The organism is Nonlabens sp., assembly GCF_047636915.1.
In the GTDB taxonomy this organism is placed as follows: domain Bacteria; phylum Bacteroidota; class Bacteroidia; order Flavobacteriales; family Flavobacteriaceae; genus Nonlabens.
Window position 1 is genome coordinate 1 of the sequence record NZ_JBLIGN010000006.1, and the last position, 57,671, is coordinate 57,671.

The 57,671-nt window shown below is 34.6% G+C and carries 54 protein-coding genes and 1 tRNA gene (1 of these 55 running past the window's edge); 22 read left to right on the plus strand and 33 right to left on the minus strand.

From position 1 onward, the window contains the following. Nucleotides 1–797 (plus strand): pyridoxal phosphate-dependent decarboxylase family protein (locus tag ACJAT0_RS01880; RefSeq protein WP_415180285.1); only part of this gene is annotated, 797 nt, incomplete at its 5' end. Between the two features lie 180 nt (nucleotides 798–977). Continuing rightward, nucleotides 978–1,355, plus strand: a complete 378-nt coding sequence (locus ACJAT0_RS01885; RefSeq protein ID WP_415180286.1) for a DoxX family protein — start codon at nucleotides 978–980, stop codon at nucleotides 1,353–1,355. Here ACJAT0_RS01885 and ACJAT0_RS01890 read toward each other — a convergent pair. The 3 genes from ACJAT0_RS01890 to ACJAT0_RS01900 all read right to left on the minus strand — a co-directional run bounded on the left by ACJAT0_RS01890 (nucleotide 1,352) and on the right by ACJAT0_RS01900 (nucleotide 4,121). Next, complete coding sequence (locus ACJAT0_RS01890) at nucleotides 1,352–1,699, minus strand: DoxX family protein (RefSeq protein ID WP_374004346.1); 348 nt, start codon at nucleotides 1,697–1,699, stop codon at nucleotides 1,352–1,354. The genes ACJAT0_RS01885 and ACJAT0_RS01890 overlap by 4 nt on opposite strands. A 340-nt stretch (nucleotides 1,700–2,039) precedes the next feature. Further along, a complete protein-coding gene (locus ACJAT0_RS01895; RefSeq protein ID WP_415180287.1) occupies nucleotides 2,040–3,284 on the minus strand; it encodes a M48 family metallopeptidase in 1,245 nt (414 codons plus the stop codon). 21 nt (nucleotides 3,285–3,305) lie between these two features. After that, nucleotides 3,306–4,121, minus strand: a complete 816-nt coding sequence (locus ACJAT0_RS01900; RefSeq protein WP_374004344.1) for a TrmH family RNA methyltransferase — start codon at nucleotides 4,119–4,121, stop codon at nucleotides 3,306–3,308. Nucleotides 4,122–4,179: 58 nt separating this feature from the next. Between ACJAT0_RS01900 and ACJAT0_RS01905 the strand changes: the two genes are divergently transcribed. Next, nucleotides 4,180–4,587 (plus strand): acyl-CoA thioesterase, encoded by a 408-nt coding sequence (locus ACJAT0_RS01905; RefSeq protein ID WP_374004343.1) that lies wholly within the window; start codon nucleotides 4,180–4,182, stop codon nucleotides 4,585–4,587. Here the strand turns inward: ACJAT0_RS01905 and ACJAT0_RS01910 are convergent. Next, nucleotides 4,584–4,889, minus strand: a complete 306-nt coding sequence (locus ACJAT0_RS01910; protein WP_374004342.1) for a DUF3817 domain-containing protein — start codon at nucleotides 4,887–4,889, stop codon at nucleotides 4,584–4,586. The two genes, ACJAT0_RS01905 and ACJAT0_RS01910, sit on opposite strands and share 4 nt — an antisense overlap. Nucleotides 4,890–5,242: 353 nt before the next feature. Between ACJAT0_RS01910 and ACJAT0_RS01915 the strand changes: the two genes are divergently transcribed. Next, a complete protein-coding gene (locus tag ACJAT0_RS01915) occupies nucleotides 5,243–6,490 on the plus strand; it encodes an NAD(P)/FAD-dependent oxidoreductase (protein WP_415180288.1) in 1,248 nt (415 codons plus the stop codon). Between the two features lie 252 nt (nucleotides 6,491–6,742). Here the strand turns inward: ACJAT0_RS01915 and ACJAT0_RS01920 are convergent, their stop codons facing one another. Continuing rightward, nucleotides 6,743–7,168 carry a DNA-binding protein gene (locus ACJAT0_RS01920; protein WP_374004340.1) on the minus strand — a complete coding sequence of 142 codons (426 nt, stop codon included), beginning with the start codon at nucleotides 7,166–7,168 and terminating at the stop codon, nucleotides 6,743–6,745. An 840-nt stretch (nucleotides 7,169–8,008) separates the two neighbouring features. On the opposite strand from ACJAT0_RS01920, the gene ACJAT0_RS01925 reads away from it, so the two are divergent. Beyond that, nucleotides 8,009–8,611 carry a PhnA domain-containing protein gene (locus ACJAT0_RS01925; RefSeq protein WP_415180289.1) on the plus strand — a complete coding sequence of 201 codons (603 nt, stop codon included), beginning with the start codon at nucleotides 8,009–8,011 and terminating at the stop codon, nucleotides 8,609–8,611. 706 nt (nucleotides 8,612–9,317) lie between these two features. Here ACJAT0_RS01925 and ACJAT0_RS01930 read toward each other — a convergent pair. Next, a complete protein-coding gene (locus tag ACJAT0_RS01930) occupies nucleotides 9,318–10,559 on the minus strand; it encodes an ABC transporter permease (protein WP_374004338.1) in 1,242 nt (413 codons plus the stop codon). A gap of 275 nt (nucleotides 10,560–10,834) precedes the next feature. Here ACJAT0_RS01930 and hisS point away from each other — a divergent pair, with 275 nt between their 5' ends. Beyond that, entirely contained in the window at nucleotides 10,835–12,205 is a 1,371-nt protein-coding gene (gene hisS, locus ACJAT0_RS01935) for a histidine--tRNA ligase (protein ID WP_415180290.1), read from the plus strand. A gap of 1,327 nt (nucleotides 12,206–13,532) precedes the next feature. On the opposite strand, the gene ACJAT0_RS01940 is transcribed toward hisS, so the two are convergent. Continuing rightward, nucleotides 13,533–18,650 carry a LamG-like jellyroll fold domain-containing protein gene (locus ACJAT0_RS01940; protein ID WP_415180291.1) on the minus strand — a complete coding sequence of 1,706 codons (5,118 nt, stop codon included), beginning with the start codon at nucleotides 18,648–18,650 and terminating at the stop codon, nucleotides 13,533–13,535. 386 nt (nucleotides 18,651–19,036) lie between these two features. Between ACJAT0_RS01940 and ACJAT0_RS01945 the strand changes: the two genes are divergently transcribed. Then, nucleotides 19,037–19,165: a hypothetical protein gene (locus tag ACJAT0_RS01945; RefSeq protein ID WP_415180292.1), complete on the plus strand. Its 129-nt coding sequence runs from the start codon at nucleotides 19,037–19,039 to the stop codon at nucleotides 19,163–19,165. Between the two features lie 785 nt (nucleotides 19,166–19,950). Here the strand turns inward: ACJAT0_RS01945 and ACJAT0_RS01950 are convergent. Continuing rightward, nucleotides 19,951–20,024: transfer RNA gene (locus ACJAT0_RS01950), tRNA-Met, on the minus strand. A 146-nt stretch (nucleotides 20,025–20,170) separates the two neighbouring features. Between ACJAT0_RS01950 and ACJAT0_RS01955 the strand changes: the two genes are divergently transcribed. Both ACJAT0_RS01955 and ACJAT0_RS01960 read left to right on the plus strand, forming a co-directional pair. Further along, nucleotides 20,171–20,560 carry an START-like domain-containing protein gene (locus ACJAT0_RS01955; RefSeq protein WP_374004368.1) on the plus strand — a complete coding sequence of 130 codons (390 nt, stop codon included), beginning with the start codon at nucleotides 20,171–20,173 and terminating at the stop codon, nucleotides 20,558–20,560. A 49-nt stretch (nucleotides 20,561–20,609) separates the two neighbouring features. After that, entirely contained in the window at nucleotides 20,610–21,446 is an 837-nt protein-coding gene (locus ACJAT0_RS01960; protein WP_415180293.1) for an aminotransferase class IV, read from the plus strand. A gap of 789 nt (nucleotides 21,447–22,235) precedes the next feature. Here the strand turns inward: ACJAT0_RS01960 and ACJAT0_RS01965 are convergent. From ACJAT0_RS01965 to ACJAT0_RS01985, 5 genes are all read right to left on the minus strand, one after another. After that, on the minus strand, nucleotides 22,236–22,796 hold the full coding sequence (locus tag ACJAT0_RS01965; RefSeq protein ID WP_374002489.1) for a YqgE/AlgH family protein: 561 nt from the start codon (nucleotides 22,794–22,796) through the stop codon (nucleotides 22,236–22,238). A 167-nt stretch (nucleotides 22,797–22,963) separates the two neighbouring features. After that, on the minus strand, nucleotides 22,964–23,236 hold the full coding sequence (locus ACJAT0_RS01970; RefSeq protein ID WP_015363467.1) for an HU family DNA-binding protein: 273 nt from the start codon (nucleotides 23,234–23,236) through the stop codon (nucleotides 22,964–22,966). Nucleotides 23,237–23,389: 153 nt separating this feature from the next. Next, a complete protein-coding gene (gene fmt / locus ACJAT0_RS01975) occupies nucleotides 23,390–24,343 on the minus strand; it encodes a methionyl-tRNA formyltransferase (protein ID WP_415180294.1) in 954 nt (317 codons plus the stop codon). Next, nucleotides 24,336–26,222 (minus strand): RecQ family ATP-dependent DNA helicase, encoded by a 1,887-nt coding sequence (locus ACJAT0_RS01980; RefSeq protein WP_415180295.1) that lies wholly within the window; start codon nucleotides 26,220–26,222, stop codon nucleotides 24,336–24,338. Before ACJAT0_RS01980 ends, fmt begins: the two co-directional genes overlap by 8 nt. Before the next feature lie 2 nt (nucleotides 26,223–26,224). Next, entirely contained in the window at nucleotides 26,225–26,752 is a 528-nt protein-coding gene (locus ACJAT0_RS01985; RefSeq protein WP_415180296.1) for an AAA family ATPase, read from the minus strand. Between the two features lie 69 nt (nucleotides 26,753–26,821). Here ACJAT0_RS01985 and ACJAT0_RS01990 point away from each other — a divergent pair, with 69 nt between their 5' ends. Both ACJAT0_RS01990 and ACJAT0_RS01995 read left to right on the plus strand, forming a co-directional pair. After that, nucleotides 26,822–27,109 carry a DUF493 family protein gene (locus ACJAT0_RS01990; protein ID WP_415180297.1) on the plus strand — a complete coding sequence of 96 codons (288 nt, stop codon included), beginning with the start codon at nucleotides 26,822–26,824 and terminating at the stop codon, nucleotides 27,107–27,109. A gap of 63 nt (nucleotides 27,110–27,172) precedes the next feature. Continuing rightward, nucleotides 27,173–27,865, plus strand: coding sequence for a DUF4290 domain-containing protein (locus ACJAT0_RS01995; protein ID WP_415180298.1), 693 nt, complete (start codon nucleotides 27,173–27,175; stop codon nucleotides 27,863–27,865). Between the two features lie 82 nt (nucleotides 27,866–27,947). On the opposite strand, the gene ACJAT0_RS02000 is transcribed toward ACJAT0_RS01995, so the two are convergent. The 8 genes from ACJAT0_RS02000 to ACJAT0_RS02035 all read right to left on the minus strand — a co-directional run bounded on the left by ACJAT0_RS02000 (nucleotide 27,948) and on the right by ACJAT0_RS02035 (nucleotide 34,803). After that, complete coding sequence (locus tag ACJAT0_RS02000; protein WP_374002483.1) at nucleotides 27,948–28,439, minus strand: Dps family protein; 492 nt, start codon at nucleotides 28,437–28,439, stop codon at nucleotides 27,948–27,950. 254 nt (nucleotides 28,440–28,693) lie between these two features. Then, on the minus strand, nucleotides 28,694–29,545 hold the full coding sequence (locus ACJAT0_RS02005; RefSeq protein WP_415180299.1) for a DUF1853 family protein: 852 nt from the start codon (nucleotides 29,543–29,545) through the stop codon (nucleotides 28,694–28,696). A 4-nt stretch (nucleotides 29,546–29,549) separates the two neighbouring features. Then, nucleotides 29,550–30,164 carry a WbqC family protein gene (locus ACJAT0_RS02010; protein ID WP_415180300.1) on the minus strand — a complete coding sequence of 205 codons (615 nt, stop codon included), beginning with the start codon at nucleotides 30,162–30,164 and terminating at the stop codon, nucleotides 29,550–29,552. 12 nt (nucleotides 30,165–30,176) lie between these two features. After that, nucleotides 30,177–31,817 carry a signal peptidase I gene (lepB, locus tag ACJAT0_RS02015; RefSeq protein ID WP_415180301.1) on the minus strand — a complete coding sequence of 547 codons (1,641 nt, stop codon included), beginning with the start codon at nucleotides 31,815–31,817 and terminating at the stop codon, nucleotides 30,177–30,179. 39 nt (nucleotides 31,818–31,856) lie between these two features. Continuing rightward, nucleotides 31,857–32,558 (minus strand): 4-hydroxy-tetrahydrodipicolinate reductase, encoded by a 702-nt coding sequence (gene dapB / locus ACJAT0_RS02020; protein ID WP_415180302.1) that lies wholly within the window; start codon nucleotides 32,556–32,558, stop codon nucleotides 31,857–31,859. Nucleotide 32,559: 1 nt separating this feature from the next. Continuing rightward, nucleotides 32,560–33,144 carry a DUF5683 domain-containing protein gene (locus tag ACJAT0_RS02025; protein ID WP_415180303.1) on the minus strand — a complete coding sequence of 195 codons (585 nt, stop codon included), beginning with the start codon at nucleotides 33,142–33,144 and terminating at the stop codon, nucleotides 32,560–32,562. After that, nucleotides 33,134–34,033, minus strand: a complete 900-nt coding sequence (locus ACJAT0_RS02030) for a ParB/RepB/Spo0J family partition protein (RefSeq protein WP_415180304.1) — start codon at nucleotides 34,031–34,033, stop codon at nucleotides 33,134–33,136. The genes ACJAT0_RS02025 and ACJAT0_RS02030 overlap by 11 nt, the downstream gene beginning before the upstream one ends. A gap of 5 nt (nucleotides 34,034–34,038) precedes the next feature. Further along, on the minus strand, nucleotides 34,039–34,803 hold the full coding sequence (locus ACJAT0_RS02035; RefSeq protein WP_374002476.1) for a ParA family protein: 765 nt from the start codon (nucleotides 34,801–34,803) through the stop codon (nucleotides 34,039–34,041). Between the two features lie 229 nt (nucleotides 34,804–35,032). Here ACJAT0_RS02035 and ACJAT0_RS02040 point away from each other — a divergent pair, with 229 nt between their 5' ends. Further along, entirely contained in the window at nucleotides 35,033–36,265 is a 1,233-nt protein-coding gene (locus ACJAT0_RS02040) for a glycosyltransferase (protein ID WP_415180305.1), read from the plus strand. 340 nt (nucleotides 36,266–36,605) lie between these two features. On the opposite strand, the gene ACJAT0_RS02045 is transcribed toward ACJAT0_RS02040, so the two are convergent. Both ACJAT0_RS02045 and lysA read right to left on the minus strand, forming a co-directional pair. After that, nucleotides 36,606–37,487, minus strand: a complete 882-nt coding sequence (locus ACJAT0_RS02045) for a DUF808 domain-containing protein (RefSeq protein ID WP_415180329.1) — start codon at nucleotides 37,485–37,487, stop codon at nucleotides 36,606–36,608. A gap of 1,252 nt (nucleotides 37,488–38,739) precedes the next feature. Beyond that, a complete protein-coding gene (gene lysA, locus ACJAT0_RS02050) occupies nucleotides 38,740–39,963 on the minus strand; it encodes a diaminopimelate decarboxylase (RefSeq protein WP_415180306.1) in 1,224 nt (407 codons plus the stop codon). A 271-nt stretch (nucleotides 39,964–40,234) separates the two neighbouring features. Between lysA and sucC the strand changes: the two genes are divergently transcribed. Further along, nucleotides 40,235–41,440: an ADP-forming succinate--CoA ligase subunit beta gene (sucC, locus tag ACJAT0_RS02055; protein WP_374002472.1), complete on the plus strand. Its 1,206-nt coding sequence runs from the start codon at nucleotides 40,235–40,237 to the stop codon at nucleotides 41,438–41,440. A gap of 1,513 nt (nucleotides 41,441–42,953) precedes the next feature. Here sucC and aroB read toward each other — a convergent pair. Then, nucleotides 42,954–44,024, minus strand: a complete 1,071-nt coding sequence (gene aroB, locus ACJAT0_RS02060; RefSeq protein WP_415180307.1) for a 3-dehydroquinate synthase — start codon at nucleotides 44,022–44,024, stop codon at nucleotides 42,954–42,956. 138 nt (nucleotides 44,025–44,162) lie between these two features. On the opposite strand from aroB, the gene ACJAT0_RS02065 reads away from it, so the two are divergent. Then, the gene (locus tag ACJAT0_RS02065) at nucleotides 44,163–45,332 is read left to right on the plus strand and encodes a proline dehydrogenase family protein (RefSeq protein ID WP_415180308.1); all 1,170 of its coding nucleotides are present in this window, start codon (nucleotides 44,163–44,165) and stop codon (nucleotides 45,330–45,332) included. A gap of 9 nt (nucleotides 45,333–45,341) precedes the next feature. Here ACJAT0_RS02065 and ACJAT0_RS02070 read toward each other — a convergent pair whose 3' ends face one another. The 9 genes from ACJAT0_RS02070 to ACJAT0_RS02110 form a co-directional block, all read right to left on the minus strand. After that, nucleotides 45,342–45,716 (minus strand): DUF4258 domain-containing protein, encoded by a 375-nt coding sequence (locus ACJAT0_RS02070; protein ID WP_374002469.1) that lies wholly within the window; start codon nucleotides 45,714–45,716, stop codon nucleotides 45,342–45,344. Between the two features lie 5 nt (nucleotides 45,717–45,721). Continuing rightward, on the minus strand, nucleotides 45,722–46,921 hold the full coding sequence (locus ACJAT0_RS02075; protein ID WP_415180309.1) for an alanine dehydrogenase: 1,200 nt from the start codon (nucleotides 46,919–46,921) through the stop codon (nucleotides 45,722–45,724). Between the two features lie 36 nt (nucleotides 46,922–46,957). After that, nucleotides 46,958–47,449, minus strand: a complete 492-nt coding sequence (locus ACJAT0_RS02080) for a hypothetical protein (RefSeq protein ID WP_374002467.1) — start codon at nucleotides 47,447–47,449, stop codon at nucleotides 46,958–46,960. Between the two features lie 296 nt (nucleotides 47,450–47,745). Continuing rightward, nucleotides 47,746–47,907 carry a hypothetical protein gene (locus tag ACJAT0_RS02085; RefSeq protein WP_415180310.1) on the minus strand — a complete coding sequence of 54 codons (162 nt, stop codon included), beginning with the start codon at nucleotides 47,905–47,907 and terminating at the stop codon, nucleotides 47,746–47,748. A 61-nt stretch (nucleotides 47,908–47,968) separates the two neighbouring features. After that, nucleotides 47,969–48,121 carry a hypothetical protein gene (locus ACJAT0_RS02090; RefSeq protein ID WP_415180311.1) on the minus strand — a complete coding sequence of 51 codons (153 nt, stop codon included), beginning with the start codon at nucleotides 48,119–48,121 and terminating at the stop codon, nucleotides 47,969–47,971. A 61-nt stretch (nucleotides 48,122–48,182) separates the two neighbouring features. Continuing rightward, a complete protein-coding gene (locus tag ACJAT0_RS02095) occupies nucleotides 48,183–48,344 on the minus strand; it encodes a hypothetical protein (protein ID WP_415180312.1) in 162 nt (53 codons plus the stop codon). 61 nt (nucleotides 48,345–48,405) lie between these two features. Next, nucleotides 48,406–48,567 (minus strand): hypothetical protein, encoded by a 162-nt coding sequence (locus tag ACJAT0_RS02100; RefSeq protein ID WP_415180313.1) that lies wholly within the window; start codon nucleotides 48,565–48,567, stop codon nucleotides 48,406–48,408. Nucleotides 48,568–48,721: 154 nt separating this feature from the next. Beyond that, complete coding sequence (gene tsaE / locus ACJAT0_RS02105; RefSeq protein WP_415180314.1) at nucleotides 48,722–49,123, minus strand: tRNA (adenosine(37)-N6)-threonylcarbamoyltransferase complex ATPase subunit type 1 TsaE; 402 nt, start codon at nucleotides 49,121–49,123, stop codon at nucleotides 48,722–48,724. Further along, entirely contained in the window at nucleotides 49,123–50,673 is a 1,551-nt protein-coding gene (locus tag ACJAT0_RS02110) for a PglZ domain-containing protein (RefSeq protein ID WP_415180315.1), read from the minus strand. The genes tsaE and ACJAT0_RS02110 overlap by 1 nt, the downstream gene beginning before the upstream one ends. 32 nt (nucleotides 50,674–50,705) lie before the next feature. Here ACJAT0_RS02110 and ACJAT0_RS02115 point away from each other — a divergent pair, with 32 nt between their 5' ends. The 8 genes from ACJAT0_RS02115 to sucD all read left to right on the plus strand — a co-directional run. Next, nucleotides 50,706–51,926 (plus strand): HD domain-containing protein, encoded by a 1,221-nt coding sequence (locus tag ACJAT0_RS02115; protein ID WP_415180316.1) that lies wholly within the window; start codon nucleotides 50,706–50,708, stop codon nucleotides 51,924–51,926. Between the two features lie 23 nt (nucleotides 51,927–51,949). Continuing rightward, nucleotides 51,950–52,972, plus strand: coding sequence for a UDP-3-O-(3-hydroxymyristoyl)glucosamine N-acyltransferase (lpxD, locus tag ACJAT0_RS02120; protein WP_415180317.1), 1,023 nt, complete (start codon nucleotides 51,950–51,952; stop codon nucleotides 52,970–52,972). Further along, nucleotides 52,973–54,373, plus strand: coding sequence for a bifunctional UDP-3-O-[3-hydroxymyristoyl] N-acetylglucosamine deacetylase/3-hydroxyacyl-ACP dehydratase (locus ACJAT0_RS02125; protein ID WP_415180318.1), 1,401 nt, complete (start codon nucleotides 52,973–52,975; stop codon nucleotides 54,371–54,373). Then, entirely contained in the window at nucleotides 54,373–55,158 is a 786-nt protein-coding gene (gene lpxA, locus ACJAT0_RS02130) for an acyl-ACP--UDP-N-acetylglucosamine O-acyltransferase (RefSeq protein ID WP_374002163.1), read from the plus strand. The genes ACJAT0_RS02125 and lpxA overlap by 1 nt, the downstream gene beginning before the upstream one ends. Nucleotides 55,159–55,161: 3 nt before the next feature. Beyond that, nucleotides 55,162–55,728, plus strand: a complete 567-nt coding sequence (gene efp, locus ACJAT0_RS02135; protein ID WP_374002162.1) for an elongation factor P — start codon at nucleotides 55,162–55,164, stop codon at nucleotides 55,726–55,728. After that, nucleotides 55,729–56,673 carry a UDP-3-O-(3-hydroxymyristoyl)glucosamine N-acyltransferase gene (locus ACJAT0_RS02140; protein ID WP_415180319.1) on the plus strand — a complete coding sequence of 315 codons (945 nt, stop codon included), beginning with the start codon at nucleotides 55,729–55,731 and terminating at the stop codon, nucleotides 56,671–56,673. Between the two features lie 83 nt (nucleotides 56,674–56,756). Beyond that, complete coding sequence (locus tag ACJAT0_RS02145) at nucleotides 56,757–57,131, plus strand: nuclear transport factor 2 family protein (protein ID WP_374002160.1); 375 nt, start codon at nucleotides 56,757–56,759, stop codon at nucleotides 57,129–57,131. A gap of 29 nt (nucleotides 57,132–57,160) precedes the next feature. Further along, on the plus strand, nucleotides 57,161–57,671 hold the 5' portion of the coding sequence (gene sucD / locus ACJAT0_RS02150; RefSeq protein ID WP_415180320.1) for a succinate--CoA ligase subunit alpha. The gene runs 362 nt beyond the window's last position; only the first 511 of its 873 coding nucleotides appear in the window; its start codon is at nucleotides 57,161–57,163; the stop codon falls past the right edge of the window.

Consider the following 57,671-nt stretch of genomic DNA (forward strand, 5'->3'; position numbering starts at 1 on the left):
AATTAAAAAATGCAATCTCTAGGGATCGTTTAACGGACTTACAGCCTTTCTGTATTATTGCAAATGCAGGAACCACTAACACGGGAACGGTAGATCCATTAGAACAGATAGCTGAGATTTGTAAAAACGAAAAGCTTTGGTTTCATATTGATGGCGCTTATGGCGGTGCAGCCATGTTATCAAAAAAAGGAAGTAAGGCGTTAAAAGGAATTGAAAAAGCAGATTCTTTAACCATTGATCCACATAAATGGCTATTTCAACCTTATGAAATGGGTTGTTTGTTAGTTCGAAAGAGCAAATGGCTGCGCGATACATTTGTTGAAAAGCCAGAGTATTTGCGTGATATAGAAGGCAATCCCTCAGAGATCAATTTTTATGATCATGGAATACAGCTTACGAGAAGATTTCGAGCGTTAAAGTTTTATATGTCTATGAAAACTTTTGGATTAGAAGCATTTAGAAAAGCAGTTTCCTATAATATTGAGATAGCCGAAGAAGTAGAATGCCTTCTTAGGAAAAGTAAGCAGTGGGAAGTGGTTTCGTCAGCAACACTTGCGATTATAAATTTTAGATACCATCCCTTACATTTAGATCTTAGTGATGAACAATTAGATACCTTGAATCAAGAAATTTCTAAAAGAGTAGTAGAATCTGAAGAATCTTTATTGGTGACTACAGTTTTAAATAAACAAGTCGTTTTACGCATGTGTTTGATAAACCCGCGTACGACTATGGTTCATATTAAAGAAACCATTTCCAGTTGTGAGAACTTTGCTAAACAAATTCTTGAAGAGTAAGTTTCTGGTTGAGTTAAGTATATCTTGTTTTTTTTCTTTTAAGATGCATGGAATTTCACGAGTAAATAACTATCTTACTATCTTATAATTATTATAATTTAACTTGTTAAATAAAGACTTATTAGTATAAATTTGTAATTTTTAGCGTAGTATATATTTATATTCAAAAAAAACGTACATATGGAAGTTATAGAGATCATTGAAATTATCATCAAATTAGGAGTTGGTTTAAGCATTTTAAATGTGTGGTTGATCAAAAGAGATAAAGAAACTCCATTTCGTGGTGGTGGTGCAATGAGTATGCAAGAAGAATTCATGTCTTATGGCTTATCAAAAAAAGCGATGATTGCGGTAGGAACTTTTAAATGTCTTTTTGCGGTGCTTTTATTAATTTCTATTTTTTATTCCTCAGAGGTATTGGAATATGCAGGTGCGATAGGAATCGCGGTTCTTATGTCAGGAGCTATTTTAATGCATGTTAAAATCAGTGATCCCGCAAAAAAATCAATTCCTGCGGCCATATTCTTAGTATTGTCTGTAGCAGTTCTTTTTCTCTAGAGCATTCTTAAAAATTGGTATCCTATAATAGCGCTTAATACCATGTAGATAAGAGCTGGAGAAGATTTGTAAATCCCATCTCTTATCTTAATTCTTGTGATCAAACCTGCTAGCATAAGAAGACTTAAGCCAAAAGATGCAGCAATGCCTATATAGGTAAAATAAATTCCTGCTATCAGTCCACATGCACCTGCAAGTTGAAGAACTCCTGTCATAAATCGTTGCAAGCTATTCAAACCGTATCTGTTGAACTCTAATCTCATATGCGGGGAGAAAAGACAGGTAGTTCCAAAAAAAAAGAACGATGCGATATTAAAGTAAAGTAGAAAATAAAATGTACTCATGTGTCTAAAATACTGAAAAGAAAAGTATGGAAGCGTTAATTAAATGTTGAAATTTAAACTCATTATTCAAAATTCATCATCTGTTAAAAATAAGTTGACAAAAGATGGCTTTAGAGCTTCATAAAGCAAAACATGGTAATAGTAGAACAATTCTACTCGAATCACACTACCTAATTTTTTTAATTTCTTTCATATTTAAATCCACATACAAGGATATTAAACCTGAAATCTCGTATTTATTGTAAAGGCTTGTTTTAAATCCTTAAGCATGGAAGCTTATAAAATCTACTTCGGATAATTACCATACGGTTTAGGCATCAGTCCATTATCGCGGCCAAGATTAATAAACAACACCACTATCCATAGCTGCGATACGCTGCTGTAAACTAGGATGTGAAAAATAAAACCACACATAAGCTGGATGTGGGGTAAGATTGCTTAAACTAGTTTTAGAAAGTGTTTTTAAACCGCTGATTAAGGGTTCCTTTTTGTACGTGTCCTTGGCATAATAATCTGCTTGATATTCAAATCTTCTAGAAAGTAAACTCATAATTATTCCAGTTAGGGTAGAAATAGGAGAGTAGAGGAGCCCAAAAGCTACCAATCCAATATGGAAGGATGGAACCGCAACACCTAATGCTTCAGAGAGCAAATTACTATCTACAAAAAGCGAAAACAGCCAAAGAGTGAAACCAGTCGTTAAGGTTCCTGCAATTAAATTGTAAATGATGTGTTTCCTTTTATAATGACCCACTTCATGAGCCAGAACAGCAACTATTTCCTCTTCACTTAATTGTTCGATTAAGGTATCGTACAAAGTCACACGTTTCTCACTACCGAAGCCACTGAAATAAGCATTTGCCTTTGTGGATCGTTTACTTCCATCAATCACAAAAATTTGGTCCAAGTGAAAACCAACTGTAGCCGCATAATCGCTAATTTTATTCTTTAATTCCCCTTCTTCCAACGGCGCTTGCTTGTTAAAAAGAGGTACAAATAATTTTGCGTAAAACATATTCATAAACAGTGATATAGCCGTTATTAAAATCCACACATACCACCAGAAATTAGCTCCTGCCCAGCCATAACAAAGGATGATTAAAGAAAGAATACCACCGCCTAAAATAGCGGTTAAGAAATAACCTTTTATTTTATCAAAAATAAACGTCTTTACAGTTGTTTTATTAAATCCAAATTTCTCCTCAATAACAAAGATTCCATAAATGGAAAAGGATAAGCTAAGGAGTTCACTTGCCGCTGTGATAATTCCAAAAAAGAACAATGCGACAACAATTTGATTCTCTGCATAGTTCCTTGCGAGTTCATCGATAATCGCAAAACCTTTAAAATAAAGAAAAATCATGATTCCGATAAATGAAACGCTACTAGAAATCAAACCAAATTTAAAATTGGTCTTTTTGTATTCTTGCGATTTCTCATACTCTTCATGTTCATAAACATCGGTTAGTTCTCGGGGAATTGGTTTGGAGTACCACGTGTAATTTAAAAACCCAAGAATACGTTCTAATAAAAAGTCAAAAACAAGTATTCCTATAATGATATAAAATATGTGTGTTGGCGTCATATATATGCTTATCGTAAAATATTAATTAAAATTGCGTTGTCTTTTAGCTTCAAAAATTAGGACGGCAGCGCTTACTGAAACGTTCATGGAATCAATCTCGCCAGACATAGGTATAATAATGTTTGCTTTTGCAGCAGCTCTCATTTCTTCTGATAACCCTGTTGCTTCTGTTCCCACGGCAATGGCGCTCGAGGTGGTATAGTCTATTTTATCATAACGTTCACTACTTTGTAATGTCGCTGCATAAAGAGGAATGTTCTTTTGTTTTAAAAACGCTAGTACTTCTGCGGTGCTCGCTACAGCGTTAGGAACGGTAAAGACACAACCTACGCTAGACCGTATAACATTAGGATTGTATAAATCTGCCGTAGGGTTTGCGATGATCACAGCGTCCACCTTTGCTGCGTCTGCTGTTCTTAGAAGGGCTCCTAGATTCCCTGGTTTCTCGGTAGATTCTGCTACGAGGATTAACGGATTTTTTGTTAATCGCAGGTCAGATAATTGTTGTGATTTCGTTTTCGCGAAAGCGAGACAGCCTTCTGTACCACTTCTATAAGCCATTTTTTCATATACTTCTTCGGTAACTGAAATGATCTTTGGACGGGTATCGATCTCTAACTTTTTATACACATCATCTTCTGTAAATAGATCCTTAGCAAGTAGGATGGAACCGCAAATCAATAGCTGTTCGATTATAAAATTACCGCGTGTTGCTAAAAAAACTTCTCGTTGCCCTTCTATTATAAAAAGTCCTTCTTTTTTACGGGACTTACTTTTACGCTGCAGTTGCTCTACATGACGTACGATCGCGTTATGAGGACTAGAAATGTGTTTCATGTTACAAAAATAGGTTTTTCAACAAGATCATAACTATCTTTGAATACAAACTACACATATGAATTTTCACACCAGAAAATGGATCAAACCAGAAGACCTCAACCCTAATGGAACACTTTTTGGAGGTAGGTTATTGGAATGGATTGATGAAGAAGCGGCACTCTATGCAATTATACAACTGGAGAATCAAAAAGTCGTTACTAAGTTTATGAGCGAAATCAATTTTGTAGCCAGTGCAAAGACAGGAGATATTATAGAAATTGGGCTAAAGGTCAATAAATTTGGTAAAAGTTCCATTGATTTACAATGCATTGTGCGTAATAAAATGACCTACGCTACCATCATTACCATCGAAAATATAATTCTAGTTAATCTAGGGGAGGATGGAAAATCGGTGCCACATGGAAAAACGGAAGTAGAGTTTCAGCACGATCGAATGAAAAAGAAAGGTTTTGATACGGACTAAGAAATAGTTTTCAAATCTTCTTTCAAATCTTCTTTGAGATAGGCTTCTTCCATCCAGAAAGTTCCAAAAGGAACTACAGACATGGCGAGAACTATCAATAATTTTTTAAAGTTCCATTTTAATAATTGGCTTAATACAATAGCAACTACAACATAGCTTAAAAAGAGAAATCCATGAGCCATTCCCATAATTTTATTAGGCAATAAAACACCTCCTAAATATTTTAATGGCATGGTGAGAAAAAGAATGAATAGAAAAGAATAACCCTCTACTATAGCTAGGTATTTGAAGAATTTAAGCATATTTTGAATTTATTTATAAACGGTTGTTTAAAACGTTTTCTATGTAGGTAAAAAAAGGTATTATTTGACCTAAAGGTTAAACCTACTGCATAACAAACAATGTCAAGCAGTTTATAAGAATCTTGTTGGAACCCAATTCTAATTTTTATTGCGACACAAAAGAATTAAATCAAAATGATCCCATACAAAGGTAGATCAGAATATTTAGTTTAATCATTTTTTCACTCCTAAGGAATTGATAATTTTTTAATAGCGTTACCGGTGGTTCAAGTTTCTTGTGTGTTTTTCTTATTGTTAAAAATTGAAGCGTTAATTATCCTTGAAAATAGCATTCTCCCTAGTATTTTTACAAGATGGATAATAACCAATTACAAATTACGATTATAGGTGCTGGGGTAAGTGGTCTTACCGCTGCGATTACTTTGCAGAATGCTGGCTATAAAGTATCGGTATACGATGCAAACTCTTTTGTAGGTGGTCGCGTGAAAAGCGATCTACAAACAGGAATGATACTGGACCATGGCTTTCAAGTCCTATTAGACGCTTATCCAGCCGTGAATGAATTTCTTGATATTGAGGCTTTAAAGTTGCGTAAATTTGTACCAGGCTCTATGATATATATGAATGGTAAAACATATAGACTTGGCGATGCTTTTAGAAACAGGAGCTTTCTATGGAGTACCATTATGGCAGGAGTAGGTTCGTTAAAGGATAAGTGGTTGGTGTTCTCGCTTTCGCGAAAGCTAAAACAAAAATCACTTCAAGATATTTTTTCATCTCCAGAGACATCCACAAAAACCTATCTAGAAAACTACGGGTTCTCCACAAAAATGATTTCTAGTTTCTTCACCCCTTTTTATGCGGGCATATTTTTAGAAACGGAGCTGGCTACTAGTAGTCGCATGTTCGAATTTGTATTTAAGATGTTCACCGAAGGAAACGCAACCATACCAGAAGCCGGCATTCAAGCGATTCCTGAACAACTAGCTTCAAAATTACCATTAGGTTCTATTCATTTAAATCAGACCGTCAGCTCCGTGATAGGCAATGAAGTCACATTAGAGAACGGAGAGAAATTCCATTCAGACTATACGATAATAGGCACTATAGCCGGAAATATAGTTCCTAATTTACCTAAGGAAGACTTGTTGTGGCATCAGGTAACGGTTCTTTATTTTGAAACGGATCATACCGGTTTTGACGAGGCAATTATAGGCCTTATTTCAAATGAAGAAGTGTTGATCAACAATTTCCACTTTTTGCAAGATATTTTTGATCATCATAGAAATGTTATCAGCGTTACGGTTATTAAAAAACACCCACTCAATGATCTAAAATTAGCAGAACGTGTCATTAAGGAACTTAGGGAAGAAACAGGTATAGTAGCCACTGAGCTCGTCCAATTGTATCATATTAAAAAGGCATTGCCTCAATTGAACTCTTTGAATTATTGCATGACTGCGTCAGAAACCCAACTAACTGAAAATATATTTCTTGCTGGAGATCACTTAAGTAATGCCTCTCTGAACGCAGCAATGTTAAATGGTAAAGCTGCTGCGCAAGCTGTAGTGAGTAAAATTGAAAGTGGTGTACTGTTTTAAAGTTATTTAGGGCAAATGACATTGACCTAGAAAGCTTCCACAGATTTTTAAGGGGCACATCGATTGATGTGCTTGATCATCTTTTTCCTAATCAACAGATCTCAAAACTTGTACTAAATAGCATTTTTCGATCGGTATAATTCTTTGGTAACATGTTCTCTAATGCATATTCTTTTAAAACTTATGAATAATTTAGAAAAACCTTGTTATACTATATTTCGAGTTTTTTTTCTTTAAGAAAATCTGCTGCATTTAATTTTTTTCTACCAATTCTATTCGATCTTCTGTAATGAGAATTAGCTTTTGTTTATAAAGATTTCCCAGCGCTTTCTTGTACGATTTTTTACTCATATTTAAGTGAAAACGTATAGAGTCAGGGGTACTTTTATCAGTGACTAAAAGATACCCTTGCGGACTTTTTTTTAACTTATCTAAAACTCTTCTTGCATCTGTATCAATTACATTTAGAAAGCCTTGAGGTTTTAATGAAACATCTATTTTACCATCTTCTCTTATGTTTTTTATATAACCAGTAACTTCCATGTTTTCTTCTAAATCAGTAAACACCTCGTTTCTATATAGCAATCCTTCAAACTCATCTTCTATTAAAACAGTATATCCCAATGGTGTTTCTGTCTCAATAATTAAGTGCACTTTATCTCCTATTTGTAAATCCATTAGGGTATTTTTTTGTTTTTTTAACGAGTTCGTGTTTTTGGTTCCTTGTGAATCGAAGAAACAAAATTAGTAAACAAATCACAAATAGAAAATTCCAGTTGTGTTTTTTTATAGCAAGTAAAATAAGTAAGAAATTATAAATAACTAAAGTTGAATTACTTTTATTTAGAACAACAGCAATTTTCGTAGTTTTTCTAGATTTAAACGCACATAAACAGCAAATTTTATCTATCCAATCCTATGACATGCGGCGGTGGACAGCTTTGTTGTCAAAAGATGTTTTCGTTTGTGATGATTTCCAAAAGGCTGATGTAAAAAATGTTTCTTGTTATTTTTTTTGTTGATGTATGGAGAAGTAGATAGGCTAGCTTTTAAACTCTCATGTTGTCTAGTCATAGACACTTTATATATGTTCCTAGTAATTTTTAAACCTATCATAGACAAGAAATCATTTTCTATTATTTTACGATTGTTTTTTTTGCTTTATGGATACTTGGGATTTATTTAATCCGATTATAGCTGTAATTTCAATTTGAATCAGAATGTCTTATAACGCTCAGGCAGCAGCAAATTAGTAATGAAATATTTTTTATCACTTAAAGTCTGGTGCTTAAGAACTTTAAAGGACCACATCAAACGGGGCTCTTTTAGTGCTGTAAGAATGCTTTTAAGTATAAAATTTTTAATTATTTTATACTCTTCGTATCCATCTTACTTCATAACAGGATGAAGTTTTATAGCAAGTTTTATTTTTTAAAGTAAATAGAAAATTCAACAATATACGTCCACCATTTCATAGACTTTCAAAGAAAACGTACTTTGCAATTTATAAATAAAATCATGTCAGATACATCTCAATTATTAGAAGAAAGATCAGGAAACACTTGTGAGCTTTGTGCCGCCGCAGATACTCTAGAAGTGAAAGTACATCTTGATATTTATAAGGTACCTGATTCACCTAAAAACGTCAAGGATACTGCTGTACTAGCCTGTGAGACCTGCAGGAAGCAGCTAGAAGATGAAAGTCTTGTAGATCCCAATCACTGGCGTGTTCTTAACGATGCGATGTGGAGTCCCGTTCCTGCTATACAAGTGGTTGTTTATCGCATGTTAGATCAATTGCGACCAGAAGGCTGGCCAGTGGATCTTATAGAAATGATGTATATGGAAGAGGAAACAAAAAAATGGGCAGAAGAAGGGATCCAGCGCGGTCCTAAAATTATTCATAAGGATGTCAATGGTAACATTCTTCATAGAGGCGATAGCGTAGTAATTATTAAGGATCTGGATGTGAAAGGCTCTAGTCTTATTGCAAAACGTGGAACAGCTGTACGTAATATTTCTTTAGTTCATGATAATGCAAATCAAATAGAAGGTAGAGTAGGACCTACTCAAGTAGTTCTCTTAACTCAGTATGTGAAGAAAACTTCTAAGGAAGACTAATGGAATTGTAGTTTGAAACAGCATCAAGAGGCACTAGGTATAGCAAATAGTAGTACAGCATGATGATATTTTGGAAAGTCAATCTTAATTCTCCTTTCCTGCAACACTGCGGTCTTTTCTCATGACTCTAATACAAGATGAATTACATAATAGTGATCAATTAACTTAAAAACCCTAAGATCATACTTCTAATACAAACGTTGCAGGGGATACCACAAATCAACCCCTTTTAATTGAAGCGGTTTTTTCTTAGCAGAAAGTCCCTAGTTTTGGTATGTTAATGATCGATTTGCACCTAAAATGCAAGGGTATGGAATGATGTTGGGGATGTCATTTGCTTCGTTTACAAAGGCTATGGGTTTATTGCTTTTTTATGTTACTGCTCTCGCAAAAATGTAGATGTAATTCTAAAATTTTACATAAAGATCGTTCTAAAGAGTTTGCTAAACGCTTTTTTGAAAGTGCGTTTTTATCTGTAAAGTTTGTAGGTGTTATGTATTCAGTTCTCTTTTTAAATAGAATTACAATGGCGTTGTAGATATTTTAAAAGTATTTTACTTATGGATATTCACCATTCAAGTTTTTATCGTCAGCGATTATTTCATTACAAATTATTCTATTCCTACTTTCTAACAAGCATTATGGAACTTCACCTATTCGCATGATTAAATCGCTAAAAGCAGACATATAACTAGCCGTTGTTATGTCATTCGTAACGCAACGCCTCGATAGGATCAAGTTTTGCTGCTTTTACGGCTGGTATGACACCAGAGAAAAATGCGATTATTATAGACGTTATTGTTGCTGCGATGATTGCCGTCCACGGAATTTCAAAAGGAATTTCAAAATAAGAGGAAACCCCATAACCTATCAACATGCCTAATAAAATACCTAATATACTTCCGTACTGACTAATAAGGAAAGTCTCTATAAAAAACTGTAAAGAAATGGTACTGCGTTTTGCGCCTAGTGCCTTTCTAACGCCTATTTCCCTTGTACGTTCTGTAACAGAAACCAGCATAATATTCATTAGGGCAATAGAAGAACCAAAAATAGTAATTAAACTAATAATTATCGCTGCGATACTAAGAGCGTCACTTATTTGATCAATAGAAGAAATCAATTGATCGCTTTGGGTGATGCCAAAATTGTCTGCTTCTTGGGGTGAGAGTCCTCTAATATTACGCATTAAAACGGTAGCTTCTCCTTTTGCTCGGTCTATAAAGTTTTTATCAAAAACTTTAACACTAAGATTGTAATTGATATTGGGTTGCGTATAAATACCGCGTGCCACATCTATAGGAATAAGTACTCTTAAATCTATATTATTACCGAAGGTAGATCCTTTTTCTTCTAGTACTCCTACTACGGTAAATTTATTACCACGCACGCTCAAGGTTTTCCCTAATGGATTCAAACCTTCAAAAAGCTCTTCTCCCATATCACTACCAATAAGGCAGACTTTAGAATTATTTGAAATATCTAACAAAGAAAACATGCGTCCTCGACTAAGTTGAACACCCGCATTTTCTGCATAATGTTGGTTCACGCCAGCTATGATAACTTTAGGTTTTGTTTTACGTCCTTCGCTCTTAACCTCTGCGGTACTAGTTGCTTGAAAAGTAACACCTACTTGGGTTAAAGCTGTCTTGTATTTATTTTCAAACTCTCTTACCTGTCGGTATTTGATAATAGGATTTACAACGGTACGCCGGTTGCCACCGCGACGCTCTATACTGAGCTCGTATTGCTGTATATAAAACGTATTTGTTCCTATCTCAGAAAAACCATTAGTTAACGTAGAAGAAAGGGCATTAACAGCACTTAAAATGCCTACTAAGGCGGTAATACCTATAGCTATGATAATAATGGTGAGTATGGTACGCAGCAACTGACCTTTAATGTTTTGTTGTGCGATACTGATATTTTGGCGTAGTAATCCTATCATGAAAAGTAATACCCGTTTAAGGTTAAAATGTCCCAGAAATAAATAGAATCGGTTTTTCTAGTAAACATAAAAAAGACTTCCGTTAGGTTTTATTTTTTAACGATAACTATTTTGAAAAAGAAACGATTTATATGCCAGGTTTTGATGTTGTACGCTTGTTGGACTTAGAAAACCATTTAAAGTTACAAATTCTTCCAGTAAATTATTGTTATAATAAAATTACTTTAGGAACAGAAGTTATTTAACTGTTTATATTTGCAAGTTGAACAACTATTATGGCACAGAAACCGTCAATTCCTAAAGGTACTAGAGATTTTAGCCCGCTAGAAGTACAGCGCAGACAATACATTATGAAGAAGTTTCAGCGTCATTTTGAGCTGTACGGATTCATGCCCATTGAAACGCCTAGTTTTGAGAATTCTGACACCTTGATGGGTAAATATGGAGAAGAGGGTGATCGATTGATATTTAAAATATTGAATAGTGGCTCCTACCTAAATAAGGCGACTTCAGAATTTTTAGAAACGGGAAAAGAAAATCAATTGACTTCGCAAATTGCTAACAAGGCACTGCGTTACGATCTTACCGTACCTTTTGCTCGTTATGTAGTACAAAACCAAAATGATATTACGTTTCCATTTAAACGCTATCAAATGCAAAACGTATGGAGAGCAGATCGCCCTCAGAAAGGACGTTTTAGAGAGTTCACACAATGTGATGCAGATGTAGTAGGTAGTAATTCCCTTCTCCAAGAAGTGGAGCTCGTTCAACTATACGACACTGTTTTTACAGATTTAGGGTTAAAAGCCTGCACGATTAAAATCAATAACCGTAAAGTTCTTGCGGGTATTGCAGAGGTAATAGGTGCAGAGGATAAACTCATTGATTTTACTGTTGCACTTGATAAGCTTGATAAAATAGGGAAAGAAAAGGTGCAAGAAGAAATGTTATCTAAAGGAATTGATCAACAAGCCATCCATCTATTAGATCCTGTTTTTTCACTTTCTGGTTCTTATGCAGAGAAAATTTTAAGCATGAAAAAGCTGCTTATAAATTCAGAGATAGGATTAAAGGGAATTGAAGAATTGGAATTTATAAATACTTCGATCACTCAAATGCCTTTAAAAACTGCTGTTCTGGATTTAGATATTACTCTTGCTCGTGGTTTAAATTATTATACAGGTTGTATTTTTGAAGTTGCTGCGCCAGAAGGTGTTGCTATGGGTAGCATAGGTGGTGGCGGTCGTTATGATGATCTCACTGGGATCTTCGGACTCAAAGAAGTAAGTGGTGTAGGAATCAGTTTTGGGCTAGATCGCATCTATTTAGTTTTGGAACAATTAAATCTGTTTCCAGATTCTGTAAGAGCAGGCGTAGAGGTCTTATTCATTAATTTTGGGAAGACAGAAGCTCAGTACTGTGCGAGTTTGTTATCTCGTTTTCGCGAAAGGGGAATCAAAACAGAACTCTATCCAGATGCTGTAAAAATGAAGAAACAAATGAGCTATGCAGACCGCAATGGGATTCCTTATGTAATTTTGGTGGGTGAAGACGAAGTAGCTACGGGTAAATTAAAGCTTAAAAAAATGAGTAGCGGTGAGCAGTATTTGCTCACTCCAGAAGAGATTGTTTCAAAACTGTCTTAAAGTACATTTAAACTTATATAAGCAACAAAGGCCGTTGAAAATGAGTCAAACGTTGTGATCTTTTTTGGACTAATGAATCAATAAAGACCACCGCTAAATCAAATGATTTCGATTCAACTTCCTTTTCACCTTAATGATTTTGGTGTTTTTGTCAAAAAATATTTGTGGAGTCTTATAATAGCTTAGGTGGCTGTTTTTCTTATTGTTTTCCTCTGCATTTTAATATTAGACGTTCTAATCTTCAACTGAGAAAAAAATTGTATCCAGTTGCTTCCATCATGATTTTGAGTAGGCATTCTATTTATTTCTTGATATCTTGCTAATCGACCGGTAAGCCATTTTTTTTTTTGTTCCAAATGTGCGCTCTACTTTGGATTTCATTTAACTAATTAATTTATTGAATTTTTTCCAACCTGTTAATGGTTTTTTCTAGTGCGTTTTTTTTCAGAATATGATTTTTAGATTTTGTTGTTTGAGTAGTTCCACATTTTTTTTTCACTCTTACTTTTTATCATCTTTTAATGAGATGCCTTTTGGTAAACCTATACGTTACTTTTTCTAGTATATCTCCAAAATGTGCTATTTCCTTTTACTTGCTGTAGAGGTTAGGATTCCTAATACCCGGCATAAGTTATCAGTTACATGCTCCTTTTAATTCCGAAAGGGTATGTACCTCCTTTCTTAACCATGTTCTATCTTCATCTACACCAGCAGCATACTGTTAATTTACACTTACCCTACTTTTCTGCGATCTTCGGTTGCCTTATGTTGGTGTTTTCTTTTAGTCGAAGTGGAGTGCCGATAACTCTTGCGTCTGTTATAATACTTTTCTTAACAATGATATTGTGAGCTTCTAATTGTACAGGGATGGTACTGAATAATCTCATAAAGGTTTTGGTTTTAGTTAGTACAATTCTTAACTACTACGTGTACTACGGTCGGTCACTACTTTGTCTATAATCATTTCATAGCAATCAAGGAAAGGGTACGGTCCTTTAACTTATCTTCTATTTCGTAATCACTTCATCCATACCAAGCTTGTTAAAGATACCTTTTGAATAATAGCAAACCGCTATAGCAAGGCTTATCTAGAACACTTTTACCTCTTGAATAATTAGCATTTATGATTTTTTTGATGTTATCCCAATCGATAAGAGCATCTATTAGGCTTTTATTTTTTTTTCTTGATGAAAAATCATAGGTAGTGTCTACTAATACGGGATTCTCTGTCGTTTTGTAAATTAAAAATAAGTTTAATACGCTATAATACAGTTAATTAAGCTGTTTTAAAGACATTTTTTAGGGGAGACCTTGCAACAGTTTTTAGTTACTTAATGATCACTTTACGTGTTTGTATACCACAATTAGTGGTTAATATCACAACGTAAGTACCCCTAGGAATATTTGTGGTGTTTAACGATATGTCTCCAATTTGATATCCTACATTCCAAGTTTGTATTTGCTGACCTAACATGTTATTAAGAGTGACTTTTTCTACACTTATATTATGTCCTTTCACAATGTTTAATACACGTCTATCAGAAGGTGTATAAATCAGCAGGTCACTTGCTAGATGACCTACATTTTCATTGCTCAAAGCAGTTGGATCTTCAAATACTATTGAATACCGTGTGGTATTAGTTCCAACTGCTAGACTTGGACTCGTATAATCTCCACTCCTTAAATTTGTATAGGTTGCTAAAACTGCATCTTTTAAGAAAATTTGTTGTGTGGGATCTACATTTTGTACCTCGTCTAATTTAATAGTTATGCTACCTATAGAACTAAGTTTTATCATTAACGGTAGTTCGTAGTTCATATTTAGAGCATCTATGCCTTGAATAGTTAGGTAATCGCTTCCCAAAATAAAAGCCATATCTTCATTTTGTTGGTCGACTTGAATACCATCAAACGCGTGGTCATAATTCATACTAGCATTAGGATCGATAGTTAATAATAACTGGCGGTGTATCTCACTAGCGCAATCAAACCCCAATCTAATTTTAGGTCTAACATCACTAAAACTGTTGTAGTCTGAATAAACAGTGTTGGCCGCATCGCTATCTGGAGGAGATATAAATAAACTACTTCCTAAGGCTCCAATTACAAATTGTCTTTGGTCGTTTCTAAAGCTTATCGCCCCATTAGAAATTCCTGTCACAAAGAATCCTTGTGCAACCGGTACAAAACGTTCTGGGCGTTTTGTAGCGATGCCACCTTGATTGATATCTGGGCTAGAAGTTCCTAATGTTGCATTTACGACACCGCCTGAGAAGTTGTACATAGCATAACCACCTTGATAATCTGAAATAAGATGACTATTTCCACTACAATGTTCCCAAAAGTATAAGGTGCCATTGAGGTTGGGATTGTCTGCAAGGAACTCATTAGCGTCCAGTGAACTAGCATAAGGATTACCTATCAAATAATCATTTCCAATACTGATGGGAAGGTCTATATCGCCATTGTTAGGTTTCCCTTTAAAAATATAGTTTTGATCTGTAATGGAACCTGTTCCTTTCATGGTGTATCCTTCACCAGCATTCATAGCTCCATAAGGTCCTGAATACTGCCAGTTAGAGTAAGTGCCACTTGCTAGGTTGCCATATTTATACAACCATTTTCCGGAGATAGTAGCCGCATTGGTTGCATCTCCTATGGAGCCATTACTTATATTTCTATTGGTCCAGTTTAAATCTCTAGGAGGGTCTACTAGTGTACCATCTTTCATAACGTCAGCTAAAGTATAACCATTGTTAATGTTGTTTTCTATAGTGATACTAACCGGAGAAGACCAGTAGTTGTAATTATATATATTGCCAGTTCCTTGTTGATCTCTTTCTATAAATCCAGTAGTAGTAGTCATCAAATCACTGTTTGTTGTTTGTACTAATTGAGACGCTCCTTTAAGATCGATAGAACCTTGAAGATCAAGTATATGGGTGATAGTAAGACCATGATCGTTATCTACATTCAGTTGATCACTTTCTACAAATAATCCTAATAAAGTAACATTAGAGTTTGCAATGGTAATTTCATTACTCGTTTTGACAATATTCCAATTAATTTTCTCCACACTACCGTTAATTACTCTGGTACTTCCCGGTGTAAATAAGAATATCCCATTATTCCAGCTAGAAGGGTTTTCCCAGTTTCCTGTTCCTGAAGAAATATAAGGAAGTGGAGCTGTTTGAGTTTTTAATTCAAAGTAATTTTCATTTGCCATTCTACCGTATCCTTTATTTCCAGATTCATCATTCAATGAAGTTCCAATAAAGCTATTCATACTGTAATAAGCTTTTAAAGTATCCCAGTTTAATCCAGCAATATCATTTTTAGTAATGGTGTTGGGGATAATTGATCCACTCACTAGATTAGAATTTTTTTCTATCTCCTGATTCATAATAAACCTAATCTGATCTTGTGACAAGGCTATATCCCATATCCTTATCTCGTCTATTTCACCATGAAAATGATCATAAGCGATTTCATCTTGATCTATTCTTGCACCTATCCCTACTATGTTTTCGTCAGGAATAGCTGCCGAAAGTGTAGCTTGACTATCCAATACACCATCAATATAAATTTTTGCTATATGGTTATTATAGGTTACTGTTATCTGTACCCAAACACCATTATCTAATGCTGTATTTGAAATCATTTCCTCTAAAGTATTACTATTCCATCTTAATGTGATGCGATTGTCAGTTCTAAGGGATAGTTGGAAACCTGAACCATTGGATCTTTTGGCGACGATGGTCCTTTCTGTATTAGTGCAATTACTTCCTTGGCTAAGAATCCAAGTACTTGCAGAAAATCTGCTTCCTAATACTTGTGGCCCATCAATAACAATATGATCATCTATACCATCAAAATAGACACTTCTATCATCAAATTCCACTTCTGATATACCTAATGTAAAGTATTTAATACCGTCAAAGTTGTAGGAAGCTCTTTCAAAGTCTCCATCGTTATAAAAGATTCTAGTTTCCAGATTTGTGTTAAAATTTTCATCATCTGCAATCATCAGTACATACTCTCGATTTGTCGTTAATGCGGGGAGACCAGAAAAATCAATGCTTGCTACTCTAACCTCGGTTGTGGAGATATCAGTTGTCGTATTTTCTTCAATTTTCCATACACGATTCACTCTCGTAATATTTGTTCGAACTGCGTTTGCTATACCTATATCGTGGTTTATAACGTTGCGATATGCATTTAAATCTTCGCCATTATGTCCCCAAAAAAGAAAGTCTTTGTCATTATCAAAACGCTCTGCATTTTGAGTTCCTAAGTCTTCTACACGGTTTAAACCTATCGCTACTACGCTCGTTGAATTTTCACTTTTAGATTGCTTCTGTATCAAATCAGATTTATTATCTTTTCCTATAGCGGTTACATCAAAGTTAAATAGGGTGTTTGAAGAGTAGCTCCAAATGATTTGATCATCAGAATCTAAGTAATCCCAGTCTGCTCTGTGATCATCTAAAGTACTTGTTGGGTTATGAAGGGACACGCCATTTTTAATAGCTAAATAGGAATAGATTCTTTGCTGAACCGCATCTGACTTTCTATCTCTATAACTAAACACTTCCGTAATTTCACCATTTAAATGAGTTTCCAATGGGAACCCATTTAGTTGTTGACGTCCAGTACCTAAGTAATAAGGTTTGTTTGTGAAGCTGCAAAAAATTAAAGTATCTCTAGAAACTTCGGTGACACCCGTTAGGTTATCTATTTTACGACCGTTTAAATAGATTTCTGTTTGATTGTTATTAGGATTATTTTTTACATTTAAAATATGTACATCGTCAAAAGTTCTTGTTGCGTGTGAAAATGATCTTCCATAGCTGTCATCGGCTAGATCTGTTTCTGAAACAGTCCCTATGCTATGCGCAATAACTTCATTATCATATCTTGCTGAAATGGGCCCCCAGCCTAATCCAGAAGGATCTTTTGATGGGTTGACAGGAGCACATTTAGCCCCTATAAGCATAGTTTCGCTCGCAACCGCTCCTGTCATATCTAAAGTACTTCGCACTACAATCCAGTAATCGTTAGAGTTATATCCACCCTTGCCACGAATGTGTTGTTGCTGTGATCTATCAAAAACAACAGAAGGGTTGAAGTTGACATTATTAGACACATTGTTAGCATAAACAGGCGCATTTGCTGCTATTTCAAATGCATCATTATCTAATGCTTTATCTTCCCATAATGGCAATACCGAACCGTCAGTAGAAGGTATATTCTGAGATTTGAGCCATAAGGTAAGATTATCGTTCACGTTTGCGGGTCCATCAGCTGCAACATCAGGTACTGTTTTTCTTCCCGTAATTATAATATTATCAAACAAAACTCCGTCATCAGTGTTTGAACCGTTACTGGCAAATGAGATTCTAAATCGTATGTTGGAATGGTTTGATACCGATACGGGAAGTATATGACTGGCTACTTCAAATCTACTTAAAGAACTATCTAGGTTAGAGCTATCTCCACTCCAACTACCAAATCCATTTACGTCCGAATCATTATACCAGTTGTTACCAGAAGTGATCGATCCTAGCGTAGTCCAAAAAGAACCCCCATCAGTGGTGTATTGAATTCTCATGCCATCATCTACATCGTTGGTGTTTGTTCTAAAATCTAAATAGAATTTGAGATCTGTATATCCTAGAGTATTAATTATCGGGCTAGTAATTGTGGCAGAAGCGTTGTTAGGAAAATTGTTCCAGCTACTCGTATACCAATAATCACCTTCCCCTTTTTCATTTGCTACTTTCCCCAGGCTAAATTGAAAGCCTCCTACACCTGTGTTTGTGGAATACCATCCAGCAGGTCCGTTATCAAAATTTTCATAGTACAAGGTGGTTATAGGTGAAGCTGAAGCTGTTTTGTTATTAAATTTATATGTTGTCTTACTTGTGTTATTTGAGGTGTATTCCTTACTCGCATTACTTAGTTCATAAGTTGCTTTGGTAAGTGAATCAGGGAGCGTTTCAGGACCGCTAGATTTAATGCTTTTTAAATATTGAGAGGTATCCTTTAAATCCCTTGTATTATTTTTAGTTATTGAAACAGAAATACCAGTTGAATCTAAATGTGAAGAACCCGTATTCTGAATGGTAAAAGTTTCTGATGGGATCGAAATGTTAGCTGCTGAATCAAAATCAGTAGCATCTGTGGTTTTGTGTGTATAGTTATTTCTAGATACAGTGACCTCGTTACCCATATTTACGTAATTAGAATAAGGGGTAACCTTGTCATAATTATTTTTGGATAAGTTACTTAGGTTAAAAGTTTTAAAATTATTTTGATAAAGCTTTTGGTGCCCTTTGAAATTAACGGTCAGGTTATTTGTTTGAGCGTTGAGTGTACCTGTTATTAAAGTTATTACAATGAAAATTCTAGATTTTTTAGCAGTTGACAGAGCATATTTTTTCATGGAAACTAAATTTTATTCATCTCGCAAAGTGAAGTTAGCCGTCAATAATCGATACAATATGTACTTTAACAGTTTTATCGTTAAAAAGACATGTTTTTATGTAGTTCATAGATGTTTATTTTCAAACAATATATTTTAATAATAATAAAAGTCATTTCAATGATTAAAGTCAATCATAGACCCATTTTTTGTTCACATAAGGTGAGGTGAAATTTGAGTTTCTAGGAGAGTAGAATACGTCTATCTATCCTATCTTATAGTTACGTGTGAAAATGGACAAAGTAACTTTAAAGCAATTGGCAGATGTATTAAATTATTCTATTTCTACTATGTACAAATAATTAAATGATAAGGAAGAAATAAGTTTTGACACAAAAATAAAAATAGTGGACACACCAAAAAAAATAGGAGACCAGCGGCTCAAAAACTTATTAAGGTTAAATGCTGCTATCGCTGTTATTATTCCTGATATTAAGAATGATTTCTTTGCTCTAGTCTTAAAAGGTTGGAAATAGGCTACAACAGAGAATAATTAAAGAAAAATAAGGGGGTTTTCAAATGAATTATATGTGAAGGAGGTCGCTTATTTATCGACTCTTAAAAAAGAATCTATTGATGGATTTATTATTACAGTAGCAAATAGGGGCACAAGAATTAGAAAAACACGATCATTTTTATGATATCATTGATTATGGAATCCCTTTAGTAATGTTTGATAGAGTAGTTGAAGATCTTGAATGTGATTAAATGATTAATGATGAATTTCTGTCTTGTAGCAGAGCAGTAAATTTTTTATTGAAAAGTAGTGACCGTGATATGTGCATTTCCAGCACTATTAATGCATCTGGTGTTGATAAATTAAGAGAAGAAGGAATTAGAAATAGTATCAGTAAGCAAGAAGGTGTAATTTTAATATTGTGACAGCAATTGACTAAGAAGAATATTCCAAATGAATCTAGAATGTATTAAAGCATGATGGAATCCAGTGTATTAAGACACTTCATCAAGTAGCAGGGGTATTAGCATTAAACAAAGCTCGTGAATTGGGCATAAGGTTTTATGAGAAGCTTCAGTTAATCTGTTTCTGTAATGATTTTCTTTTAAATCATTCATATCCTAAAAGGACTATTATAGATCAACAGGCAAGTTAAAAAGGAAATAAGTCGTTTATCAGAGTGTTATTTTTTTTGAACAGTACAGACATTATTAAAATTACGCAGTTCACACTTTAAAAAGCTTTTTATTGAAAAGTGGAACTACTGGTAATCAAAAAAGCCCCTATCAAATGATAAGAGCTTTGTAGCGTGGGGCGGGCACGATCCGCCGACCTCAGCATTATGAGTGCTGCGCTCTAACCAACTGAGCTACCACGCCAATACGCTAAAACAGCTGTTGTTTTAGCGGGTGCAAATATACATTTTTTTATTTTTTTATTCCAAACCTAACTGATTTTTAATTTTGATTAATTTTCTTTTTTCAGGACAGAAATTATGTACTATATTGCCGTAAAAGTTATTTTAATGCAAGACCCGATCAAATTTGACCTTGAATTTCCTATTCAGGCCTCTCCGACTTTATTGTACCAGCATATAGCGACTCCTTCTGGAATGTCTGAATGGTTTGCTGATAATGTGAACAGCCGTGGTGAATATTTTAAATTCATTTGGGATGGACAAGAAGAAAAGGCAAAAATTATTAAAAGGGTATCTGGTGAAAGAGCTCGTTTTCAGTGGGACTATGATGAAGACACAAAAAAATATTTTGAACTTAGGATTGAAGTAGATGAAATAACCAAAGACGTTTCATTAATGATCACTGACTACGGAGATGATGACGATGAAGTAGAAGAACAAAAAATGTTTTGGGAAAATCAAGTAAGTGCTTTAAAAAAGGTGTTAGGATCTAGTTAGTCTACTAATAAATATTTAATTTTAAGCCCTAAATAATAGGGCTTTTTTTATGGTAATAATCAATCAAGAATTTTTAGAAGAACAAACGGCAGTTATACCTTATAACAACAGAGGTACCTTTTATGGTGACGGAGTTTTTGAGACGCTGAGGTGCTATAAGGGTAAAGCATTACTTTTTGAAGAGCATTATTTCAGATTGATGTCGAGCATGCGAATTTTGCGTATGAATATACCAGATTTTTTCACACCAGAATTTCTGGAAGAAAGTATCATGGGATTGCTTCAAAAACAAGGTCTAAATAAGGATCATGCCAGAATAAGAATTACGGTGTGGAGAAAGTCTGGAGGTTTCTATACACCCAAAGATCTGTCGGTTAATTACTCTATTTCTTCAACAATTTTACCGTCTAAATTTAAAAATGTAACCAAAAAAGAAATAGATCTTTTTAAGGATCATTTTGTTTACGGCTCCATGTTGAGCAGCCTAAAATCTACAAATAAAGCAGTTAATATTCTAGCTGGTATTTATGCTGTGGAAAATGAATACGATGATTTATTTTTACTTAACCAAGATAAAATGGTAGTGGAAGCTATTTCTGGAAATGTATTTTTGCGTAATGGAAATGTGATTAAAACACCACCTATATCTGATGGATGTTTAAATGGTATAATGAGGGCTCATATCATAAAACAATTTAAAAAAATGCTCAATTATGAATTTAACGAGGAAACAATTACCCCTTTTGAATTGCAAAGAGCTGATGAGATTTTTGTTACTAATATTATAAATGGGGTGCAAAGCGTTACTAAATACCGCAAGAAAAGCTATGAGACTGACACAGCAAATGAACTTCTACAAATGCTTAATGATACCTTCTTTGATTAGTTGAGTAGCACATGATTTGTTGACTTGTAATACGTTTGTTTATCGTTTGTTAGTGACCTAGTAAATAGTTCTTTTTAAGTAAAATAGTTGTTTTAGATGTATTGAACTCTTCGTTTAACTCAACTAATAATACAACACAAATTGTGGTAGGGTACTTTTATTTTTTGAATCAGTAAAACTCTTGAATGCTTTTTAAACACAGATGTAACTAGAAGTCATATACTTTATGGCAAACAGATGTTACGTTTTGGTTTTAATTTTCAATTCAAGATGAAGTTGAGGTAAGAGATGATATCATATACCGAAGATTTTTTAAAACATATATGGTTTTCTCCGTTCTTTTCAATCCGCATGTGGTATAAAGGGCATTGATTAGAATTTTTATTATTCGGCACTAGAATCCATCAGTAGGTATTTTTAACTAGCTATTATCAATAATTACTTGCAGATTATGTTAATTTTTTTGATAATGAAGATACGCAGTAGCTTATTTCTGTTTGATCCATAATAAAAAAGATCAGGATATTTTTACTATTTGGAATCTACCAGTTCCTTTTTAGTAACGTATCGGTCTATTTTGAAATACTATCAAAATAAATAAAAATTTTTTCTTCCTTTTGTATTAAGGTAGATACAACTTATTTCAAAGTAGGTTGGGTAATCATGCCTAATTGACCGAGACATGACAATAATCTTTGATTTTAGGGTATTATATATTTGTTATCTGGTTTTTTCAAGATGTATTTTATTGGTTCTAATATGCATCTAAAACCGCTAAACAAACGCGGATTAGTTATAAGAAGGGTTCTCGGGTGCGTTGGACCACAATTCATATTCACCGCCTAAATTTTTCATTTTTTTCTTCCATATGTCGTGCATATTATCGGATAAAATATTTTCGCTATCCGTGTTTTCTACCACTATCCAAGAATGGGATTCTAGTTCGTTTTCTAATTGCTTGCGCTCCCAGCCAGAATAACCTAAAAAGAACTTAATTTCTTGACCGGTTATAACGCCACTATTTAGTAATTGACTCACAGCGTGAAAATCTCCGCCCCAATAGATACCGTCCTCAATTAAATGTGATTCTGGAATTAGATTTGGAATGTTGTGAAGGAAGTATAAATTATCTATATCCACTGGTCCACCTTGATAAACTTCAAGCTTTAAAGAAATTTCTGGAACCAATTGATCAAGTGTATAATCTAGTGGCTTATTTAGAATAAATCCTACAACTCCTTCTTTGTTAAATTCCGTGAGTAAGACCACCGATCGTGAAAACGAATCATTTCCTATAATGGAAGGCTCAGAAACTAAAAGGCTTCCTCTCTCGGGTGTTATATTTTTCATAAGCTGCTATTAATAATTAAACATAATAAAAATTTATGAATATTACAATTGTTTTTATAGGATAGCTAGAAAAACTGAATAAACTGCTTTCATAAATGGTTAAAACTAAAAAGCCCCAATCTTAAACGAGTTAAGTTGGGACTTTTAAATGCTTCAACTAATTGAAATTAGTTAACGGCTTTTTGCAAATCACTTCCTGCTTTGAATTTCACAACTTTTTTTGCAGCAATTTTGATAGTTTTTCCAGTTTGTGGGTTTCTACCTTCTCTTGCTGCTCTTTTAGAAACTGAGAAAGAACCAAATCCCACTAAGGAAACTCTGTCGCCTTTTTTAAGAGATCCTTCTACGTTTCCTAAGAAAGATTCTAATGCCTTTTTAGCTGCTGCTTTTGAAATCCCAGCATGCTCTGCCATTCCTTCGATTAAATCTGTTTTGTTCATAATTGAATTTAAATTAATGTTGGTTAAACTAAAACGTGAAGCAAATTTATACGGAATATGCGACCACACAAGGATTCCCACATAAATCTCAATAATTTGTTCATAAAACTAATAAATTGTTAATAACTATATGCTTTTCAAAGAGGTTTCTTCTCAAGCCACGTCAAATATAGCATTTTCAGCAAAAGAATATCCATTCAACAGATCTTTTACTTTCATGCGTTTTTTGTTTGGTAATTGTATTTCTTCGATTTCTAGCATGTTTTTACCACAGGCAACGATCATCTTATTGTTTTCTATAACAAAACTTCCAGGCTTCATTTTATGGTCCTTTTCAATAACACGGCTTTTATGAATCTTCACTATCAGTTCTTCTTTATCAAATAATAATGATTTTGCCACAGGATATGGAGAGAGACCTCTAATGAGTGCATCTATAGCAGCAGCACTTTTTGTAAAATCTATAAGGGTATTCTCATTATTTAGTTTAGGCGCTTCTTTTAATTCAAAGCTGTTATTTTGTAGGGAGGTTGCAACTGGACCAGCTGCTATCTTATTTACGGTTTCTAAGCTTAATAAGGCTCCCAGTGTCATCAATTTACTGTAAAGGGTACCTACGGTATCTACTGCTTCAATAATTGTCTCTCGATTAGAGATAATAGCTCCAGTGTCAATTTTATCATCTATAAAGAAAGTGGTTACACCGGTAGTTTTTTCTTGATTTATAATGGCCCAATTGATGGGAGCTGCACCTCTATATTGTGGTAATAAACTGGCATGTAGATTAAAAGTACCTAATTTGGGCATGTTCCAAACAGCTTTGGGCAACATTCTAAAGGCAACAATGACTTGAAGGTCTGCTTGAAAGGAAGCGAGTTCTTTTAAAAAATCTTCTGATTTCAAGTTGTTTGGTTGTAATACGGTAAGACTATGAGCTATTGCGTATTTTTTTACATCACTCTCATTGATCTTTCTACCTCTTCCAGCTGGCTTATCTGGAGCGGTAACCACTGCTACAATTTCGTGATGTGACTTATGTAAGGTATGGAGGACTCCAGTTGCAAATTCTGGTGTTCCGAAAAATACTATTTTTAAGGAATTATTCATTGATCGTATATTTATTGTTGCTGGTTATGTTCACTTTCCCTTGCTCTAATAATGTTTTAAGATGAGCAACTACAACTTTTTTATCTATATTTATTTGTTGAGTTATCTCATTGCTATCTAGCGGTTGACTTTGTAATGCGCTAAGTATTTGGTGCTCAAAAGCAGTCCTACTTCCTGTTTTAATGCAATTGCTACAATGACCACAGTCCTTAGGTATTTCTTCGTCAAAGTATTCTAGTATCATTTTATTGATACAAAGGTCTGTATTAGTAACTAGTTTTACCAAAGCTTTCAATTTTTCTAACCGGAGTGTATTCTGTCTTTCCAGTTCACGCGAGAACCTATTAATGGTGCGCTCATCATCTCTGGGGATTAAATAAGTAATTTGTAGATCTGTATTTGTGATAGTTGCTTCTATCAGTTCCTGTTCTTGGAGGAGTTGTAAAGTTTGATTAACGTCATCTTCACTTGTATTACTGCGTGTGGCAACTAGAGCAGTATTAATTTGTAGCACATGATGTTGACTGCTGCCATAAGTCCGCAGGATGGCCTGTATTATAGCGTTTACTACAGGTCTATTTTGTGCAAAGTCTATGATTCTAGTTCCGCTTTCGCGAAAGCGGATACAGGAGCGTCTGTGGTAACCTTGAGCAAGACTTATCACACTAAATCTATCTAAGGCGTTAAGGGCACTATATGCCTGCATTCCGTTCAATTGATAGGTATTACAAAACTTTGAGAAGGATAAAGGATGCGTTTCTTCTCCTCCTTCACCTAAAGGAATTCTTAGGTAATTAGATAATTTGCGGTAAATGAATTTCAAGTATTCTGTGGTAGGTTGAGATTTAACAAACTGGTTATACGCATGCTCTATATCATTACGATTGTATATAAAATGAGCAATACTTGTATTGCCATCGCGTCCAGCTCTCCCGGTTTCTTGATAATAACTTTCTACACTATCAGGTAATTGCAGGTGTACCACGCTGCGTACATCTGGCTTATCGATTCCCATACCAAATGCATTTGTGGCCACCATAACTTGTAACTTATTACTCATCCACGATTGAGAAGTACGCGTGCGTAATTTATTAGAAAGTCCCCCGTGATAAAATCCTGCAGTAATTTGAGACTGTTGTAGCAGTAAAGTAAATTCTACCGCATTTTTTCTACTTCTTACATAGGTAATGCTGCTGCCAGGTTGAGTGGTATAAAAATCGCAAAGTTCCTGACGTTTATCTCCAGTTTTTTTGATGTGATAATGAATATTAGAACGCTCATAACTCGATTTAAACACCTTGGGATTTTGAAGCTCAAGAGCCGCGATAATATCCTCTTGGACGGCTTTTGTAGCAGTTGCTGTAACCGCAATAATAGGAATCCGTGGATGCAATTCTTTCAAAGTAATAATCTGACGATAAGCAGGTCTAAAATCATGGCCCCATTCACTGATACAATGTGCTTCATCAACCGCGATAAGGTTGACATTCATCTTGAGAATACGCTCTTTAACTAAAGTTTGTTGCAATCGTTCAGGACTTAAGTACAGGAAATCATAATTCCCATATATACAATTGTCCAACACATCATCTAATTCTCTATAAGAAATACCTCCCGTAATTCCTACCGCTTTAATATGTCTCTTTTTAAGTTGGTCTACTTGATCTTTAATTAAAGCTACGAGCGGTGAGATAACGATACAAATACCAGACAGCTGTATGCCTGGTATTTGATAGCAAATAGATTTTCCTCCACCAGTTGGTAACAAGACAAGCGCATCCTTACCTTCTAAAACACTTGAAATAATCTCTTGTTGTAGCGGTCTGAAGGTATCAAAACCATAAACTTTATTTAATATGTCTAAAGATTTATCTATCATTGTTAAATCTGATCTTTTATAAAATTACATCTATTTTCAAGATCTAATTGAGGTACTGTAATAGGAGAATAACCCAATTGTGTGTAAAATAGTTTGAGAATATCACCCAATACTACAGCTTGTTCATAGCTTTCATAACGCTCTTTGTCGCTTTTATATATGGCTTCCCATGGAGGTAAAAAGAAAACTTGATCGTATATATGCTCTTCACAGGCTTTGATAAAAGCAGGAGGTATTTCATCTCCTGTAAACACATGGTAAGCAGGAACGTCTGGAATGCCTCTGTCATAAAAATGTATACCTTCTTTTGCTTTTCTGAATTGTAAGATACGACCATCGAGCAACTGATTGCTGAATGCAAAGGGGTCTGTAAGAAAAAGTTGCTCGATGCCTTGCTCTTGAGCCTTTGCTGTTACCTCTCGAGAGATCTCGTGATGTACCTTGAAGCCTCCTTTTTCAATAGTCTTCAAAACACTAGTTTTTCCAGATCCAGGACCGCCTATTATTAAAATTCTTTTGAGTTTTTTCATTAGCCTACAAAATAAGTAAAACTATGGATAGCAATCGAGGGTATCATGAATTATATTTGCCTATTCATTATGGAAAATAAAGAATCAGAAGACTTTTACGCAAAATTAAAAATTCAGCTTGCAGACACAAGCATCTGGCCAGCTAAGTATTTATATAAGTTTATTGTACCATCCTTAGGGCCGCAAATCGCAGAAATAGAACATATTTTTGATAACACAGGTGCTGTAATTACTAATAAGGTGTCTAGTAAAGGTAAATATACCAGTGTTTCCATTGTGGTACATCTGAAAAATCCCGATGCTGTTATCGAAAAATATAAAGAGGTGAGTAAAGTTAAAGGAGTTATTTCTCTTTAACAGATTAATTCCTCTATTTTGCGTATTTTGCAGAACTTCACAAATAAGTAATACCATTTCAATTTGATATCATCATTAGAATATAATACCGAGCGCAACCAACTCCTTATACCAGAATATGGAAGACATATTCAAAAGCTTGTAGATCATTGTAGGGCCTTAGAGACTAAGGAAGAGCGCAATCGCATGGCTACAGCTATTATAGGTGTAATGGGTAATTTGAATCCGCATTTAAGAGATGTGGCAGATTTTCAACACAAACTTTGGGATCAATTGTTTGTGATTGCAGATTTTAACTTGGACGTAGACTCACCTTATCCTATACCTAATAGGGAAGAGCTTGCCGCTAGACCGCCAAAAATGTCTTATCCTCAAAAGAGGCCCCGTTATCGATTTTATGGGAACAATATTCAGGGAATGATTAATGTTGCGCTAGGCTGGGAAAAAGGTGAGAAAAGAGAAGCACTCGCTTATATCATCGCAAATCACATGAAGAAATCATTCCTTAACTGGAATAAAGACACGGTAGATGATGCCGTCATTTTTAAACATCTTTTTGAATTAAGTGAAGGTGAAATCAATCTTGCTGCAAAAGAAGAAGATCTATTGGAATCTAAATCTTTGATTTACCGCAATACCAGTACCAGTCGATCCAGCACCAATACTACAAACCATAAGCGCCAGCATGGTAAAAAGAGTGGCAGAACTACCACCACCAACAACAACAACAACAATAACAGAAGAAGAAACAATTAATTTCTCTACCTGACCTGCTTGAATACAAAAATTCCCATTTCATAAGTGAAATGGGAATTTTTATCTAAATAACTAAAATGAACTAGATTGATTTTCTAGTATCTACTGTATTCATTCTCCATGCATCTAACATCCATGTAGTTGTTTCTAGTTCTCTTATGTAGGCGCCTATTAGATCAATAGTACCTTCATCTTCACAAGCTCCTGCAGTTTTAACCACTTTAGACATTTGTAATAAAATTGTTCCGTGATCTTCTATAAGGTTTTTTACCATATCTGTGTCAGCTAACTCTGATTTTGATTCTTTGATATTGGATAATGTCAAATAATCACTGTAGTTAGAAGTCGGCTGGTACCTTAAGGTAAGAATGCGCTCAGCGATCTCATCAATCTTTAAAGCTGCATCATCATACATTTCCTCAAATTTCACGTGAAGATCAAAAAAGGAACGTCCCACAATATTCCAGTGGTAATTTCTTATTTTTTGATAGTACAGATGATAATCGGCTAGAAGAATATTTAATTCTTTACTGGTATCTTTTGCTTTTTCTATATTGAAGTGTAAATAACTCATTCTTTTAAGTATGTTTTTTGGTTAATGATTAAATTTAATAAGTCGAGATTTGAAATTTATTTTTAACAGATCACCTTAAACAAGGAGTGGAGGTAATGCTCTGTATTTTTTTATATTTTATCCTACCGACCTTTTTCTAAAGATAAGAATAGAATATGACTAGGTTTTGGAAATTTGAGTTAAATTATTTTTATAAAATCACAAATTCATCCTATAAACGCTAAAATAGAAGAAATTCATTGAGATATCTTAAATTATTTAACAACAAAAAAACTTTCAAATGTTTTTGATTCCAATAGTTGCATCCATATCAATGGTGCAAAACCTCTTTGAAGACTTTCTTTAGTGAGTTCTAGAATTTCATTAAACGTGTAAGAAGTAGGTAATTCTTGCGGCAGCATCTTCCAAGCATATTTTTCTGGAAGGAAATAGCTGTGGGTTGTTTCTGCTTTCGCGAAAGCTTGATACCTATAATAGTACCCGACAATACTGGACTTGTTGATGTACTCAAATTTATGAGACCAAAATTGATGAGGTATAAATACATGTGCTAAAAAGCAAACTTTTTGTTTTATTTGAGTGACATCTATATGGTAACCTTTTAATAATTTATTGGTTTCAGGAGCGTAGAGCAATGGCAATTGCTGATTTTTAAGATGTTCTAATTTTCTGACCAAATTATCCCTTCCATTAGGACCTTGATATTTGTTAAGTTCTTGGAGTATTTTTGTTTTTTTGTCACTAGTTATTGTAGGGTTATAAATATAAAATTTATAGACTAGTTCTACGTGTATAGTGGCATTAGTACGCTTATGTCTTATGATGTAATCAAGTTCACCTATGGTTATTTTACCTTTGAAAACTTGTGCATTAGAAAGTACCAGATCGTAGTTATTAGATTGCTCTACACAAAATCTGAAAAAATATTCGGCTCTTTTACCTAGCAAAGTTCCTTGAGGTATAACAGGTAAATCTAACGACTCTTTATCTTCTAGATGGTCAAAGTTAAAATTTGATAATCCAAACTGCTCCAATCCAAGCAGCGTTCCAGACCATAAACTGGCTGTTTTATAAAAAGCTTTAAAACGCGCAAAATTGTTGTCCATGGTATTATAGTTTGGAATACTGACTTTTAATGTAGTGACCAGCAGCTGGGCCTAAGTTAAATAGTAAATCAAGTCCACTTAAAGGTTGTGAAAAACCATGTTTTTCTTGAAATACTTGTATATAAGAATCAAGTGTTATTAATGGTGTGCCTTTTGCTGTGATCAATCGATGGGCTAGCGTGTCATTCTGATATTCTTGAGTGACCTTTATTTCTTTGTGAAGTTGTAAGTTTTTTAATAAGAAATGAAGTGTTTTTATATTCCATTTTATTAAGGAATTTGGAATATCTTTAAAAAGTGTCTCGAGGTCATCTTGATAATATTCAAAGTATGGACTGCTATAATAAGCACTTTTAATGCTTTTTAAATGCGTGGTTGCCCAGGTTTGTGAAAGGTCCATTTCTACCGCGTTATAAGAAATAGAATGACCTGTTTTTTGATGAATGATAGGAATGTTAAGAGCAAGTTTGCCATTTGCTGCAGCAATGTATGTTCTGTTCCTATACGTCTGTTTTACGTAACTATCTTGAGTTTCTAAAACAACGACTTGTGATTTATGAATATGAATTAGAGTGATCACATCCACAAAATAGGATGGATGAATACAGATTTCATTCATTGCTTTATAAAGTTACGATGTTGCTTTATTCTCTTTTTTATTTTTTAGAATCTTTTTAACTACAAAATAACCAGCTAGTAAAACAAGGAAGTAAACCAAGTAGGAAGTAGGCTTTCCAGTGCCGTTTACCGTAGTGAACATTCTTTCAAATCTAAAGGCACTAAAAAATGATTTGTTACTGTCATAACTCATCCAGACAAAAACAGGTTTTCCTACCACATGATTAAATGGTACATAACCCCAAAATCTACTGTCTAAACTGTTATCGCGATTATCTCCCATAAGCCAGTAATAGTCCTGCTTAAATGTATAAGAGCCAAGTGGTATGCCGTTTAAAAACACATTCTTCCCTATGGTAGTAATGTCGTTAAATACCGCCATTTCACTACCTTCATATACCTCTATAATTCTTTTGAAATAAGGAATGTTTTTGTGATCTATAGCCACGGTCATTCCCGCGGCAGGAATTAGGAATTCTTCGCGATCATCATTATTGTTAAGTAGTCTAGCATCGTAAGGAAATGCGTTGTCCTTGCTATATGCCGTTTTGATATCTCTACGATCTCTATAATCTGTTCTAAAAGGCGCAGCTAATAGCTGATTCTGTCTTTCATAGAACGAAATAACACCATCAGATTTTAGTTGTTCAATTGCAGCCTTGGTCGCAGTAATTTCAAGGTTGTTGCGATTATTTGTTCTGTCCTTTTGGTAAATCTGTTCGGTTAGGTCATACTTTTCAATCATATAAGCTTGGTTTGCCATAAGATCGAGCCGCGTGGCTATAATATTATATTTGTGCTGCGGTCTAGCGCGTTCTGGTAAAATTAGTTCTTCCCCATTAATAAAAATTACACCATCTTTCATGGACATTTTATCACCAGCAATCGCCACACATCTCTTCACATAGTTGGACTTTTTATCGATGGGCTTGTAATGGAATTTGCCATCGTCAAAAGGATATGAATTTATGGTGTCTGTAGGATAATTAAAAACAACAATATCGTTGCGTTCTATTTTTTGAAATCCAGGTATTCTAATGTAAGGTATTTGAGGTCTTGCTAGATAACTCTTTATTCCTGCTACAGGAATAGTATCGTGCACCATGGGAGCAGCGATCGGTGTCATAGGTAATCTCGCACCGTAATGAAATTTACTCACAAAAAGAAAATCTCCTGTAAGCAAAGTTTTTTCTAAGGAAGAGGTAGGTATAATGAAAGGCTGCATGACATAAGTATGAACTATGGTTGCCGCTATAACAGCAAAAAGAATAGAGTTGGTCCATTCTCCCACAGCTGTTCTAGGGTTGACTTCTCTTTCTTTTACATGTATAAGAGGTTTTGTATAGTTAATATAGTAGATATAAAACCCTAAAGTTAAAATACCCAATGCGGTATCCACAGGTTTGTTGTAACCAAATGATCGCAGGGTATCAACCCATACTACAATAAACATCAAAATATTAACGACTGGTAGGAATAATAACAAAGTCCACCACCAAGGTCTATTCATGACCTTCATTAATATTATCGCATTATAAATGGGTACAAAGGACTGCCAAGCTTTATATCCAGCAGCAGTATACATTTTCCAGGTTCCTAATCCATGGATCAATTGGATTATTAAAAATACGATCAACCATTCTGTCCAATTCATTTTGTTTTATTCTAGTAGAAGAGAAGTTTTAAGGATTTATTATAAACCTAGAACTTCTTTCATTGTGTAAATTCCTTTTTTATTTATGATCCACTCTGCTGCGATTATGCTTCCTAAAGCAAAACCTTCTCTTGTATTTGCTGTGTGGGTAATTTTTATTTGGTCAATTTCATTTTGATAAGTAACACTATGTGTACCTTTTATATCATCTTGGCGTACTGCATCTATAGGCACAGAATTCTTTTTCAAACCCGTACCTAAATGCCAATTCTGTTTTTCCATATTTTCAGAAAGTCCTTCAAATAAAGTAATCGCTGTACCACTTGGAGCATCTTTCTTTTCTGTGTGGTGAATTTCTTTAATTTTTACGTTATATTCTTTGAAACGGGTCATCATTTGCGCCAACTTTTTGTTGAGTTCAAAGAATATATTTACACCTAGACTAAAATTGGAGGCATACACCATGGTGGAATCATACTTGGTAACAAGCTTGGTAATTTCTGGAAGATGTTGGTTCCATCCCGTAGTTCCACAAACAATCGGGATTTGAGTAGGGATTAAATACTTGAGATTTCCTAAAACACTTTCTGGACTTGTAAATTCAATAATAACATCGGCCTTTGTAATATCTTCCATAGAGTCATTACGACCTATTTTAGTGACCACAGTATGATCTCTCTCAACAGCAATTCTTTCAATGGCTTTACCCATTTTACCATATCCTAATAGTGCTATTTTCATACTAAAAAGTGTAGTTTAAATTAAAACCGTACGTATTGCCTATGGCAAGCATATTATAATCCATATAGGGAAGAAATGATAAATTACGATCTACATTGAATTGGCTTAAATGCCCATCCACATTAGCATCGATAATTTGTAGTACATAAAGCGCAGCTGTTATGAGAATACTTAATTCTTTATTGCGCTGTGAAGTTCTTTGAGCCCTCTCCAGCCCTTCGGTTGTGATAAAAGGAGTTCCATCAGGATTTGAAAACTCGTCATTAGTACCTCCAGCGAGACGTATCCTAAAAGCATCCCTTATTCTATGATATTCTTTATCGTTTACCGTGTAAATATATATGGGTATTCCAACCGCAGCTAATGCCAGCGGCACTTTCCAGTATTTTCTATTATAGGCTTGTCCAAGACCAGGAATTACGGCGCTATAAAAAGCAGCCTTTGCAGGTCTATTAGCATCATAAACTCTAGAAACACTATCCTTAGCAACGATAAGGTCATTTAAATCTAAAGTGGTATTCGGGTTATTTTGAGCACGGCCTAGTATCCCAATAAACAGCAGTATATAAAAGAATCTATGACTCATTAATCAACTTTACGATACGTTCAAAGTCAGCTTTAGAGGCGTAGGAAATGGTTATTTTTCCCTTACCCGTGCTAGACATAGTAGTAGAAACCTTGGTGTCTAAAAGAGTATTAAGGTCTTTAGTATGTTGTGTTACATATTCAGGTAACGTGTTGGTTTTCGTTTGTTGTTGCGTAAGCTTTCCTCCCTTTATAACTTTAACTAATTTTTCAGTTTCCCTCACAGAAAGGTGGTCACTCAATATTCTTTGGTAGGTATCTAATTGTTGTTCCAGGCTGTCAAGGGTGATCAATGCACGGCCATGACCCATAGTAATAAAACCATCTCTCATTCCCGTCTGGATGATTGGATCTAACTTCAATAAACGTAAATAATTTGCAATAGCGCTGCGAGATTTCCCAATTCGATCGCTCATTTGTTCCTGGGTAAGATCTATGTCTTCAATTAACCTTTGATAGGAAAGAGCAATTTCTATTGGATCTAGATCCTGACGCTGTATATTTTCTACCAGTGCCATTTCAAGTGATTCCTGGTCATTTGCAATACGCACATAAGACGGAATAGTCTCTATTCCTAAAAGTTTAGAAGCGCGATACCTGCGTTCTCCAGACACTAGCTCGTATTTTCCAAAACCTTTTTTACGTACGGTAATCGGCTGGATAACACCTAGTTCTTTTATGGAAGAGGCAAGTTCTCTTAATTGCTCTTCATTAAAACTAGTTCTAGGCTGAAAAGGATTCATATCGATATCTGTCAAGGAAAGATCAATGACATTACCCACTATTTTATCTGCGTTTTTATCCGTGGCAGATAATATATCGTTGCTAGGATCTTTTAAAAGAGCAGATAATCCTCTCCCCAGCGCTTGTTTTTTAATTGCTTTTGCCATGTTGCTTAAGCGTTTTTCTGTATGAGTTCATTTGCAAGACTTAAGTAATTCTCAGAACCTTTGCTTGCAGCATCATAATTTATAATGCTTTCTCCGTAAGAAGGCGCTTCGCTCAAACGTACATTGCGCTGAATGATGGTTTTAAAAGTAAGACCTTCAAAATGTTTATTTACTTCTTCTACTACTTGATTGGATAAACGCAGTCTGCTATCATACATGGTAAGTAGCAAACCTTCAATGTCAAGATCTGGATTATGGATTTTTTGGATACTTTTTATAGTGTTTAACAACTTACCTAAACCTTCTAGGGCAAAATATTCACATTGAATAGGAATCAACACAGAGTCACTCGCAGTGAGGGCATTTAGGGTGAGTAAACCTAATGAAGGAGCACAATCGATAATAACGTAATCATACAAGTCTTTGATGTCTATCAAAGCCTTTTTCATCATATACTCACGTTTTTCTTTATCCACAAGTTCGATCTCTATAGCTACTAAGTCGATATGCGCAGGAATAATTTCTACGTTAGGAGAGTCTGTTTTGATAATTAAATCCTCAGCTTTCATAGAGTTCTCAATAAGTTGGTAGGTCCCGTGCTCTATAGCATCCACGTCAATTCCTAAACCAGAGGTCGCATTTGCCTGTGGATCTGCATCAATGAGTAAAACTTTCTTTTCTAAAACACCTAGACATGCTGCAAGGTTAACAGCTGTCGTTGTTTTTCCTACACCACCTTTTTGGTTTGCTATGGCTATTATTTTACCCATGGAATACTTGTATTATTGATTTGCTAAAGTAAATATTTTACAGTTGATTTTACCGTCAAAACGCTAATATGGTTCATAACATTTTATAACAAAGTAATTTGTTCCTGTTAGTTCATTGATTTTGAGCGTAACATATAAGGAATGAATCGACAAAATAGATCAATAAATCCTATTTTTGATGCCATTATAAGGTTGAAAAGTTATGAGATCTAATAACTAACTTTGCTACATGAAAAAAATACTCGTAATAGGGAAAAACTGGCCAGAGCCTAACACCACAGCGGCAGGTTATCGAATGATACAATTATTAGAGGTTTTTCAAGAAGATGGGTATGAAATTCATTTTGCCTGCGCTGCGGTAAAATCAGAATATTCGGTTGACCTAAATCTTTTACAAATTACAGAGAAATCTATTGTTCTTAACGATACTAGTTTCAACAAATATGTAAAAGAACTAAGTCCAGAAATAGTCCTTTTTGATCGTTTTATGACCGAAGAGCAATACGGATGGCGAGTTAGAGAAAACTCGCCTAGATCATTACATATTTTAGATACAGAAGACCTTCATTTCTTAAGGAAGGCTAGGGAAGAGGCTTTTAAAAAAAACCAGCCGGTTGATCTGTTCGGTGAGGCGGCAATGAGAGAAATTGCTGCTATACACAGATGCGATTTGAGTATTATTATTTCTAGTGTAGAATACCAACTGCTACTCAATTCTTTTCATTTACCAGAATCTAAATTAGTTTATGTGCCGTTTCTTTATAGGTCTACAGATTCAAAAAAGATTGATAAGTCATCGCCTACCTATCAGGAACGTTCTAATTTTATAATGATAGGAAACTCCCTGCATGCCCCTAATTACGATGCTATTCTGTATGTAAAAAATACTATATGGCCTTTAATTAGAAAGAAATTACCTACTGTTGAGATACATATATATGGAGCTTATCAAAATGAAAAGATCCATCAACTCGATAATAGAGCAGAAGGGTTTTTAATAAAAGGATATGCTCAAAAGGCCATTGACACCCTACAACAATACAGGATTTTAGTAGCTCCATTAAGATTTGGTGCGGGATTAAAGGGGAAAATATTTGATGCAATGCAATCTTCAACGCCTGTTGCCATGAGTACTATTGCATCAGAAGGTATGTTTAAAGACGCCTTAGTGTATGGCTTTGTAGAAGATGACCTACATAAATTTGCGCAGGAGTGTGTTGACTTATACCAGACAGAAAGAGATTGGGATCGCATAAGTAAGACGAACATTAATTTATTACAAGAGAATTATCTCTATCCCGCTTTCGCGAAAGCATTACTATTAAAGATTTCTAACCTAGTATTAAATCAACGTTTGCCAGTGGATCAAAACAACTTTTTTGATAGAATGCTGAATTATCATTCTTATTCTAGATACAAATATCTTTCCAAATGGATACATTCAAAAGAACAACAAGTCTGATTAAAAACACCTATTAATACCTCTTAAAACTTTACACTTCAAAACATAGAGTTCATCCATACCAACATTAACTTAAGTTGGAATTAATAGGTACATAAGAAAAACGCAATTTTAGAGTTGAAAACATTTTAAAAGGGAATTTCATGTTCATTTTAATTATGCTAATCAGCTCAATATTTAATTAATAAACGGAATTGCCTCATAAATTTTAACTTAAACAATACCCAGTTGACACTACTAGGAAGGCGTGTAAAAAATATAACTCATATTATTGAAAGATTCAGTATCTATCTAAAAGTCCCTCTATAGCTGCGGCACATATATAAATTGTCATAAGCTTTTATAGGGTACTTTTTTTACGAAGAAATACGTAGTTAAAAAGTTTAAAGAAAGTTAGTGAAGTAAAACCTACCAGTAAACCTACTATAAATTCAGCTATGATAGAAGGTAGCGACCCCAATAACTCTTCTATAAAATGAATGTTATGTATGCAAATACCACCGGCAACTAAAATAAGCGCGATCGTTCCAATGACAGACAAGCTTTTAATAATTACAGGCAGTGTTTGCACTAATAGAGTGCCAGTCATTTTTGATATACTTTTCTTTTTATCACTTAATTGTATCAATCTCATACCTAAGTCATCCATTCTTACGATTAGTGCTACGATACCATAAACTCCAATGGTTGCGATGACGGCCACAATGCTTACTACCACAATTTGATTAAATATGGTTTCCTCTAAAACAGTCCCTAAAGCAATGATCACAATTTCAACTGATAAAATAAAGTCAGTCACGATAGCCGATTTAATTTTAATCTTTTCGAGTGCTAAAATTTCGGTTTCTGATCGTTTTTCAAGTTTAATTTTGATTGCTGGTTTGACCTGAGGAAATAAATATTCATAAATTTTTTCTGCCCCTTCATAAGCTAGATAGATAGCACCCAACAATAGAATCATTGTTACTGCCCATGGAGCAAATGCGCTTAGTAAAAATGCTATTGGTAAAATAATTAATTTATTTAAAAAGGAACCTTTAGTAATCGCCCACAATACTGGGATTTCACGAGAAGAAACAAATCCGGAAGCTTTTTCAGCATTAACGGCCAAATCATCTCCTAAAATTCCAGCCGTTTTTTTTGTAGCAATTTTACTCATTGCCGCAACATCGTCCATGAGAGCTGCTATGTCATCTAGTAAAGTAAAAAAACCTGATCCCATTGGTGTAATTCTTTTATTTAAAATGCAATTAACAAGAGTTCTCCCATTAATAAGTACCCTGTTTAGCTGCATTATTTTTGGAGTCATTGCTTTACTAGCAGACTCGTAAGGAGCTAAGTCAAATTATACTTCGATTTATTCTAACGTTTTTTCTAAATTAAACGGATATAATTAATAATTATAGTTGAGAAACTGAGTATTAAACGGCCTATTCGTTCCATTGTAAAAGTAAATTATTTAAGCCACCATCACAATAATTAATAGTTTTATAAGAGCATAATTTATTTTAAAGGAGCTAGATTTTACGAGCCTATTAAATTTATGACAATAGCAAAGGCGTGTACATTCCATAAGATGATTTATGAAACGAGTTACGGTAAAATGTCTTACAAAAGTTGCAATGGTATCCCGACTAACAAGGCAATATAAATAAACTAGTGACTTTCTTTTTATTATGGAACTTAGAAGTATTTAAAAGTGATGTATTCACTATTTTTTTGGGGAAGCTATTAAAGCTGTTTGTACAAATGATTAATGCCGGTATTCCACTGAAAAAGGGCATTTATTTAAGTGTTAATTTTCCGCTTTTGTGAAAGCGAAATGTGAAAGACCACAATCCAGATACCTGCTTTTGTTGTCCTTTGGACCAATGCCTGTCCGATGGAAAATCACATAAATCTTATCAAGGTTGTTGATTAGAAATAAGGACTTGTAGATTCATTATTGCTATCTGTGTGAATGAGAACAGAATTTATTTTTGGATTCTTATAATTTTAGGTACTACCATAAGCATCCAACTTCGTGTCGAAGTGAATATTTTTTTCATATTTATTTCTAAATTGTACCGACCACCATGTTTTTTTAGGACCTGTATTATAGCCATCGTGACGTTATCGAGAGCTCAAACTTTTAAACAATCGGAAAGTTTCCATTCTCCCATTCTCCATTTTTCCAATTAGTGGGTTAGGTATTCCTAAGTGTTTTTAGTTCCTCGTTAATAGAAGCTTTTCACTCTCTCAAAAATGATCCAAAACCATTCTTACTACTAATATAATAAAGGGGCAGGCGTATCTTATTATCATTCCCTTATAATTTTATACGGTTAAAATCTTGGTTTTTTCTTAACTATTAAAGACCTTTTAAATGATTTTTTTTAGAGCTAGTTTACCAACCTAAAGGCTGCTTTTTAAAAAGGGAAGTATAAAAAAAGCTCCACCCTAAGGGGAAGCTTTTAAATAAAAAAGGAACTTAATTATAGGGTAACCGCTTCTTCCAATTGAATTTCACGCTGTCCCTTTAGTATATCTTGCATAGTTTCTCTTTCTCTAATTAAGTGCGATGCTCCTTTATACCAGAGTACTTCGGGAGGTCGGTAACGTGAATTATAATTACTAGCCATAGAAAAGCAATAGGCGCCAGCATTTGAAAAAGAAAGAATATCTCCTTCTGTAATTTCAGAAATCTGTCTGTTACTTGCAAAGGTATCTGTCTCACAAATATAGCCTACCACACTATAGAAACGCTTGCGACCTTCTGGATTTGAGATATTGTTAATTTCATGCTGAGAGCCATACAACATAGGCCTTATTAAATGATTAAACCCGGAATCAATTCCTGCAAAAACCGTGGATGTAGTTTGTTTTACCACATTTACTTGTGCTAGAAATTTTCCAGCCTCACTCACTAAGAATTTACCTGGTTCAAAAGCCATGGTAATATCACGACCGTACAGTTTACAAAACGTATCAAAACGCTCACATAGCTGTTCTCCTAGGTCTTCAATATCTGTGGAGACATCACCTTCCTTATAAGGAACTTTAAAGCCACTACCAAAATCAATAAACTCTAAATCTTTGAACTTGGCCGCTGTTTCAAAAAGAATTTCAGTAGCATAAAGGAATACACCTATATCGAGTATATCGCTACCTGTATGCATGTGAACGCCGTTGACAGTCATTGCTGTATTTTCTACAATACGCAGTATGTGTGGTATTTGATGAATCGATATTCCGAATTTACTATCGATATGACCCACAGAAATATTGGCATTTCCACCCGCCATGACATGTGGATTTATTCTGATACAAACTGGCGTGTGAGGATGCTTAGAACCGAACTGTTCCAAAATAGACAGGTTGTCAATATTTATTTGAACACCTTTTGCTGCTACGTTCTCTATTTCTTGTAAAGAAACACCATTAGGTGTGTAAATGATTTTTTTGGGATCCACACCAGCGGCAAGACCTAATTCAACTTCTTGCAGGCTCACGGTATCGAGTCCAGCACCTAATTGTTTAAAAAGTTTCAAGATAGAAATGTTAGAAAGTGCCTTTACTGCGTAGTGAATGCGCAAGTCTTTTGCTTTAGAAAAAGCATTAACTAGACGTTCATACTGGGCTACAATGACCTTTGCATCATAGACATAGACAGGACTACCGTGGTCATGAACTATGTTTAATAAATCTTGATTATTCATGTAAAAAATTAAGTCTACAAAAGTAATAGAGTATCAGAATTAAAAGTGAAAAATATCATAAAATTTAAAGGAGAATATCACGTCACAAGGCCTGTTTTGTTTTTAGTAATATAGGACTATTTGCAGACAGGTTTACAGAAAATAGTACTTCTAAGTTTTATTAAATTTAATGGATACCAGTTACCGTCATTCTTTTACATAAAATTGTTTCAAATTAAAGCTTCACTTTCTTATTTTTGCTATACTTAAATTTGAATACTAAAGAACATTTATGAATCTTCACGAATATCAAGGAAAAGAAATTCTCGCTAGTTATGGGGTTACCATACAAAGAGGTAAAGTTGCGACAACTTCAGAAGAGGCTGTAACCGCTGCAAAAGCACTTACAGATGAAACTGGAACTGGATGGCACATCATCAAAGCGCAGGTTCATGCTGGTGGACGTGGAAAAGGCGGTGGAGTTAAACTTGCTAAAAACCTTGATCAAGTAAAAGAAATTTCTGGACAGATTATAGGAATGGACCTTGTAACCCCACAAACTAGTGCTGAAGGAAAAAGAGTTCACCAGGTTCTTATCGCTGAAGATGTGTATGGGCCAGGAGAAGCTGAAGTAGAAGAATTTTACATGTCTGTTCTTCTTGATCGTGCACAGAGTAAAAATATGATCATGTATTCTACAGAAGGTGGAATGGATATAGAAACAGTTGCAGAGGAAACGCCACATTTGATTTTTACAGAAACTATTGATCCAGCTCATGGCCTTCAAGCTTTTCAAGCGAGACGTATCGCTTTTAACTTAGGATTGAGTGGTAAGGCATTCAAAGAAATGACCCAATTCGTTAATTGCTTGTACAACGCCTATGTAGGATCTGATTCTGCCTTATTTGAAATCAATCCAGTGATTAAGGCTTCTAATAATACCATCATTGCAGTAGATTGTAAAATTACTCTTGACGAGAATGCATTATTTCGTCACAAAGATCTTGAGGCTTTAAGAGATGTCAGAGAAGAAAATCCAACAGAAGTAGAAGCGAGAGCTGTAGGATTAAATTATGTGGATCTTGATGGTAACGTAGGTTGTATGGTAAATGGTGCAGGACTTGCAATGGCAACAATGGATCTTATCAAACAAGCTGGTGGAGAACCTGCTAACTTTTTAGATGTAGGTGGCACAGCCGATGCAAAACGTGTAGAAGAGGCTTTCCGTATTATTCTTAAAGATGACAAGGTGGAAGCTATTCTTGTTAATATTTTTGGAGGTATTGTAAGATGTGATCGCGTAGCTCAAGGAATTGTAGACGCGTATAAAAATATGGGTGATGCTATTAATGTACCTATTATTGTTAGATTACAAGGAACTAATGCAGGGATTGCCAAGGAATTAATCGATAACTCTGGACTAGATGTTCAAAGTGCCGTAGAATTCCAAGAAGCAGCAGATAAGGTGCAAGCTGTATTAAATAAGTTGACTGCATAGTGGTTGATTGATATAAGTTAACCCTTATTAAATTTCCATGGAATAAATAAAAACCACGCATATTGCGTGGTTTTTTTGCTTTATTTCACTATTAAAAAATATCGATATGACCTCAATCAAATGATGTTTGTTGATTAAATTGCAAAACAGATAAGATAAAAAACACATTCGTAATTGTCATAAATGATCGAGAATAATTTATTTACAACACCGTTTATAGGAAAGCTATTGAACTTCTTTAGCAGTAGCTACAAAAAGTAAGATAGCTTCTTTCTTAGATTGTTCTTCAAATTCCAATTAGTTCTGACAATACAATCTATAAAACTAACAGACTCGATTTTTATAATCTGAGGAAGTAGGTGGCTGTTTTATAACTGCTTATTCAATTATGGGGTTTTATAATCTGTAAATCAGGTCCTGTAGTTTTAAAATAAAACCGATGGTTGTTTTAATCCCTTCCTACATCTTTTAATAAACATTCTACTTCAGTTTTATACAAGGAATAAAAGTTAGCAAGCTTAAGCAAAAGTTTATTTTGTTATGAATCGAGAAATCTATTATTTTGGTGTAATGATTTCAATAACAACGGATTAAATATTATGTCTTGAAACATTAAGAATATAGATGCATTGATCACATTTTAAGCAGTATCCTTCTTGATGACAAGTTTGCAAATACTATTTACCGAATGGACCATCAACAAATACGATATCAATAGTTTCCATACCAGACAGTAAATTAGTTTGTATGATGGAATAAATCCTTTGTCTTGTGTTATTCAGTTTACGCTTCTTATTCCAATTAAGTATGGAGAAAGCAATCAAAAAACCAGTGAGCGATAATTATGTTACTACCATTCTATGTTATATTTTTTTAAGTTTTTCCTTAAAAGTATATGTTGACGAGTTTTTAAAGAATTTTATGAAGTTAATTTCCTAAGAAAGATGCAATCCTAGTGGTTGTTCAAATGGACCCAAAATATTTGAAATTAGAGATACAAATGGCAACATTATATGGTTCATCATTAAATTTAACACGTTATCGTGATAAGTTCCAAAAAGGATTAAAAATTGGTTTCACCTTTAAAATTGAGAGCTATTATTGATAATGGAAAGGCCAAAGCAGAAAAATAAATATGATGGTATCCTTCTTTATTCTTTACTTCTTACAGCATCTAAAATAAATTCTGACCGTGCTTTTGGAATTTTCATTTCTATCATAAATTCATTCTATTCATCAAAAAAGCGCATTTATATAGGTAGCTTTTTAGAAATTCTCACAAGCTAATTAGTATGTTCTTTGAAAACTTTTATACTATCAATTTTTTAAGGTACTTGAACTTTTGAGTGATCAGTCATTATTTATATAATTTTCGTGATATTTTGGTATCCTCGTTATCGCTAGTAACTCAAGGATACGTTTTTTATAGTTCACTTTTATATGATTTATTACCGCGTCATTTCGATAATGTTAAAAACATTCTGTGATACAAATTTATTAGAATAAGTCGTTGTTAACTTTTTAAAAGTTCAAAACTATGAATTACATCTAATTCTGGAACCGTTTGATCTGTTTTAAACCTGCCTATAGAACTGAGCAGCACAAACCTTATTTCACCATTAACATTCTTCTTATCATGGGTCATTAACCCCAGCATTTTTTTGATGTCTGAATCAGAAAAGGATAGTTTTCTATTTAAATTTCGGTACCATTTTTTAATTTCTTGAAAATCATTTTTACTGAGACCGGTATGTAAATGACTTAAATAAGATTCTAAATAAAGTCCAGCAGCAATCGCTTCACCATGCAATAAAGAGTCTTGATCAGTAGTAGATAAACAGAAAGATTCAATAGCATGACCTATGGTATGACCATAATTAAGTGCTTTGCGTGGTCCTTGTTCATAAGGATCAGTGTTGACCACTTTATTTTTGATAACGGCACTTTGATATATAAGATTTTCAAATTCTTCAGAAAGATAATGATCACCAATTTTAATCATTTGATTCCAGTAATTCCGATCTGCAATAAGACCATGTTTAAACATCTCTATGGAGCCATTTAAAAGCTGTCTTTTATCGAGTGTATACAGGTATGTAGTATCTATTAAAGTCATCTCTGGTGGCACAATAACACCTATTTGATTTTTCAAATGTCCTATGTCAACACCATTCTTTCCACCTATGGCTGCGTCTACCATTCCCAACACTGTGGTAGGAATGTGCACAAAAGAAATACCTCTTTTAATGGTAGACGCTATAAAACCACCTAAATCTGTAACCACGCCGCCACCTAAATTGATAATTAGACTCTTGCGGTCACAACCTAATTCTATTAATGCGCTCCACACACCAGTGCATGTTTCTATATTTTTAAACTCTTCACCGGCGTCTATTTCTATAATTTCTATGCGTGATGTGGTTACTATTTGAGGCATCAATACTGGATAACAATGTTCCATAGTGTTTTCGTCCACTAGAATGAATATACAGCTAGGTTCATGTGTTGCTATAAACGTATTAAGTTCTCGATATGCATTGGATTGAAAATGTATGCTGTAGGATGAATTTGTAATGGACTTCATTATAAGTAGTGTTGAGAGCAATAAATAAATTCCGCTTTCGCGAAAACATGATTACAAAAATAATCTATAAATGTTATGAATGATCAAAATTAGCGTCTATATGAGTAACTAAAAGCAATTCGTAATTATATTTGACTCATGAAAGAAAACCCATTTAATAATACTTCTAACGCTTTTTCTTTAAGGTCTGATAAGGATCTCAAAAAGGCGCATTTTATATTCAGCGCAATGTCAAAGCCTTGGCTTGTTGATGTAGGTTCAAAAGCAACAATGCTTGCTTTAAAATGGCGTTTACCTGTAAAAGGTCTTATTAACAGTACTATTTTTCAGCAATTTTGTGGTGGCACGACTGACGAAGAGTGCATGCCCTTAGTGGGGAAAATGTTTGAAAAAGGGGTGAGTTCAATTCTTGATTATTCTGTAGAGGGAAAAGAAAATGAAGCCGACTTTGATGCTGTAGTAGGGAAAAAGTTAACCCTTATTCATATGGCGAGCGAGAATAATGCACTTCCTTTTGAGGTGGTAAAACCAACGGCAATAGGGAGGTTTTATATTTGGCAAAAAATGAGTGAGCAAAAAACACTCACAGTTGTTGAACAACTAGAATGGGAACGTATTTACAATAGGATAGATCTTCTTTGTAAAACAGCTGTCGATAATGATATAGCCTTACTTTTTGATGGAGAAGAGTCCTGGATGCAAGATGCCGCAGATCAATTGGTAGGTGAAATGATGCAAAAGTATAATCATGGGAGGGCTTATATTTATAATACCGTACAATGTTACCGCCATGACAGGCTTGATTACATTATGGATCTTTATGAAGTTGCAAAAGTTAATGGTTTTTTAATAGGAGCAAAGATTGTAAGAGGTGCTTATATGGAAAAAGAGCGGGAACGCGCTAGAGCATATAATTATTCTAGTCCAATATGTAAAGATAAAGTTGCCACTGACGAAATGTACAACCATGTTATGCGTTATATTTTAGACAGATTAGATGTGATAAAACTTTGCTTGGGTACTCATAATGAGGCAAGTACTTTAGAAGCGATGAAATTTTTAAATGAGAAAGAGGTAGAGCCCAATACGAATGATGTTTGGTTTGGGCAGTTGTATGGTATGAGTGATAACCTAACATTCAACCTTGCAGCCCTAGGTTTTAACACGTTTAAGGTGCTTCCTTTTGGTCCTATAGAAGAAGTAATGCCTTATTTAATAAGAAGAGCACAGGAAAATACATCTGTGGCAGGTCAGACAGGAAGAGAACTTACCTTAATTGAACAAGAGATGAAAAGAAGAGGGATTTGAGATAGAATTTTACTGGCTTAGAACTTTCTCTACTCTGGTAAAGCGATCACAGTTCCTTACCCATAAAGAGGTTTTTGAAAGCTCTTTTCTTCCAGAAATATGATAAAAGTTACAAGGAATAGTATCGGTGTTTGATTTTGAGAAATCAACGGCACCATATTTAAGAATAAGTTGAATATCCAGTGTGTCGATTTCGCGTTTTTGCAGCATAGTGCGCACCTCTGGTGAAAATCTTACGTAATTCTTTTTACCAATATCACTAATCACCCGGTCTTCTGGCATCCACGTGCACTGCGTTCTCTTTCCTGTGAGAAAGAACACTAAAAAAACACTACCTATAGCAAAGCCACCGCCATAAAAACCTAATCGTTTTATAAATTTCATATTTTTTAGAAGATCAGCAAATTTACGTCGCTATAAGGCAAGTTATACCATTCCCCTACTGATTTATTAGTTACTATGCCGTGATAAAGATAAATCCCGCACTTTAGACCCTTATCCATGCGTATGGCATGTTCAATGCCGCCATCATTTGCTATATTTAATATGTAGGGTGTAAAAATATTACTTAAGGCTACACTGGCAGTTTTAGAATAACGGGAAGGAATATTAGGTACGCAATAATGTGTCACTCCGAGTTTGCTGTAAGTGGGATGATCGTGACTGGTGACTTCACTGGTTTCAAAACAACCACCCATATCAATACTAACATCTATAATAACAGATCCGTTTTTCATGTTTTCTACCATAGTTTGAGAAACTACGACTGGTGTCCTACTTTCTCCAGTCAGTGCACCAATGGCTACATCACAACGCCGCAACGCTTTAGAAAGGTATTTAGGTTGTATCGTTGACGTATATAATTGCTGACTAACATTGTTTTGTATGTTACGTAGTCTAGATATAGAATTGTCAAATATTTTAACACTAGCCCCTAAGCCTAAAGCAGTCCTTGCGGCAAACTCACCCACTACACCTGCCCCTAAAATAAGTACTTCTACCGGTGGAACTCCCGTTATATTACCAAACAGATGACCTGTGCTATTTTCTTCATTGGACAAAAGTTCTGCAGCGATTAAAATGGAAGCTACACCTGATATTTCACTTAATGCGTTTACTGCAGTAAAGTTTCCTTCATCATCAGTAATGAACTCGTATGCCAATGCTGTGATTTTTTTCTCAGCCAGGCTGTTAAAGTAATTTTGATCTCGAGTTTTTAATTGTAAAGCAGATATCAGTACAGTTTGTGATTTTATCATCTTTATTTCTTCAAGTGAAGGCGGCGCTACTTTAAGAACAGTTGGGCATGAAAAAACCTTTACAGTATCGGCACTTATTTCTGCACCAGCTTTGCTGTACTCTTGATCTGTAAAATTACTAGCCAGTCCAGCCCCTTTTTCGATAATAATACGATGACCATAAGCACAAACAGCCGCAACGGCATCAGGAGTAAGGCAAATACGCTTTTCTTGATGTTGTGTTTCTTTCGGAATTCCTATGAGCAATTCTTGCTTAGTAGGTTGTATCTCAAGACGCTCTTCTTGAGGAATTAATTGGTCTTTGGTAAATGGTGTAGTTATAGAAGACATGCAATTACATTATGCTTTGATGCTAAATTTAAATAATTATTTGAACCAGCGATCACTGGGTTTTTTAATAGTATCCTCGATTTCACTTATGTCAATGCCATGAATCTTGTCAAATATTTTTATTCTAGCAAGATAGGATAAAGATAAGGATATGATAACTACAGGTACAATAAAGTAGAGTTCACCAGAATCAATGTAAGCTGATGTAAAATCAAAAAGGTTATAAAGCTGAAAAGCATATAAACTAATAGGTATAATTATAGTATGATACCACCAGTGTTTGCACGTAAAAAACCAAATTAGTAAGAGGACCAAAGGAACAATTTTTTGGAAGAGAATCCAAGATGCCATCATGTGATTATCATTAAAAGATTTTGATAAGGAGTCAAATAAGGAGGTATCCCATAACCATTCTGGTATTGCTTCATAAAAGTAAAAGCCATAAGGTAAAATAGCCATTATTACGGCAATAATACTCCCTATGACTATGGTCCTTTTACCTTTCTTTTTAGTTCTTTTATTATTCATTTTGTAAAATATCAAAGCTCACTGCAAGTAAATGTAGTGAGCTTTTTATCTATAAACCAAATAAAATCATAACCAGTTAAAGGAGACTTGTATTTGGCAAGTAAATTTTTATCGACTTTATGAATTTAGGATTTTTAAGATTTCCTTTATTTGCTGCGGTTATTAGCTGTTTTAGAGTTTCATAAGCCTAAAATTATTGAGTATACCAATGTTTTAATTTGTTTGCTGTTCATAGATGCAAACTTTACAGCAAAATATGAATAATACCATTTCCTCAGTATAATTTAAACGAATGACTACCCGTATTTTGGTGGCTGAAATTTAGCGAGCAATTTTTTATCAATTTTAGTTGATTTAACTTCCTTCGTTTCTTCTGGTTGAAATTGTACAGCTGCTCCAGTGATAGAAACGCTAAAAAGAGCTACAAGGGCAAGTGCCTTTAGGGATTTATTATTCATAATAATTTATTTAAATTAGTTCAGAAAAGGAGTTGATAAAAAATGAATTTCAAGCGAACGATTACCCGTATTTTGGTGGCTGAAATTTAGCGAGCAATGCTTTATCAATTTTAGTTGATTTAACTTCTTCTGGTTGAAACTGTACAGCTGCTCCAGCGATAGAAACGCTAAAAAGAGCTACAAGGGCAAGTGCCTTTAGAGATTTATTATTCATAATAGTATATTTAAATTAGTTAAGATAAAGAATTGATAAAAAATAAACTTCAAGCGAATGACTACCCGTATTTTGGTGGCTGAAATTTAGCGAGCAATGCTTTATCAATTTTAGTTGATTTAACTTCCTTCGTTTCTTTTGGTTGAAACTGTACGGCTGCTCCAGCGATAGAAACGCTAAAAAGAGCTACAAGGGTAAGTGCCTTTAGAGATTTATTATTCATAATAATATATTTAAATTAGTTAAGAAAAAGAGTTGATAAGAAATAAACTTCAAACAAATGACTACCCGTATTTTGGTGGCTGAAATTTAGCGAGCAATGCTTTATCAATTTTAGTTGATTTAACTTCCTTCGTTTCTTGTGGTTGAAACTGTACGGCTGCTCCAGCGATAGAAACGCTAAAAAGAGCTACCAGGGCAAGTGCTTTAAGGGACTTATTATTCATAATTGCAGATATTAAATTGGTTAATGAATCTGCAATGTAGAGACCTTTATATCACTAAAAATATTTTACATTAAGTTTTCGACATACAACAAAAAAGTAAGACTAAAAAATTTAAAGGTCATTATTAATTTAACAAAAGTTACTTTTATCATTATTAATGTAAGATTAATTTTCTTGTTTGAATATCCACTATTTTAATTTCTACTAATTGATAATCAGTTAGAAAAGGGATTGATAGCTCTGGCCACTCAATAAGGCAATATGCGTCTTTATCTAGATAATCTTCAAAACCAATGTCATGTAAATTATCTTTAGTACCTACTCTATAAAGGTCAAAGTGAAAAACATCGTTTAAATTACCTTTATATTCGTTAACAATACTAAAAGTAGGCGAGGTGATTTCTCCTTTCACACCTAATTTCCAGCATATTGACTTTATTAAAGTTGTTTTACCAGAGCCCATTAATGCTTTAAATAACAACACTTTTGATTTAGTTTTATCTAATATTAACTGGGCTATATGATCTATCTCATTCAAGGTGTATATGATTTCCATTATCTGGGTTCAAATATTGCAAAAGGTATCAACATCTCTTCTAAAGAAACACCACCATGTTGATAGGTATTCCTATAGTAACTTACGTAGTGGTTGTAATTGTTAGGGTACGCAAAAAACAAATCTCCTTTCGCAAAAATAAAACTACTACTCATGTTTATTTTAGGTAATTTGATAGTGCTAGGATCTGATGCTGCAAGAACATCTTTATTTTCATAGGATAGGCTGCGACCTGTTTTGTATCTTAAATTAGAACTGGTGTTCCTGTCACCTATAACCTTACTGGGCATAGTAACATTTATAGTTCCATGATCTGTGGTAAGTATTAATTTGAAACCTAATTCTTGTCCTCTTTGTATGATATCAAATAAAGGAGAGTTTTTGAACCAGCTTAAAGTTAGCGATCGATAACTCTTATCATTACTAGCTAATTCTTTGATGACCTCCATTTCTGTTTTAGAATGAGAAAGCATGTCCACAAAATTATAAACAACCACTGTCAAATCATTATCCTTTTGAGATTTAAAATTATCAGCTAGTTTGCGCCCGTTATTTTCGTTTGTTATTTTATGATACTGATGCTTTATGTTTAGACCTAGTCTTTTTAGTTGAGCCGTTAAAAAAGCATTTTCATGCATGTTTTTTCCGCCATCATCAGTATCATCTAACCACAAATCAGGATGACGTTTTTTCATGTCTTCTGGCATCAATCCTGAAAAAATTGCATTTCTAGCATATTGTGTAGCTGTAGGTAAAATAGAACAATACGTTTCTTCCTCAACCTTCTTATAATGATTGTTAATTAGGTTTTCAAATACTCTAAATTGATCATACCTTAAGTTATCCACTACAATTAATAAAACGGGTTCTGCCTTATTAAGATGTGGAGCAATTCGCTTTTTAAAAAGGTCATGACTTAAGGTTGGATTATTCTCATGCCCGTCAAACCAATCTGGATAATTTATTTCTATAAATTTGCAGAATTGTTGATTGGCCTCGTATTTTTGAGCCACGAGTATATCAAACATCCCAGAGTCATCTACATCTTCTAGTTCTATTTCCCAATAAATGAGTTTCTGGTAAAGTTGCACCCATTCTTCAAACGTATTAATCATGGACATATCCATTGCTATCTTGCGGAATTCTCTTTGATAATCACTTGTCGTCTTTGCATTGACCAGTTTGGAATGATCCAAAGTTTTCTTTACAGCAAGGAGAATTTGATGAGGGTTTACTGGTTTTATTAGATAATCAGCGATTTTAGAACCTATAGCTTCTTCCATGATATACTCCTCTTCACTTTTGGTTATCATGATGACGGGAAGCTGTGCTTGTTTTTCTTTTATTTCATGTAAAGTCTCAAGACCAGTAAGTCCAGGCATGTTTTCATCTAGAAAAATAAGATCATACCTCGTTTCTTCTATTGCCTCTAGCGCTTCGCTGCCAGATATTCTCGTATCAATAGAATAACCTTTATTCTCTAGGAATATGATGTGAGGCTTTAATAAATCCACTTCATCATCTACCCATAGTATTTTAATCTTAGCCATATCAGTATATTTGTGTTAAAATAGCTGTTCCATTGAAACAACAGAACAAACATAAAATATTAAACGATCCTATCTACGGTTTTATTTCGATTCCTTCTGAAGAGATCTTTAAAATTGTAGAACATCCTTACTTTCAACGTTTGCGTAGAATTACTCAGATGGGTTTGAGTTATCTGGTTTATCCAGGAGCTCATCACACTAGGTTTCACCATGCGTTAGGATGCTTACACTTGATGCAAAAAGCAGTTCAAGTACTTCGTTCTAAGTCTGTTGAGATAACAGATTTAGAAGAAGATGCTTTGTATAAAGCTATATTATTGCACGATATAGGGCATGGTCCGTTTTCTCATGCTCTGGAGTATCAGATCATTAAGAAAGTGACTCATGAGCAATTATCACTTCATTTTATGAATCATTTAAACACTCAATTTAACGGTAGTTTAACGTTGGCTATTCAGATTTTTAGAGGGGAATACCACCGCCCTTTTATGTTAGAATTGATTTCTAGCCAGCTAGATATGGATCGACTCGATTATCTAAAAAGAGATAGTTTCTATACCGGCGTTGCAGAAGGAAATATAAACAGTCAGCGTTTAATCACTATGCTTAACGTGGTGGATGATCAATTAGTTGTTGAGGAAAAAGGACTGTATAGCGTAGAAAACTTTCTCTCCGGACGCAGATTAATGTATTGGCAAGTCTATTTGCATAAGACAGGAATAGGTGCAGAGCATCTCTTACAGTCTGTTATAAAACGCATTAAGGAACTTATTGAAAAAGATATTTTTGTTGAATTACCTAAAAATTTAGGTTACTTCATTAAAAATAAACAACCTGATTTTAGTTCTAAGGATTTAGAAAGATTTGCTTTATTAGATGATTCCGATATCATCATGACTTTAAAATGGGGAAGTGAACACAAGGATATCGTGTTAAGTGAATTATGTAAAATGATTTTGAATCGTCAGTTGTTAAAAATAAAGCTCTCAGATAAACCCATCCCTCAAGAAAAGGTGGATAAGCATTTGCAGCGCTTTATATCCAATCATAATTTGACCTCGAAGGAAGCCTCTTATTTTGTATTTTCAGGAGTGGTTCATAATACTGCTTACACAAAAATACAGCCAATTAAAATGCTGAATAAGAATGGAAAGTTAGTAGAACTTATTAAGGCTGGAAAAGAAGATAGCTTCAAAGCACTGCTTAATGAAGTCCGAAAATATTACTGTTGTTATCCAAAGCTCCAAGATTGATATTAATTAGTACTTTTGCTCCAATGAATTTTACGATCAAACAAATTGCCGAAATCCTAGAAGGAACAATTGAAGGAGACTCAAATGTTGAAGTTAGTAAATTGTCAAAAATTGAAGAAGGTGTGTCAGGAAGTTTAAGCTTTCTATCAAATACCAAATATTCGTCTTACCTGTATACCACGGAAGCAAGCGCTGTCATTGTTGATAATGATTTTGTAGTGGAGCAACCTATTCTTTGTTCTTTAATAAGAGTGGAAGATGCTTATCTTGCGTTTACAAAGTTGTTAGAATTTTATCAAATCGACAAAATGAAAAAACAAGGGATAGAACAGCCTAGTTTTATTCATGAAACAACTAGTTATGGAGATTCCTTTTTCCTTGCGGCTTTTAGCTATATCGGGGAGCATGTGAAAATAGGGCACAATGTAAAGATATTTTCTAATGTTAATATTGGAGATCATGTCAGTATTGGAGATGATTCTATCATACACTCTGGAGTTCATATCATGTCAGAAACAGTTATTGGTAATCATGTGGTGATCAATTCTGGTACGGTTATAGGGGCAGATGGTTTTGGATTTGCTCCCAATAAAGACGGGACGTACACCAAGATACCTCAAACAGGAAATGTTGTTATTGAGGATTACGTAAATATAGGAGCCTTAACGACAATAGACAAGGCCACTTTGGGAAGTACAATTATAAGATCAGGGGTCAAACTGGATAATCAAATTCAAGTGGCGCATAATGTTGAAATAGGTGAAAACACCGTTATAGCGGCTCAAACAGGTATAGCTGGATCAGCAAAAATCGGTAAAAATTGTAGAATAGGTGGACAGGTAGGGATTGCTGGACACATTGAGATAGAGGATAATGTAGGTATTCAAGCACAAAGCGGAGTAGGGAAAAAAATAAAGAGTGGCTCTATTGTTCAAGGGTCTCCTGCATTTGATTTTGCTGACTGGAATAGAAGCTATGTGTTATTTAAAAATTTTAAAAAAATCGAATCAAGAATTTCAGATCTTGAAAAAATAAATAAAGTATAAATGACGGTTACACAATTTAAGCAAACAACCATTAAAAATGAGGTAACCTTGTCTGGGGTAGGATTGCATACTGGTAAGCAAGTTACCTTAGTCTTTAAAGCAGCACCAGAAAATCATGGATATGCTTTTCAACGTGTTGATTTGGAAGGAAGTCCGATAATCGAAGCGTCTGCTAATTATGTTACAGATACTAAAAGAGGTACAACCTTAGATAAAAGGGGCGTTCAGATCAATACTTGTGAACATGTTCTCGCAGCCTTAGTAGGTTTAGAAATTGACAATTGTCTGATAGAAATAGATAGTAGTGAACCACCTATCATGGATGGCTCTTCAAAATTCTTTGTCGAAGCCCTAGAAAAAGCAGGTAAAGTGGAACAGGAGCAATTCAGAGAAGAATATGTTGTAAAAGAGATTATTTCCTATAAAGACGAGAACACTGGTAGTGAGATTATCATGATGCCCGCAGATTCTTATCAAATAACGACAATGGTAGATTTTGGGACTAAAGTTCTAGGAACTCAAAATGCTACGCTCGATGCAATAGGCGATTTTAAGGATGAAATTTCAAGCTCTAGAACGTTCAGTTTTCTCCATGAGATTGAAATGCTTTTAGAACATGGATTGATTAAAGGTGGAGATCTTAATAATGCTATCGTCTACGTAGACAAAGAGCTTTCTGAGAAAACTACAGAAAGTCTTAAGAAGGCCTTTAAAAAGGATAACATAACCATTAGACCAAACGGTATTCTAGATAATTTAGAGCTTCATCATCCTAACGAGGCCGCTCGGCACAAATTGTTAGATGTGATAGGTGATCTAGCACTTATAGGTTACAGAATTAGAGGTAAAGTGATCGCTACCAAGCCTGGTCATTTTGTAAATACTCAGTTTGCAAAGAAAATGCACAAGATCATTAAGAAAGACATTAAGGACAATGTGCCGCAAGTAGATATACGTCAGGTTCCACTTATGGATGTGATGCAAATCATGGAAGTTCTTCCTCATAGGCCACCATTTCTATTGATCGACAAGATTTTTGAGCTTTCAGAAACTCATGTTATTGGTTTAAAGAACGTTACTATGAATGAACCGTTCTTCTTAGGTCATTTTCCAGGGCAACCGGTTATGCCGGGGGTTCTAATCGTAGAGGCAATGGCACAAACGGGGGGCATATTAGTATTAAGTACCGTTCCAGATCCAGAAAATTACTTGACATTTTTTATGAAAATGGATAATGTTAAGTTCAAAAGAAAAGTATCTCCTGGAGATACGCTTATATTTAGATGTGATCTTATTTCTCCTATAAGAAGAGGTATTTGTCACATGCAAGCTTATGCTTATTCGAATGGTATTCTCTGTGCCGAAGCTGAGTTGATGGCACAAATCTCAAAAGTTAAATAATGAATCAACCACTAGCATACGTACATCCAGGAGCAAAAGTTGCAAAAAATGTAGTTATAGAACCTTTTACAACTATCCATAACGATGTGATCATAGAGGAAGGAACTTGGATAGGGTCAAACGTAACCATTATGGAAGGTGCACGCATAGGTAAAAATGTAAGTATTTTTCCTGGTGCAGTTATCAGTGCTATTCCACAAGATAAAAAATTTGAAGATGAAGATACCGTAACTATCATAGGAGATAATACGACTATAAGAGAATGCGTGACGATTAATCGAGGCACCTCTGATAGAATGAAAACGGTTATAGGTAAAAACTGCTGGATCATGGCTTATTGTCATATTGCGCACGATTGTATTGTAGGCGATAATTGTATATTTTCTAATAACAGTACATTAGCAGGTCATATTACGGTAGGAGATTATGTGGTATTGGCAGGAATGGCTGCGGTGCAGCAGTTTTGTCAAATAGGAAGCCATGCTTTTGTGTCTGGAGGATCCTTAGTCCGCAAGGATGTTCCCCCATTTGTAAAGGCAGGAAGAGAACCATTAAGTTATGTAGGTATCAATTCAGTAGGTTTGCGTAGAAGAGGATTTGGGTTAGAAAAGATCAGAGAGATCCAAGACATCTACCGCATTCTTTATCAAAAAAATTATAACGTTTCTCAAGGTGTTGAGATCATTGAAGCAGAAATGAGCGCAACTCCGGAACGCGATGAAATATTAGAATTTATTAAAAACACTAAGCGAGGTATCATGAGAGGATACGTCAGCAAACAATAAGATATGGCAAGTACGAGCGACATTAGAAAAGGATTATGTATTCATTATAATCACGATATTTTTAAGATCATTGAGTTTCTTCACGTAAAACCAGGTAAAGGACCCGCATTTGTGAGAACTAAATTAAAATCAATTACTTCAGGTAAGGTGATTGACAATACCTTTTCTGCAGGACATAAAATTGAAGAAGTACGAGTAGAAACACAATCTTTTCAATTCCTGTATCAAGATCAAGAAGGGTACCATTTTATGAATACTGATAATTATGAACAAATACGTCTGCAAGAATCGGTACTCGATGCGCCGGGATTATTGAAAGAAGGTGAGGTGGTAAAAATTCAGATCAATACAGAAGATGATTCTCCATTATCCGTAGACATGCCGCAATATGTAGTGCTTGAAGTAACAGCTACAGAGCCAGGAATGAAGGGAAATACAGCTACAAACTCATCAAAACCTGCAACGGTAGAAACGGGTGCTGAAGTTATGGTACCTCTTTTTATTAATGAAGGTGATATTATAAGAATTGATACCGAGAAAGGGAATTATCACGAAAGAATGAAGCAATAATTGAAGTTTTCTAAAACATATCTACTTTCTGAAATTGCTGCTATTATAAACTGTAATTATACAGGTGATGCTTCGTTTCCCGTTTTAGGAATGAATGAGATTCATGTGGTAACCCCAGGTGACATCGTATTTGTAGATCATCCTAAGTATTATGATAAGGCGTTGCAAAGTGCTGCTACCATTGTGCTAATTAATAAGCAGGTAGACTGTCCAGAAGGTAAAGCATTACTTATTTCAGACGATCCTTTTAGGGATTTTAATAAACTTACTCAATATTTTTTTCCTTTTTCCGCTTTCGCGAAAGCGGAAGTTACCAACCTAATAGGAGAAAATTCACATATTCATCCCAGTGCCGTAATCGGGAGAAACGTAGAAATAGGGAGTAACACGATCATTCATGCTAATGTGAGTATAGGCGATCGCAGTGTGATTGGAAATAACGTGATTATTCATTCAGGTACTGTTCTCGGTGGAGATGCATTTTATTACAAACGCAGGCCTGAAGGATACGATAAACTACTAAGTAATGGTCGCGTAGTCATCGAAGATCATGTGGAATTAGGCGCAAACTGCACCGTAGATAGAGGGGTAACTGGAGATACCACTATTGGTTATGGTTCTAAAATTGACAATCAGGTTCAGATAGGTCACGATACTGTTCTAGGCAAGCACGTGTTGATTGCAAGTCAGACTGGCATCGCTGGCTGCGTTGTAGTAGAGGATGAAGTTACTATCTGGGGGCAAGTAGGTATTACTAGCGGGATTACTATAGGAAAGAAGGCTGTTATTTCTGCAAAATCAGGAGTCAGTAAATCTTTGGAGGGAAATAATCATTATTTTGGTGTTCCAGCTGATAAGTTTAGAAGTAAATACAAGGAAATAGCATCTATAAAGAAAATTCCAGAAATATTAGACCTACTTAAAAAGTTAGAAAAAAGCAGTTGATATTTTAATTAAAAGATAGATTATTATTTTTGGTTAACGATTGATTCTTACCTAGTTTAGCGCCTTAATTAATTAGCTTATAAATGTCTGCTGCAGCAAAGAAAATAGTAAAAGGTTTTTTAGATTCTGATGTGTTTGTCAACTTAGAAGAGTTTGATAACTACATACATAAGGATCTTAGGATGCATTGGCATGCAAGTTCTGGTTACAGAGAATTTAATTACGATGATTATTACAGATTGTGCCAGTCTACTGCATCTTCTTATGAAAGTATGAGGTCGGAAGTAACTCATCTTATAGGTGATAAGAAAGAGGTGGTGGCAAGATTTACGGTTTACGTGAGAACAAATGAAAATCCAAGAGAAGAAATTCCGGTAGGAGATTTTATTTCGATTTTTAAATTAGAAAACAATCAAATTATCGAGGTGTACCAATCCAGCCACTTATCACAAGATTAATTAGCAATATTCCATATAAATTATAAACAATGAGCGTTTTAGTAAACAAAGATTCTAAAATAATAGTACAAGGTTTCACCGGTAGTGAAGGTACCTTCCATGCAGGTCAAATGATCGATTACGGTACCAACGTAGTAGGTGGTGTAACACCTGGTAAAGGCGGACAAGAACATCTAGGAAAACCAGTGTTTAATACGGTAAAGGAAGCGGTAGAAAAAGCGGGAGCTGATGTAACCATCATTTTTGTACCTCCTGCTTTTGCTGCAGATGCCATAAAAGAGGCTGCTGACGGAGGTATTAAAGTAATTATAACGATTACTGAAGGAATTCCAGTTGCCGATATGGTGAAGGTAGCAGATTATATAAAAGGTAAAGATTGTCGCTTAATAGGTCCTAACTGTCCAGGGGTGATTACTCCTGGCGAAGCAAAAGTAGGTATCATGCCAGGTTTTGTATTTAAAAAGGGAAAGGTAGGTATTGTTTCTAAATCAGGTACGCTTACCTATGAAGCCTCTGACCAAGTAGTTAAACAAGGTTACG

Coding starts and splice junctions, on each gene's coding strand:
- ACJAT0_RS01885 (WP_415180286.1), top strand. CDS start 978: ATGGAAGTTATAGAGATCATTGAAATTATCATCAAATTAGGAGTTGGT.
- ACJAT0_RS01890 (WP_374004346.1), bottom strand. CDS start 1,699: ATGAGTACATTTTATTTTCTACTTTACTTTAATATCGCATCGTTCTTT.
- ACJAT0_RS01895 (WP_415180287.1), bottom strand. CDS start 3,284: ATGACGCCAACACACATATTTTATATCATTATAGGAATACTTGTTTTT.
- ACJAT0_RS01900 (WP_374004344.1), bottom strand. CDS start 4,121: ATGAAACACATTTCTAGTCCTCATAACGCGATCGTACGTCATGTAGAG.
- ACJAT0_RS01905 (WP_374004343.1), top strand. CDS start 4,180: ATGAATTTTCACACCAGAAAATGGATCAAACCAGAAGACCTCAACCCT.
- ACJAT0_RS01910 (WP_374004342.1), bottom strand. CDS start 4,889: ATGCTTAAATTCTTCAAATACCTAGCTATAGTAGAGGGTTATTCTTTT.
- ACJAT0_RS01915 (WP_415180288.1), top strand. CDS start 5,243: ATGGATAATAACCAATTACAAATTACGATTATAGGTGCTGGGGTAAGT.
- ACJAT0_RS01920 (WP_374004340.1), bottom strand. CDS start 7,168: ATGGATTTACAAATAGGAGATAAAGTGCACTTAATTATTGAGACAGAA.
- ACJAT0_RS01925 (WP_415180289.1), top strand. CDS start 8,009: ATGTCAGATACATCTCAATTATTAGAAGAAAGATCAGGAAACACTTGT.
- ACJAT0_RS01930 (WP_374004338.1), bottom strand. CDS start 10,559: ATGATAGGATTACTACGCCAAAATATCAGTATCGCACAACAAAACATT.
- hisS (WP_415180290.1), top strand. CDS start 10,835: ATGGCACAGAAACCGTCAATTCCTAAAGGTACTAGAGATTTTAGCCCG.
- ACJAT0_RS01940 (WP_415180291.1), bottom strand. CDS start 18,650: ATGAAAAAATATGCTCTGTCAACTGCTAAAAAATCTAGAATTTTCATT.
- ACJAT0_RS01955 (WP_374004368.1), top strand. CDS start 20,171: ATGCAAGACCCGATCAAATTTGACCTTGAATTTCCTATTCAGGCCTCT.
- ACJAT0_RS01960 (WP_415180293.1), top strand. CDS start 20,610: ATGGTAATAATCAATCAAGAATTTTTAGAAGAACAAACGGCAGTTATA.
- ACJAT0_RS01965 (WP_374002489.1), bottom strand. CDS start 22,796: ATGAAAAATATAACACCCGAGAGAGGAAGCCTTTTAGTTTCTGAGCCT.
- ACJAT0_RS01970 (WP_015363467.1), bottom strand. CDS start 23,236: ATGAACAAAACAGATTTAATCGAAGGAATGGCAGAGCATGCTGGGATT.
- fmt (WP_415180294.1), bottom strand. CDS start 24,343: ATGAATAATTCCTTAAAAATAGTATTTTTCGGAACACCAGAATTTGCA.
- ACJAT0_RS01980 (WP_415180295.1), bottom strand. CDS start 26,222: ATGATAGATAAATCTTTAGACATATTAAATAAAGTTTATGGTTTTGAT.
- ACJAT0_RS01985 (WP_415180296.1), bottom strand. CDS start 26,752: ATGAAAAAACTCAAAAGAATTTTAATAATAGGCGGTCCTGGATCTGGA.
- ACJAT0_RS01990 (WP_415180297.1), top strand. CDS start 26,822: ATGGAAAATAAAGAATCAGAAGACTTTTACGCAAAATTAAAAATTCAG.
- ACJAT0_RS02000 (WP_374002483.1), bottom strand. CDS start 28,439: ATGAGTTATTTACACTTCAATATAGAAAAAGCAAAAGATACCAGTAAA.
- ACJAT0_RS02005 (WP_415180299.1), bottom strand. CDS start 29,545: ATGGACAACAATTTTGCGCGTTTTAAAGCTTTTTATAAAACAGCCAGT.
- ACJAT0_RS02010 (WP_415180300.1), bottom strand. CDS start 30,164: ATGAATGAAATCTGTATTCATCCATCCTATTTTGTGGATGTGATCACT.
- lepB (WP_415180301.1), bottom strand. CDS start 31,817: ATGAATTGGACAGAATGGTTGATCGTATTTTTAATAATCCAATTGATC.
- dapB (WP_415180302.1), bottom strand. CDS start 32,558: ATGAAAATAGCACTATTAGGATATGGTAAAATGGGTAAAGCCATTGAA.
- ACJAT0_RS02025 (WP_415180303.1), bottom strand. CDS start 33,144: ATGAGTCATAGATTCTTTTATATACTGCTGTTTATTGGGATACTAGGC.
- ACJAT0_RS02030 (WP_415180304.1), bottom strand. CDS start 34,033: ATGGCAAAAGCAATTAAAAAACAAGCGCTGGGGAGAGGATTATCTGCT.
- ACJAT0_RS02035 (WP_374002476.1), bottom strand. CDS start 34,803: ATGGGTAAAATAATAGCCATAGCAAACCAAAAAGGTGGTGTAGGAAAA.
- ACJAT0_RS02040 (WP_415180305.1), top strand. CDS start 35,033: ATGAAAAAAATACTCGTAATAGGGAAAAACTGGCCAGAGCCTAACACC.
- ACJAT0_RS02045 (WP_415180329.1), bottom strand. CDS start 37,487: ATGGGATCAGGTTTTTTTACTTTACTAGATGACATAGCAGCTCTCATG.
- lysA (WP_415180306.1), bottom strand. CDS start 39,963: ATGAATAATCAAGATTTATTAAACATAGTTCATGACCACGGTAGTCCT.
- sucC (WP_374002472.1), top strand. CDS start 40,235: ATGAATCTTCACGAATATCAAGGAAAAGAAATTCTCGCTAGTTATGGG.
- aroB (WP_415180307.1), bottom strand. CDS start 44,024: ATGAAGTCCATTACAAATTCATCCTACAGCATACATTTTCAATCCAAT.
- ACJAT0_RS02065 (WP_415180308.1), top strand. CDS start 44,163: ATGAAAGAAAACCCATTTAATAATACTTCTAACGCTTTTTCTTTAAGG.
- ACJAT0_RS02070 (WP_374002469.1), bottom strand. CDS start 45,716: ATGAAATTTATAAAACGATTAGGTTTTTATGGCGGTGGCTTTGCTATA.
- ACJAT0_RS02075 (WP_415180309.1), bottom strand. CDS start 46,921: ATGTCTTCTATAACTACACCATTTACCAAAGACCAATTAATTCCTCAA.
- ACJAT0_RS02080 (WP_374002467.1), bottom strand. CDS start 47,449: ATGAATAATAAAAGAACTAAAAAGAAAGGTAAAAGGACCATAGTCATA.
- ACJAT0_RS02085 (WP_415180310.1), bottom strand. CDS start 47,907: ATGAATAATAAATCCCTAAAGGCACTTGCCCTTGTAGCTCTTTTTAGC.
- ACJAT0_RS02090 (WP_415180311.1), bottom strand. CDS start 48,121: ATGAATAATAAATCTCTAAAGGCACTTGCCCTTGTAGCTCTTTTTAGC.
- ACJAT0_RS02095 (WP_415180312.1), bottom strand. CDS start 48,344: ATGAATAATAAATCTCTAAAGGCACTTACCCTTGTAGCTCTTTTTAGC.
- ACJAT0_RS02100 (WP_415180313.1), bottom strand. CDS start 48,567: ATGAATAATAAGTCCCTTAAAGCACTTGCCCTGGTAGCTCTTTTTAGC.
- tsaE (WP_415180314.1), bottom strand. CDS start 49,123: ATGGAAATCATATACACCTTGAATGAGATAGATCATATAGCCCAGTTA.
- ACJAT0_RS02110 (WP_415180315.1), bottom strand. CDS start 50,673: ATGGCTAAGATTAAAATACTATGGGTAGATGATGAAGTGGATTTATTA.
- lpxD (WP_415180317.1), top strand. CDS start 51,950: ATGAATTTTACGATCAAACAAATTGCCGAAATCCTAGAAGGAACAATT.
- ACJAT0_RS02125 (WP_415180318.1), top strand. CDS start 52,973: ATGACGGTTACACAATTTAAGCAAACAACCATTAAAAATGAGGTAACC.
- lpxA (WP_374002163.1), top strand. CDS start 54,373: ATGAATCAACCACTAGCATACGTACATCCAGGAGCAAAAGTTGCAAAA.
- efp (WP_374002162.1), top strand. CDS start 55,162: ATGGCAAGTACGAGCGACATTAGAAAAGGATTATGTATTCATTATAAT.
- ACJAT0_RS02145 (WP_374002160.1), top strand. CDS start 56,757: ATGTCTGCTGCAGCAAAGAAAATAGTAAAAGGTTTTTTAGATTCTGAT.